Source organism: Burkholderia sp. D-99, assembly GCF_011605345.1.
Taxonomy (GTDB): Bacteria; Pseudomonadota; Gammaproteobacteria; order Burkholderiales; family Burkholderiaceae; genus Burkholderia.
Genome location: NZ_JAAOXM010000004.1, coordinates 1 through 57188 on the forward strand (window position 1 = coordinate 1; position 57188 = coordinate 57188).

The 57188-nt window shown below is 68.4% G+C and carries 47 protein-coding genes and 1 pseudogene (1 of these 48 running past the window's edge); 20 read left to right on the top strand and 28 right to left on the bottom strand.

Annotated elements, in window-relative coordinates; translation table 11 throughout:
• Positions 1–103 precede the first annotated feature (103 nt).
• The 3 genes from HAV18_RS17325 to HAV18_RS17335 form a co-directional block, all read right to left on the bottom strand.
• Positions 104–1216 carry an alkene reductase gene (locus HAV18_RS17325; protein WP_166957929.1) on the bottom strand — a complete coding sequence of 371 codons (1113 nt, stop codon included), beginning with the start codon at positions 1214–1216 and terminating at the stop codon, positions 104–106.
• 172 nt (positions 1217–1388) lie between these two features.
• Positions 1389–2606, bottom strand: a complete 1218-nt coding sequence (locus HAV18_RS17330) for an MFS transporter (protein WP_166957931.1) — start codon at positions 2604–2606, stop codon at positions 1389–1391.
• Positions 2607–2805: 199 nt separating this feature from the next.
• Positions 2806–3930: an FAD-dependent monooxygenase gene (locus HAV18_RS17335; RefSeq protein WP_166957933.1), complete on the bottom strand. Its 1125-nt coding sequence runs from the start codon at positions 3928–3930 to the stop codon at positions 2806–2808.
• Positions 3931–4507: 577 nt separating this feature from the next.
• On the opposite strand from HAV18_RS17335, the gene HAV18_RS17340 reads away from it, so the two are divergent.
• Positions 4508–5305, top strand: coding sequence for an FkbM family methyltransferase (locus HAV18_RS17340; RefSeq protein WP_166957935.1), 798 nt, complete (start codon positions 4508–4510; stop codon positions 5303–5305).
• A gap of 101 nt (positions 5306–5406) precedes the next feature.
• On the opposite strand, the gene HAV18_RS17345 is transcribed toward HAV18_RS17340, so the two are convergent.
• The 11 genes from HAV18_RS17345 to HAV18_RS17395 form a co-directional block, all read right to left on the bottom strand.
• Positions 5407–6324, bottom strand: a complete 918-nt coding sequence (locus tag HAV18_RS17345) for a LysR family transcriptional regulator (RefSeq protein WP_166957937.1) — start codon at positions 6322–6324, stop codon at positions 5407–5409.
• A gap of 75 nt (positions 6325–6399) precedes the next feature.
• Positions 6400–8661, bottom strand: coding sequence for a molybdopterin cofactor-binding domain-containing protein (locus HAV18_RS17350; RefSeq protein ID WP_166957939.1), 2262 nt, complete (start codon positions 8659–8661; stop codon positions 6400–6402).
• Positions 8661–9161: a (2Fe-2S)-binding protein gene (locus HAV18_RS17355; protein WP_166957941.1), complete on the bottom strand. Its 501-nt coding sequence runs from the start codon at positions 9159–9161 to the stop codon at positions 8661–8663. Before HAV18_RS17355 ends, HAV18_RS17350 begins: the two co-directional genes overlap by 1 nt.
• Entirely contained in the window at positions 9158–10438 is a 1281-nt protein-coding gene (locus HAV18_RS17360; RefSeq protein ID WP_166957943.1) for a cytochrome c, read from the bottom strand. Before HAV18_RS17360 ends, HAV18_RS17355 begins: the two co-directional genes overlap by 4 nt.
• A gap of 411 nt (positions 10439–10849) precedes the next feature.
• The gene (locus HAV18_RS17365) at positions 10850–11974 is read right to left on the bottom strand and encodes an FAD binding domain-containing protein (protein ID WP_166957945.1); all 1125 of its coding nucleotides are present in this window, start codon (positions 11972–11974) and stop codon (positions 10850–10852) included.
• Positions 11975–12139: 165 nt separating this feature from the next.
• On the bottom strand, positions 12140–13294 hold the full coding sequence (locus HAV18_RS17370) for an amidohydrolase family protein (protein ID WP_243771680.1): 1155 nt from the start codon (positions 13292–13294) through the stop codon (positions 12140–12142).
• Between the two features lie 28 nt (positions 13295–13322).
• Positions 13323–14993: a cation acetate symporter gene (locus tag HAV18_RS17375; protein WP_166957947.1), complete on the bottom strand. Its 1671-nt coding sequence runs from the start codon at positions 14991–14993 to the stop codon at positions 13323–13325.
• On the bottom strand, positions 14990–15349 hold the full coding sequence (locus HAV18_RS17380) for a DUF485 domain-containing protein (RefSeq protein ID WP_166957949.1): 360 nt from the start codon (positions 15347–15349) through the stop codon (positions 14990–14992). The genes HAV18_RS17375 and HAV18_RS17380 overlap by 4 nt, the downstream gene beginning before the upstream one ends.
• A 71-nt stretch (positions 15350–15420) precedes the next feature.
• Positions 15421–16647, bottom strand: coding sequence for an FAD binding domain-containing protein (locus HAV18_RS17385; protein WP_166957951.1), 1227 nt, complete (start codon positions 16645–16647; stop codon positions 15421–15423).
• A gap of 1 nt (position 16648) precedes the next feature.
• A complete protein-coding gene (locus HAV18_RS17390; RefSeq protein ID WP_166957953.1) occupies positions 16649–17134 on the bottom strand; it encodes a VOC family protein in 486 nt (161 codons plus the stop codon).
• A 134-nt stretch (positions 17135–17268) separates the two neighbouring features.
• Complete coding sequence (locus HAV18_RS17395; protein WP_166957955.1) at positions 17269–17541, bottom strand: ubiquitin carboxyl-terminal hydrolase 14; 273 nt, start codon at positions 17539–17541, stop codon at positions 17269–17271.
• Positions 17542–17755: 214 nt separating this feature from the next.
• On the opposite strand from HAV18_RS17395, the gene HAV18_RS17400 reads away from it, so the two are divergent.
• Positions 17756–19027 (top strand): NAD(P)/FAD-dependent oxidoreductase, encoded by a 1272-nt coding sequence (locus HAV18_RS17400; protein WP_166957957.1) that lies wholly within the window; start codon positions 17756–17758, stop codon positions 19025–19027.
• Between the two features lie 50 nt (positions 19028–19077).
• Here the strand turns inward: HAV18_RS17400 and HAV18_RS17405 are convergent, their stop codons facing one another.
• Positions 19078–24402: an ATP-binding sensor histidine kinase gene (locus tag HAV18_RS17405; RefSeq protein ID WP_166957958.1), complete on the bottom strand. Its 5325-nt coding sequence runs from the start codon at positions 24400–24402 to the stop codon at positions 19078–19080.
• A 112-nt stretch (positions 24403–24514) separates the two neighbouring features.
• On the opposite strand from HAV18_RS17405, the gene HAV18_RS17410 reads away from it, so the two are divergent.
• The 3 genes from HAV18_RS17410 (at position 24515) to HAV18_RS17420 (ending at position 27225) form a co-directional block, all read left to right on the top strand.
• The gene (locus tag HAV18_RS17410) at positions 24515–25999 is read left to right on the top strand and encodes a winged helix-turn-helix domain-containing protein (RefSeq protein ID WP_166957960.1); all 1485 of its coding nucleotides are present in this window, start codon (positions 24515–24517) and stop codon (positions 25997–25999) included.
• A gap of 94 nt (positions 26000–26093) precedes the next feature.
• Entirely contained in the window at positions 26094–26465 is a 372-nt protein-coding gene (locus HAV18_RS17415; RefSeq protein ID WP_166957962.1) for a response regulator transcription factor, read from the top strand.
• Positions 26466–26571: 106 nt separating this feature from the next.
• Entirely contained in the window at positions 26572–27225 is a 654-nt protein-coding gene (locus HAV18_RS17420; protein WP_166957964.1) for a response regulator transcription factor, read from the top strand.
• Positions 27226–27340: 115 nt separating this feature from the next.
• Here HAV18_RS17420 and HAV18_RS17425 read toward each other — a convergent pair whose 3' ends face one another.
• The 3 genes from HAV18_RS17425 to HAV18_RS17435 all read right to left on the bottom strand — a co-directional run bounded on the left by HAV18_RS17425 (position 27341) and on the right by HAV18_RS17435 (position 30936).
• Positions 27341–28312: a LysR family transcriptional regulator gene (locus HAV18_RS17425; protein WP_166957966.1), complete on the bottom strand. Its 972-nt coding sequence runs from the start codon at positions 28310–28312 to the stop codon at positions 27341–27343.
• A 165-nt stretch (positions 28313–28477) separates the two neighbouring features.
• The gene (locus tag HAV18_RS17430) at positions 28478–29902 is read right to left on the bottom strand and encodes an efflux transporter outer membrane subunit (protein ID WP_166957968.1); all 1425 of its coding nucleotides are present in this window, start codon (positions 29900–29902) and stop codon (positions 28478–28480) included.
• Complete coding sequence (locus HAV18_RS17435; RefSeq protein ID WP_166957970.1) at positions 29899–30936, bottom strand: HlyD family secretion protein; 1038 nt, start codon at positions 30934–30936, stop codon at positions 29899–29901. Before HAV18_RS17435 ends, HAV18_RS17430 begins: the two co-directional genes overlap by 4 nt.
• Before the next feature lie 83 nt (positions 30937–31019).
• On the opposite strand from HAV18_RS17435, the gene HAV18_RS17440 reads away from it, so the two are divergent.
• Positions 31020–32600 (top strand): MFS transporter, encoded by a 1581-nt coding sequence (locus HAV18_RS17440; protein WP_166957972.1) that lies wholly within the window; start codon positions 31020–31022, stop codon positions 32598–32600.
• A gap of 145 nt (positions 32601–32745) precedes the next feature.
• Here HAV18_RS17440 and HAV18_RS17445 read toward each other — a convergent pair whose 3' ends face one another.
• Positions 32746–33567, bottom strand: coding sequence for an alpha/beta fold hydrolase (locus tag HAV18_RS17445; protein ID WP_208102005.1), 822 nt, complete (start codon positions 33565–33567; stop codon positions 32746–32748).
• Between the two features lie 557 nt (positions 33568–34124).
• Between HAV18_RS17445 and HAV18_RS17450 the strand changes: the two genes are divergently transcribed.
• Together HAV18_RS17450 and HAV18_RS17455 are read left to right on the top strand one after the other, a co-directional pair.
• Positions 34125–34550, top strand: a complete 426-nt coding sequence (locus tag HAV18_RS17450) for a DUF3331 domain-containing protein (protein WP_166957976.1) — start codon at positions 34125–34127, stop codon at positions 34548–34550.
• Between the two features lie 70 nt (positions 34551–34620).
• Positions 34621–35441 (top strand): annotated as a pseudogene (locus tag HAV18_RS17455) (alpha/beta fold hydrolase).
• Positions 35442–35488: 47 nt separating this feature from the next.
• Here the strand turns inward: HAV18_RS17455 and HAV18_RS17460 are convergent.
• Positions 35489–36130, bottom strand: coding sequence for a phosphohydrolase (locus tag HAV18_RS17460; RefSeq protein ID WP_166957978.1), 642 nt, complete (start codon positions 36128–36130; stop codon positions 35489–35491).
• 506 nt (positions 36131–36636) lie between these two features.
• Here HAV18_RS17460 and HAV18_RS17465 point away from each other — a divergent pair.
• Together HAV18_RS17465 and HAV18_RS17470 are read left to right on the top strand one after the other, a co-directional pair.
• A complete protein-coding gene (locus tag HAV18_RS17465) occupies positions 36637–38430 on the top strand; it encodes a winged helix-turn-helix domain-containing protein (RefSeq protein ID WP_166957980.1) in 1794 nt (597 codons plus the stop codon).
• A 298-nt stretch (positions 38431–38728) separates the two neighbouring features.
• Positions 38729–40255 carry a mechanosensitive ion channel family protein gene (locus tag HAV18_RS17470; RefSeq protein WP_347814765.1) on the top strand — a complete coding sequence of 509 codons (1527 nt, stop codon included), beginning with the start codon at positions 38729–38731 and terminating at the stop codon, positions 40253–40255.
• 62 nt (positions 40256–40317) lie between these two features.
• Here HAV18_RS17470 and HAV18_RS17475 read toward each other — a convergent pair whose 3' ends face one another.
• Together HAV18_RS17475 and HAV18_RS17480 are read right to left on the bottom strand one after the other, a co-directional pair.
• Positions 40318–41226, bottom strand: a complete 909-nt coding sequence (locus HAV18_RS17475) for a LysR family transcriptional regulator (protein ID WP_166957982.1) — start codon at positions 41224–41226, stop codon at positions 40318–40320.
• Positions 41227–41343: 117 nt separating this feature from the next.
• Complete coding sequence (locus tag HAV18_RS17480) at positions 41344–41625, bottom strand: XapX domain-containing protein (protein ID WP_166957984.1); 282 nt, start codon at positions 41623–41625, stop codon at positions 41344–41346.
• A gap of 310 nt (positions 41626–41935) precedes the next feature.
• Between HAV18_RS17480 and HAV18_RS17485 the strand changes: the two genes are divergently transcribed.
• From HAV18_RS17485 to HAV18_RS17510, 6 genes are all read left to right on the top strand, one after another.
• A complete protein-coding gene (locus HAV18_RS17485; protein WP_166957986.1) occupies positions 41936–42622 on the top strand; it encodes a hydrolase in 687 nt (228 codons plus the stop codon).
• A 168-nt stretch (positions 42623–42790) separates the two neighbouring features.
• Positions 42791–42958, top strand: coding sequence for a DUF1427 family protein (locus HAV18_RS17490; protein WP_009692709.1), 168 nt, complete (start codon positions 42791–42793; stop codon positions 42956–42958).
• A 19-nt stretch (positions 42959–42977) separates the two neighbouring features.
• Complete coding sequence (locus HAV18_RS17495; protein WP_166957988.1) at positions 42978–44870, top strand: amidohydrolase; 1893 nt, start codon at positions 42978–42980, stop codon at positions 44868–44870.
• A gap of 1 nt (position 44871) precedes the next feature.
• On the top strand, positions 44872–45318 hold the full coding sequence (locus HAV18_RS17500) for a DoxX family protein (RefSeq protein ID WP_166957990.1): 447 nt from the start codon (positions 44872–44874) through the stop codon (positions 45316–45318).
• 502 nt (positions 45319–45820) lie between these two features.
• A complete protein-coding gene (locus HAV18_RS17505; protein ID WP_208102006.1) occupies positions 45821–47356 on the top strand; it encodes a sugar ABC transporter ATP-binding protein in 1536 nt (511 codons plus the stop codon).
• 9 nt (positions 47357–47365) lie between these two features.
• On the top strand, positions 47366–48424 hold the full coding sequence (locus HAV18_RS17510) for an ABC transporter permease (protein WP_166957992.1): 1059 nt from the start codon (positions 47366–47368) through the stop codon (positions 48422–48424).
• 29 nt (positions 48425–48453) lie between these two features.
• Here HAV18_RS17510 and HAV18_RS17515 read toward each other — a convergent pair whose 3' ends face one another.
• From HAV18_RS17515 to HAV18_RS17530, 4 genes are read right to left on the bottom strand one after another with little or no spacing between them, the layout of a single operon-like run.
• Positions 48454–49413 (bottom strand): ABC transporter permease, encoded by a 960-nt coding sequence (locus tag HAV18_RS17515; protein WP_166957994.1) that lies wholly within the window; start codon positions 49411–49413, stop codon positions 48454–48456.
• Complete coding sequence (locus tag HAV18_RS17520) at positions 49406–50434, bottom strand: ABC transporter permease (RefSeq protein WP_166957996.1); 1029 nt, start codon at positions 50432–50434, stop codon at positions 49406–49408. The genes HAV18_RS17515 and HAV18_RS17520 overlap by 8 nt, the downstream gene beginning before the upstream one ends.
• Positions 50431–51975, bottom strand: a complete 1545-nt coding sequence (locus tag HAV18_RS17525; RefSeq protein ID WP_166957998.1) for a sugar ABC transporter ATP-binding protein — start codon at positions 51973–51975, stop codon at positions 50431–50433. The genes HAV18_RS17520 and HAV18_RS17525 overlap by 4 nt, the downstream gene beginning before the upstream one ends.
• Entirely contained in the window at positions 51972–52988 is a 1017-nt protein-coding gene (locus HAV18_RS17530) for a sugar ABC transporter substrate-binding protein (RefSeq protein ID WP_166958000.1), read from the bottom strand. The genes HAV18_RS17525 and HAV18_RS17530 overlap by 4 nt, the downstream gene beginning before the upstream one ends.
• Positions 52989–53239: 251 nt before the next feature.
• Between HAV18_RS17530 and HAV18_RS17535 the strand changes: the two genes are divergently transcribed.
• The 4 genes from HAV18_RS17535 to HAV18_RS17550 all read left to right on the top strand — a co-directional run bounded on the left by HAV18_RS17535 (position 53240) and on the right by HAV18_RS17550 (position 56693).
• The gene (locus HAV18_RS17535) at positions 53240–54310 is read left to right on the top strand and encodes a substrate-binding domain-containing protein (protein WP_166958003.1); all 1071 of its coding nucleotides are present in this window, start codon (positions 53240–53242) and stop codon (positions 54308–54310) included.
• 266 nt (positions 54311–54576) lie between these two features.
• On the top strand, positions 54577–55014 hold the full coding sequence (locus tag HAV18_RS17540; RefSeq protein WP_166958005.1) for a type II toxin-antitoxin system HicB family antitoxin: 438 nt from the start codon (positions 54577–54579) through the stop codon (positions 55012–55014).
• A gap of 193 nt (positions 55015–55207) precedes the next feature.
• Positions 55208–55426, top strand: a complete 219-nt coding sequence (locus HAV18_RS17545; RefSeq protein WP_166958007.1) for a glycine zipper 2TM domain-containing protein — start codon at positions 55208–55210, stop codon at positions 55424–55426.
• An 85-nt stretch (positions 55427–55511) separates the two neighbouring features.
• Positions 55512–56693 carry an acyl-CoA desaturase gene (locus HAV18_RS17550; protein ID WP_166958772.1) on the top strand — a complete coding sequence of 394 codons (1182 nt, stop codon included), beginning with the start codon at positions 55512–55514 and terminating at the stop codon, positions 56691–56693.
• A gap of 64 nt (positions 56694–56757) precedes the next feature.
• Here the strand turns inward: HAV18_RS17550 and HAV18_RS17555 are convergent, their stop codons facing one another.
• Complete coding sequence (locus HAV18_RS17555) at positions 56758–56937, bottom strand: hypothetical protein (RefSeq protein WP_166958010.1); 180 nt, start codon at positions 56935–56937, stop codon at positions 56758–56760.
• Positions 56938–57003: 66 nt separating this feature from the next.
• On the bottom strand, positions 57004–57188 hold the 3' portion of the coding sequence (locus tag HAV18_RS17560) for a hypothetical protein (protein WP_166958012.1). 88 nt of this gene lie beyond the right edge of the window; only the last 185 of its 273 coding nucleotides appear in the window; its start codon lies beyond the right edge, outside the window; it ends in the stop codon at positions 57004–57006.

Consider the following 57188-nt stretch of genomic DNA (forward strand, 5'->3'; position numbering starts at 1 on the left):
CAAACGCCCAAACGCCCAAACGCCCAAACGCCCAAACGCCCAAACGCCCAAACGCCCAAACGCCCAAACGCTCAGGCACTCAAGCACTCAAGCACTCAAGCACTCAAGCACTGACCCCCGCCGCATCGTGACGCGCATAGTCGACGTAGCCCGCGCGGTCGCCGCCGTACCAGCCGACCGCCTTCGGCGCGGCGAGCGGCGCGTTCGCCGCGATGCGTTCGACGAGGTCGGGGTTCGCGATGTACGCGCGCGTGAACGCGACGAGATCGGCGTCACCCGTGTCGATCAGCGCGTGGGCGGCATCCGGTGCGATGCCGCCGTTGACGATCAGCGTGCCGCCGAAGTGCTTGCGCGTGTTCGCGACGATGCGCGGCAGGTCGGGTTCGCCGCTCCAGCCGTTGGTGTCCGCCGCGTGCACGTACGCGACGCCGGCTTCGTCGAGCATGCGGCCGACGTAGGCGTACGTCGTATCCGGATCCGCGTCGCGCACGTTGTTGTACTTCGCGTACGGCGAGATGCGCACGCCCACGCGGCTGAGCGGCATCACGCCGCCGACCGCGTCGACGATCTCCTCGAGGAAGCGCGCACGGTTCGCGACCGAGCCGCCGTACCGGTCGTCGCGGCGGTTCAGCGTCGACGACAGGAACTGGTGCGGCAGGTAGCCGTTGGCCGCGTGGAGCTCGACGCCGTCGAAGCCGGCCGCCATCGCGCGGATGGCCGCGTCGCGGAATTCGTCGACCGTGTCGGCCACCTCGTCCGTCGTCATTGCACGCGACGGCGTCGCGTGAATCTTCGTGTAATAGCCGTTCTGCAGCTGCGCCCACACCTGCAATTGCTCGAGATCGTCGTTGACGCCGGACGGCGACAGCGGCGCGTCGCCGCCGAGCAGCGTCAGCGAGCTCACGCGGCCGCCGTGCCACAGCTGCGCGAAGATGCGGCCGCCGTTCGCATGCACGGCGTCCGTGATCTGCTTCCAGCCGGCCGCCTGCTGGTCGGTGACGAGCCCCGGCGTCAGTTCGAACGATGCGGAAGCCGGGCTGACGTTGGTCGCCTCGGTCACGATCAGGCCGGCGGACGCGCGCTGCGCGTAGTACTCGGCCATCAGTTCGGTCGGCTGGCCGCGCGACGGCGCGCGCGAGCGCGTCATCGGCCCCATCACGACACGGTTGGGAAGCGGCAGGCCGCGCAGGTCGTAGTGGCTGAGCAGGGTAGACATGATGGATTCCTTTTTGCGTGAGGCAGGGCGGTGCCGCGTGTCGCGTGACAGCGACCGGTCAGGCGGCGCGCCCTGCGGATAGTTCGGGAAAGACAGGGGTGACGTGCCGGCAGCGTTCCGGCGCGCGAGCGGCCCCGGGGGGCGTCGCGCGTGAACCGGTGCCGGCGCCGGTTCAGGACTGTGCGTGGCGTCGTGCGTGCGGACGCCCGATCACGAGGTAGTGGGCGAGCGCGATGATCGGGAACGTGCCGGCAACCGCGGCCACGAGCGGCCAGCCGCCGTGTTCGTACAGCGGGCTCGCGAGCGCGGAGCCGATCGCACCGCCGACGAAGATGCTCGTCATGTACAGCGCATTCAGGCGGTTGCGGCTGGCCGCGTGCAGCGCATAGATCTCGCGCTGGCCGAGCACCATGTTCATCTGCACCGCGAAGTCGAGCACGATGCCGGTGACGACGAGGCCATACAGGCCGGCGCCGTGGATCAGCGCGACCGCGTATGACAGCGCGCCGGCGATCAGCGCGATCAGCGTCGCCCGCACGCCGTGGCCGGCATCCGCGAGGCGGCCCGCGACCGGTGCCGACGTCGCGCCGATCGCCCCGACCAGCGCGAACAGGCCGATGGCTGATTGCGACAGGCCGTAGTGACGCGTGAGTTCGACCGGCACGGCGGTCCAGAACAGGCTGAACGACGCGAACATCAGGCCCTGGTAGAACGCGCGATGGCGCAGCACCGGCATCGTGCGAACCAGGTGCAGCAGCGAACCGATCAGCTCGAAGTAGGTGGCGCGGTGATCGGGCTGGCGCGACGGGATCGTCAGCGCGAGCACGGCGGTCACGAGCGTCATCAGCACCGCGGCGGCCGCGAACACGAAGCGCCAGCCGAACGCGTCGGCCACCACGCTCGACAGCGGGCGCGCGAGCAGGATGCCGAGCAGCAGCCCGCCCATGATCGTGCCGACCACCCGGCCGCGCGAATGATCGGGCGCGAGGTGCGCGGCGAGCGGCACCAGGATCTGCACCGCGACCGAACTGAAGCCGATCAGCAGCGAGATCGCGAGGAACAGCCCGGGCGTCTGCACGACGGCCGCCGCCGCGAGGCTCGCGATCGACACGACGGCGGTGATGATCATCAGCTTGCGGTTCTCGAGCAGGTCGCCGAGCGGCACGATGAAGAACAGACCGAACGCGTAGCCGATCTGCGTCAGCGACACGATCAGGCTCGCGGTTCCGCCGGACATGTGCAGGCTCGGCGCGATGAGTTCGGTGATCGGTTGCGCGTAGTACAGGTTCGCGACGATCGCGCCGCAACTGAACGCGAACAGCATGATGAGGCCCTGCGTGAGCTTGGCCGCGTGCCCGTGGGGCGCGAGCGGGGTGGATTCTGCTGACATGGTCGACTCCTTCGAAAGAGATGTCGGGTGCCCGGTCGTCGGGCGGGCGTGGCGTTGTTGGGTGTTCGGGTGTTCGACGCGGCGCAACGGAAGCCGCCGCATTGCCGTCAAGATTATTGATCGATCGATAACAAGGGAATACGCCCGGTGCGCAATCGAGCTTTGCGCGCCACGCAAAGGGGTCGGACCGCAGCCGGGTTCATGCGCATGCGCCGAGGCCGAGATCGGTCGCGAACCGCACGCCGGCGTCGGCGAGGCCGGCCGACGCGACCCGGCGCGCGGCCGCCCAGGATGCCGTGCGTCTCGTAACGTCGTGCGCGCCCGACGGCAGTGCCTGCGCGAGGGTGACCGCGTCGGCGAGGGCCTTCGACATGCCGGATGCCGTATGGGGCCGCAGCGTGCAGGCCGCGTCGCCGACGAGCGCGATGCGGCCGTTGGCGAAAGCGGGGCTGAAGACATCGAAGACGGCCTGGACGGACGGCGCGGCGGTCGCCTCGACCAGTTGCGACAGCACCGGCGGCAGACGCTCGCGCGCGAGTGCGCCGAGCGCGGCGTGTGCGCGCGTCGACAACAGGCCCGGTTCGGCCGACGCGTCGTGCAGGCGGCCGCCGAGGTCGGCCAGATGGCCGCGCAACGTGTCGAGGTTTGCTTCGGAGCGGTACCAGATCCAGTTGAAGCGTTGCGCGCGAGGCCCCGGCATGCCGTCGGCGGCGGGAATCTGGAACGCCATGAACAGTTCGCCGGGCTGCCGGTAGAGCGTCAGGTTCTCGACGAGCATTTCGATGGTCCCCGCATCGAACGCGGCTTCGTCGACGACGCCGCGCCACGCGAAGTAGCCGGCATAGCGCGGCGCGTAGCCGGGAAACAGCGCTGTGCGGATCCGCGAGCCCGCGCCTTCCGCGGCGACGAGCAGGTCCACCCGCTCGCGCGTCGCGCCGATCTGCAAGTCGACACCGTCCGGGTCGCGGTGCTCGACCGTCACCGGGCTGTCGTAGCGGATCATCCCGTCCGGCAGCATCGCGCACAGCGCGCGATAGACGATGTCCCACGACGAAAACGGCAGCCATTGGCACGCGTCGTCGACGATTCCGCCCGCGCGGTCGATCCAGCGCCGGCGGCGCGTCGGGACCGTCGCGATCGACAGCCGCTGGCCGCCGTGCGCGTCGAGAAATGCCGTCATGCGGCGCAGTACCGCGACACCGCCGCCATGATCGGGCACGCGCCGGTCGCGGCGCTCATGGACGACGACCTCGTGACCGATGCAATTCAGCGTGACGGCGGCGGCCAGGCCCGTGATGGAGCCGCCGGCGATCGCGATCTTCATGATGCGCCTCTCGAAACGGGCTTCCGGCGCGGATATCGCGGGTAGCGAAGCCCCATGAGAGCAGTCTGGATCGAGCCGACTGAATAGTCCTAAACCGCGTCTTAAATCACTTGATTTCTGCGGTGCGCGCGGCGGTGTTGAGTCGGAGGACGACACAATGCCGCTGGTGCTCGGCCATAGGTCGGAATCCGAGTGCTTCGTAGGCGAGCTTCTGGTGGTCGGCGAGCGTGTCAGTGGGCCGTCGTACCGCGCGAGCAACGTACCCATGTCAGGCGGGGCGATGCACAGTTGTGTACCGAGATGCTGACACAGCCGTTCCGGCATGAGCCTTGTACGGCGCCCTTTGCAGGCTGACCTGCCTGCAAAGCCCGAATCGTGAATCTGATGTGCAGTCAATCGGCTGACAAGAACGATTCAAGCCTGGACTGACAATCGCAGGAGGCATGCAAAACGACGCCAGGCGCGGTACCGGTCACGTTTGTGAAGATATTGGCATCAAAATCGTTGCGAATTCAATCATGTATTATTAGAATTTTTTGTCACGGGTAGGTGAATTTAATTTCGGCAAGAGGTGTTCATGAAAATTGCTTACATCTTGGCGTCAACGAGTCACGGGATGCTTATCGTCAACAGGAACGACGAAAACCATAACGTAGAATATGGAAATTATGGTGTGGGATGGAATATCCTGGAAACTGGAGGTTTTTATACGAGTGATGTTGAATTACTGACATCGATTCTGAAACTAAAGAAGCGCAAGGCGGATGGCAGACGTCCGGTTATCGCAATCGACTGCGGCGCCAATATCGGAGTGCACACGATTGAGTTTGCACGGGTACTTGGCGAAGCAGGAAGTGTTATCTCGATTGAGGCGCAGAGAACGGTGTACTATGCGCTATGCGGGAATATTGCCATCAATAATTGTTTCAATGTCGATGCGAAAAATGTTGCGATCGGCGGAGAAAATGGATTATTGAGAATACCATTCGTTGATTATCATAAAAAATCAAGCTTTGGAAGCCTCGAGCTTGTCAGGAGTTCTGTCAATGAAGATATCGGGCAGCGGATTGATTACGACTGCGGATATGATGTTCCGTTAATTACGCTTGATTCCTTGGGACAATCGAATGTCGACCTCATAAAAATCGACGTCGAAGGCATGGAGGAGGCCGTCATTGATGGTGCATTGGAAACATTGAACGCTTCTCGTCCGATCATGTTCATCGAAAAGATCAAGTCGAATTCCGGCAGGATGTATCAGACGTTGGTCGATCTCCAGTACGAAATCCATGACCTCGGCCCCAACATACTCGCGATCTCGAGCGGTGATCCGATATCGGAGGATGTCCACCGCCTGCTTGACGGTCAGGGCTGATTGCCGTCCTCGGAGAATGCCGGGTCGGATTCCCTTGACAGCGTCACGTCAGGCACAGGACGCGATCGGTAAGGTAGTTGGGACCCCGTCGACTGCGTGCTTCAGCGGCGCTGGCCCTGCAGCGTCGGAATCTGCGCAAACAGTCCGGCGAGCCAGTCGACGAAGATCTTGAGCTTGACGGGTGTATGCCGGTTGGGCGGATATAGGATCGAGATCGGCCGCGGCGGCGTGTTGAAATCCGTCAGCACCTCGCGCAGGCGCCCCGATTGCAGGTACGGCTCGACCAGGTACAGCGAGGTCTTGATCAGGCCGATGCCGGCGACGCCGCACGCGATGTAGGTGTCGGCGTCGTTGACCGCGACGGTGCCGCACATCTGCATGATGCGCGTTTCGCCGTCGACCACGTAGTCCCACGGCCGCGGCCGGCCCGTGTCGGCCGAGATGTGGCTGACCGCGATGTGTTGCGTGAGATCGTCGACCGTTTCAGGCGCGCCGCAGCGTTCGAGATACGCGGGCGCCGCGCACGTGCAGGTGGTCAGGCTGCCGATCCGTTTCGCGACCAGCCCCGAATCGTCGAGCGCGCCGACGCGCACGACGCAGTCGACGCCTTCGCCGACCAGGTCGATCTGGCGGTCGGTCACGCCGAGTTCGACCGAGATGCCCGGATTCGCGGCGAGAAATTCGGGCAGCGCGGGCACCATGATCTGCTTGGCCATCGCCGGCGGCAGGTTCACTTTCAGGCGGCCGCGCGGCACGTTGCGCGCCTGCGAGACGGCCGCTTCCATGTCGGCGATTTCACGCAGCACGCCGACGCAGCGCTCGTAGTAGGCCTGCCCGTCCTCGGTCAGCGAGATCCGGCGGGTGGTGCGGTTCAGCAGCCGGCAGCCGAGATGCTGTTCGAGCGTGCTGAGCAGCGCGGACACGCGCGGCGTCGTCAGCCCGGTCGTGTCGGACGCGCGCGTGAAGCTGCCCGTCTCGACGATGCGCGTGAATACGCGCATCGAAAGCAAGGTATCCATCGTTGAGAAATCTCCAACCTGTTCGTTGCCGGCGCCGGTCTGTGCCGGCGCGGCTTTTTTGTTGAGGTGCCGCCGCTACGCGTCGATGCGCTTCCTGAGCCCGTCGCCTGCAAACGGCATTTCGCGCAGCCGCTGGCCGGTCGCATCGAAGATCGCATTGGCCAGCGCACCCGCGGTCGGCCCCATCGACGCTTCGGCCGCACCGAGGAACGGCGCGCCGGGACGGTTGATCAGGTGCACCTTGATGCTTTGCGGCGCCGCGCCGAAACGCAGGATCGGGTAGCTGCTCCAGTCAAAGCTGCGGATGCGCTGCGTATCGTATTTCAGCGCCTCGTACAGTGTCCAGCTCGCGGCCTGCACGATGCCGCCTTCGATCTGGTTGCGGATGCCGTCCGGCGACACGACCTGGCCGGCGTCGACGGCCACTTCCGCGCGGTCGAGCGTCACCTGGCCCGTTTCCGGCACGACCGTGATCTCGATCGCCATCGCGACGTAGGCCATCAGGTTCTTGTAGCGGCCGAACGCGAAGCCGACGCCACGATTGCGTTCGCGCGGCGGCCGCGGCCAGCCGAACTTCGTCGCGACGAGCTGGATCACCTGGCGTGCACGGTGGTCCTGCATGTGCCGCAGCCGGAATTCGACCGGATCGACGCCGGCGGCGTGCGCCAGCTCGTCCATGAAGCTCTCGATTGCCCACACGTTGGTGTGCGCGCCGAGCGAGCGCATCGCCGAGGTCTGCAGCGGCATCGTCGGCGAGAAGTTGTTGACGATGTGCATGGTCGGCAGCGCGTACAGCGGAATCGCGTTGCGATCGCCGCCGCCTTCGGGCTGCAGCATCGGCGTCGACGGCGCGGACACGAACGGCGGCTCGAGCATCCGCGCGGGCAGCAGCCGGCCGGCATTGACGATCCGCTCGTTGTGCGAGCTGCTCCACAGCGCGTAGTTCCAGTCGACGATACGGCCGCTCGCGTCGAGCGACGCGCTGAGCTCCGTGACCATCGCGGGCGTGAAGTGGTCCCACGTATGTTCCTGCTCGCGCATCCATTGCACGCGGATCGGCTTGCCGGGCAGCGCCGCCGCGATCAGCGCCGCATGCGCGGCCACGTCGTCCGCGCCGTTGTGCCCGTAGCAGCCGGAGCCTTCGGTATGGATGCAGCGCACGCTCGTCTTCGGCATCGACAGCATTTCGGCGAGCGCGTCGCGCAGCGGATACACGCCCTGCGAGTGGGTCCACACGGTCAGCATGCCGTTCTCGAGATGCGCGACCGCACACGACGGCCCGATCGAGCCGTGCAGCAGGTAGTTCTTCAGGAACGTCGCGGAGAGGGTCTTCGTCGCCGGTGCGGTGTCGCCCTTCGTGTTCGCGATCTCGATGCGCTGCGTCGCGATCCGCTTCAGGTCCTGGTGCACCGTGTCGCGCTCGGGCAGCGCGCGGCCGGGCGACCAGCGGCTGCCGGCGGCCAGCGCGCGCTGCGCGACGACCGCCTGCCATTCGCCGCGCGCGACGACCGCGAGGAGGCTGCCGTTGCGCACGATCCGCACGACGCCCGGCATCTTCAGGATCGCGGCTTCGTCGAACGACAGCAGCTTCGCGTCGTACACGGGCGGCATCACGACACGCGCATGCAGCATGTCGGGCAGTGCCATGTCCTGCACGTAGCTGACGCCGCCCGTGACCTTGTTCGGAATGTCGACGCGCGGCAGCGACGTGCCGATCACCGAGAACGTGGCCGGCGGCTTCAGCGGCGACGTCGGCGTGGCGCTGCGGTGCAGGTCGACCGTGCGCACCGCGTCGCCGTAGCGCATCGTGCGGCCGTCCTGCGCCTTGATCACCGCATCGGCGACGGTGAGCGTGCGCGGATCGACGCCGAACTGCTTCGCCGCGCCGTCCACCAGCAGCCCGCGCACCTGCGCGGCCGCGTTCAGCAACGCGGAGCCGCTGTCGGCCATCGTGTGGCTGCCGGCCGTCAGGCCCTCGTCCGGCGACGCGCCGGTGTCGGCCGTCAGGAACGTGATCAGCGAGGGCTTCATGTTCAGCTCCTCGGCCGCCACCTGCAGCAACGCGGTACGCACGCCGGTGCCGAGCTCGACCTTGCCGGTGAACACGGTGACCTTGCCTTCGGGCGTGATCTTGATCCACGCGTCCAGCAGCGGGTTGGTCTTCAGGCTGCCGGCCAGCGTTTCGGTCGCCTTGCCGACGTGGACGGCGGCGCCTTCGTCCGCGATCACGAGCTGCGCGGCGGCACGCGTGACCGGCGCGAGACTGAACGCGACGAAGAGCGCGCCGGAGACCATGAAGTGCCGGCGGCCTTCGTCGATGTCGTCGGGTGGGTTCATCAGAGTCCCTTGCTGATCATGACGGGCGCGCCGGCCGGCTCCGGGTCCGGCAGGCCGGCGACCTGGCGGATCGCCGCGAGGATCCGCATGTGGGTGCCGCAGCGGCACAGGTTCGGTTCCATCTGCGCGCGCAGTTCGCGTTCGGTGGGCTTCGGGTTGCGTTCGAGCAGCGCCTGCGCGCGCATGATCATCCCCGCGATGCAATACCCGCACTGCGCGGCCTGGTGATCGATGAACGCCTGCTGCAGCTTGCCCGGATGCTCGGCGGTGCCGAGGCTTTCGAGGGTCCGCACGCGGCGCTCGCCGAGCGCGGCCACCGGAATCAGGCACGAGAACATCGGCTTGTCGTCGACGATCACGGTGCATGCGCCGCATTGCCCGAGGCCGCAGCCGAACTTCGCGCCGTGCAGGTGCAGGTCGTTGCGCAGCGCGTACAGCAGCGGCGTGGACGGATCGATGTCGAGCGTGTGCCGCACGCCGTTGACGGTGAGGGTGATCATCGCGCGCTGTCCTCCTTTCTGAGTTTCGCGGCCAGGGTGTCGACGCCGCTCCATGCGGGACGATCGGAGTACGCTTCGCGCAGGTACGCGGCGAGGTCCGCGATCTGCGCGTCGTCGTACTGGTCGATGAACGACGGCATGTAGTTCAGCGTGTCTTCGCCGTGCCAGCCGATCCCGTTGAACATCATCTGGATCGCGTTGCGCGGCGTATCGGCGGCGACCGCCGTGCTGAACGCGAGCGTCGGCCGCTCGCCGATCGACTGCATTGGCGACACCGGCCCGTGGCACTGCGCGCACGACGCCTGGAACAGCACCGCGCCGCGCTGGCCGGCGGGCGTCGTCGGGCCGTGTCCGGCACCGGCGGTCGCGGGCCTTGTTGCGGCCGGCTTCTGGATCGACAGGATGTACGCGGCGATCGCCTCGACGTCCTCCTGCGGGACGGTCGCGAGATCGCGCGTGACGGGCAGCATCGGGCCGGCCGCCGCGCCGTGCTCGTTCGCGCGGCCGGTGCGCAGGTAGGTGACCAGCTGCGCCTGCGTCCACGGCTTGACCGCGTTGCCGAGCGCATTGAGCGGCGGCGCCTCCCAGCCGTCGACGATGCCGCCGTCGAACGCCTTGCCGGCCTGTTCGCCGCCGATCGCATTGAGCGGCGAATGGCACGACGCGCAGTGCCCGAGGCCGTCGACGAGCAGCTTGCCGCGATTCCATTGCGCGGATTGCGACGGGTCGGGCCGGTACGCGCCTTCGCGCAGGAACAGCACGTTCCAGAACGCGACCAGCGGCCGGAAGTTCAGCGGAAAGATCAGCTCGTTCGGCGGCGTTTTCGTCTGCACCGGCTCACGGGTCATCAGGTACGCGTAGGCGGCCGTGATGTCGTCGTCGGACATGCGCGTGAAGTGGATGTACGGAAACGCCGGGTAGAGCGGATGGCCGTCGCGGGCGATCCCGCTGCGCAGCGCACGCGCGAACGCGTCGCGCGACCAGCGGCCGATACCGGTGTCGGCATCCGGCGTGATGTTGGTCGCGTAGATCGTGCCGAACGGCGTCGCGAGCGGCAGCCCGCCGGCGAACGGTTTGCCGTCCTTCGCGGTGTGACACACGATGCAGTCGCCGAGCGCGACCACGCGCGCGCCGGCGCGAACGAGTTGCGGATCGAACGACGCGCGGGCTGGCGGATCGATCGGCGCAATCGACGGCTTGAACATGATGCCGATCGCGATCGCCAGGCCGACAACCGCGATGCCGGCCGCGCCGAACCAGAGTCGTTTGTGCTTCATGCGTGCTCCACGCAAACCGGTTTGCCTGCGTTCGTTCGACCGGCGGGGCAATGGAGCGGATGCCGGCCGCGCGCGGCGGTGTGGATTCGGCTGCCGCCGCGGGCGGGCCGGTATGAGAGGCCGGGCGCGCGTGTGCCGGCGGCGGTCGTTCCGGTCGGCGTCGCCGGATGACGGCGACGCATCGCCGGGCGATCCGGCCATGACAAGCCGGCCCGGCGGCAGCGATTCGCGGCGGAGATCATGTCGTTGCTCCAGGTGTGGGGAGGCCGCGCAGGCAAGGGCGCAATCGCGTCATCGTGTGCACGGCGGATGATGGAGGCAGTCTACGCGCGCACCGGCGCCATTTCCTGAAGCTGCGCTGAAACGTTCTGAACCCTGCCGAGACGCTTGCCCGGCACGGGCGTCGCCGTGTCAGCGCGGCGTGCCGAGGCCGAATGCCGCGGCCAGTTGCGGACCCTTTTCGAGCAGCGACGTCACTTCGTCGCGCCGCCGCGCCGACCATTGCGCGAGGCGCGCGACAACATCGGTCGTATCCGTCGGCAGCGCTTCGGCAAGCGACACCGCATCGCTCGCGGCCTTCGACGTGCCCGATGCGGTGTGGGGGCGCACGGTGCACGCCGCGTCGCCGATCAGTGCGACGCGACCGTCGACGAACGCGGGGCTCAACGCATCGAAGATCGCCTGGTTGAACGGCATGCGCGTCGCGTGAACCAGTTGTGCGAGCGTGGCGGGCAGGCGTTCGCCGGCGAGTTGCCGCAGCGTCGCGACGACGTCGTCGGCGAGTTGCCCCGGATGCACGGACGCGTGATGGACATGCCCGACCCGATCGGTCAGGTGGTGGCGCAGCGCATCGCGATCGGCTTCGTTGCGATACCACAGCCAGTTGAAGCGGCGCGTGCCCGGTACGAGCGAGCCGTCGAGCGCGGGAATCAGGAACGCCATGAACAGCTCGCCCGGCGCCTTGTGCAGCGTCATGTTCTCGACCAGCGGCGCGATCGACGCGGCGTCGAAATCCGCTTCGTCGACGATCCCGCGCCACGCGAGGTAACCGGCAAACGACGGCGCATAACCGGGAAAGAGCTGCGCGCGCAGGGTCGAGCCGGCACCGTCGGCGGCAATCAGCACGTCCGCACGGATCCGTTCGTCGCCGAGATGGACGTCGACGCCGTCCGCGTCCTGGTCGAAGCCGGTGACCGTGCGGCCGTACCGGATGTGCCCACTCGGCAGCGTTTCGCACAGCGAGCGGTAGACGGCGTCCCATGACGAAAACGGCAGCATCTCGGGCTCGTCGCGCGTGACGCTGCCGTCGCGATCGATCCAGCGCCGCCGGTGCGTCGGCACGCTGATCGCGTGGCGGCAATGCCGGCCGTGCTGTTCGAGAAACGCCATCATCCGGCGCAATACGGCCACACCGCCGCCCTGGCCGCGCAGCGGCGACGGCGAGCGTTCGCAGACCGTCACGTCGTGTCCGACGCAGTCGAGCGTCAGCGCGGCCGCGAGACCGGCGATCGATCCGCCTGCAATGACTATTTTCATCGTGGGTGACTCCGGTGTACGGCCGGTGGCGTGCGCCACCGGCCAGGCGTCGTGACGCGCGGCGCCGCGCGCCCGCGCATCACGGCTCGGCGGATCATGCCATGTCCGGCCACGCGCTGCGCCGACCGTGCAAGCGCGGCGGTCAAGACGCCGCGCGCCCGCCTGCTAGATCCGCAGCAGCTTGCCCGCATTGCCGCCGAGGATCATCGTGCGCTGCTGCGCGCTCAGGTCGACACGGTCGAGAAAGCGGACCGGCTGCTCGTAGCCCATGTCGAAACAGTAGTCGCTGCCGAGCACGAGCCGGTCCACGCCGACGTTCTCGATCAGGAAGTTCAGCACGGGCCCCGAATGCGACACCGTGTCGTAGCTGAAGCGCCGCAGGTAGCTGCTGGGCTTTTGCGCGAGCCGGCGGGTTTCGGGCCGCACGGTCCAGCCCGCGTCGAGACGCCCGACCAGGATCGGCAGCGCGCCGCCCGCGTGCGGCAACGTGACTTCCAGCGTCGGGTAGCGGTCGAGCACGCCGCCGAGGATCAGGTGCGAGCCCGCGATCGCGGTATCGAACGGGTTGCCGAGCAGGTTGCTCAGGTAGAAATCGCCGAGCCGCGCGCCGCCGACCGTCTGCTGCGGATGCAGGAAGACCGGCAGGCCCAGCTGCTCGATGCGGGCAAACACGGGCGCGAACAGCGGATCGTCGAGATCGCGGTTGTCGATGTTGGTGCCCATGTACACGCCGCGCACGCCCGGCAATTGCGCGGCGCGTTCGAGCTCGTCGATCGCGTCGGCCGCGTTCAGCATCGGCAGCGTTGCGAGCACGACGAAGCGCGTCGGGTGCCGCTGGTAGACGCGCGACGCGGATGCATTCCAGTCGCGCGCGAGCTTCGTGTTGAACGGCCGGTCGCCCCAGTACGCCATCGGCACGCTGAGCGACAGCGCCTGCACGTCGACGCCGGACGCATCCATGTCCTTGAGCCGCGCATCGATGTCGATGAACTTCATCGGCAGCGGCCCGAGGCCGCCGGCGGGCGTGCGGAACGTGAACGACGCGTCGTCGCACACGAACGAACCGCCGAAGCGCTTGCCTTCGCCGCCGACCAGGTCGCAGAAGCTTTCAGGGTAGTAATGCGCGTGGATGTCGATCGAGCGCGGCCGGTGCGTCGGCAGCGCGGCCGGCGTGGCCGGGGCGTCCGGTGTGCTCGCGGTGCCGGCGGCCGACGCGGACTGTCCGGCGACGGCGGTGCCCGCGAACGCGGCAAGCGCGCCGAGCAGGCGGCGACGTCCCGGCGACGGGCAGCAGGTGCAATTCAGCATGGTGTCTCTCATGGTGTATCGAGGGTGCGTGGCGTGCGGCTCAGCCGCGTTGCGTGATGCCCGTTGTGAGGCCCGTTGTCGTGCCCGCAGTTGTGCCCATCTCGCACGCGACGAGTTGCGTGTCGAATTGCGCGCGCTCGCGTTGAGCGCGCGCCGAGCGATCGGTGACGGAGAACACGAAGACGCCGACGAACGCCGCCGCCATCGAGAACAGCGCCGGATATTCGTACGGATAGATCGCGTGCGCGTGGCCCAGTACCTGAACCCAGACGGTCGGGCTCAGCACGGTGAGCGTCACCGCGGTGGCGAGCCCGAGCAGGCCGCCCAGCACCGCGCCGCGCGTCGTCAGGCCGCGCCAGTAGATCGAGAGCAGCAGCACCGGGAAGTTCGAGCTGGCCGCGATCGAGAACGTGAGGCTGACGATGAACGCGATGTTCTGCTTCTCGAACGCGATGCCGAGCAGGATCGCGAGCACGCCGAGCACGATGGTCGTGCCGCGCGCCACGCGCATTTCGTCCTGGTCGGACGCGTGCCCGCGCCGCAGCACGTTCGCGTAGAGGTCGTGCGAGATCGCCGACGAACCCGCGAGCGTGAGCCCGGCGACCACGGCCAGGATGGTCGAGAACGCGACCGCGCAGATGAAGCCGAGGAACACGTTGCCGCCGACCGCATGCGCGAGGTGGATCGCCACCATGTTCGCGCCGCCGGCGATCGCGCCGGACGCGTCGTGGTATTGCGGATCCGACGCGACGAGCGCGATGGTGCCGAAGCCGATGACGATGATCAGCACGTAGCCGGCGCCGACGATGCCGGTCGCATAGAGGATGCTCTTGCGCGCCGCCTTGACGTCGCCGACCGTGAAGAAGCGCATCAGGATGTGCGGCAGGCCCGCAGTGCCGAAGATCAGCGCGAGGCCGAGCGACACGGCCGAGACCGGATCGGACACCAGCCCGCCGGGGCGCATGATGGCCGCGTGTTTCGGGTGGACCAGAATCGCCTGCGCGAACAGCGCGTCGAGGCTGAAGCCGAAGCGGCTCAGCACCATGATCGCCATGAACGCGGCGCCGGCGAGCAGCAGCACCGCCTTGATGATCTGGATCCAGGTGGTGGCCAGCATTCCGCCGAAGAACACGTAGACGACCATCAGCACGCCGACGATCAGCACCGCGACCGTGTAGTTCAGGCCGAACAGCAGCTCGACCAGCTTGCCCGCGCCGACCATCTGCGACACGAGATACAGCAGCACGATGACGATCGAGCTCGACGCGGCGAACGCACGGATCGGCCGTTGCTGCAGGCGATACGACACGACGTCGGCGAGCGTGTACTTGCCGAGGTTGCGTAGCGGCTCGGCGATCAGGAACAGGATGATCGGCCAGCTCGCGAGAAAGCCGACCGAATAGATCAGCCCGTCGTAGCCGCTCGTGAACACCAGCGCGGAGATGCCGAGCAGCGACGCGGCCGACATGTAGTCGCCGGCGATCGCCCAGCCGTTCTGCAACGCGGTGATCTTGCCGCCCGCCGCGTAGTGGTCGGCCACGCTATGGTTCTTGCGCGCGGCCCAGCGCGTGATGAAGAGCGTCGACGCGACGAATACCAGGAACATGCCGATCGCGACCGGATTGTGTCCGTGCGCGAGCGCGGCGGGGCCGGCCGCGAACGCCGGTGCACAGCCGCAGGCGGCGAGCAGCGCGAGGAGCAGGCGTTTCATGATGCGTCTCCGTGGCGAAGGGCCGCGACGATCGTGTCGTGCACCGCATTGGCGCGGAACACGTAAAGCGCGACCAGCGCGAAGGTCGCGACGAACATGCCGAACCCGACCGGGATGCCCCACGGGGTCGGCCGGCCCGGCACGATCGGCGTGCCGAGCAGCGCTGGCGAAAACGCCAGCGTCAGGATGAACGCGAAATAGAGGGCGAGCATGACGAACGTCAGCGACCAGGCGAACCGCCTTCTGCGCCGGACGTGCTCGCGAAAGCGGGCATCGCGCAGCAGCGGGTGCGTGGCGTGTGACGGTGCGGCCGGTTCGGGCGCGGTGCCGGCGGTAGCCGGAAGCGGGTGGTTCACGGTGTCTCCTTCTGGTCTGGAATGGCCGGGCGACGGGCGCCGCGCGTGTCGCGCACGGCGCCCGCGCGTGCTCAGAAATGCGGCGGAACGGCGGTTTCCCGCATCACGACTTCCGGCGTGCGATAGCGCTCGGCCATTTCGCGCTCGGTGTCGTTCTTCAGTTGCGCCTGCATGTAGGCGCCGAGGTGGCGCGCGTGCTGCACGATCGCCACGCCGAACGCCGTGCGCGTCTCGCTGTATTCGCACAGCGCGTCGAGCGTGTCGGCGCGCGTGGCGAGCGCGGTGACGAGCGCGAGCGCATCGCCGGCGGCCTTCGTCACACCCATCCCGCAATGCGGCCGCGCGACGAACGCGGCGTCACCGAGCAGCGCGATCCGGCCGAACGCCATGTTCGGCACTTCGAGGTCGTAGATCGGCTGGAACAGCGGCTGCGTCGCGCGCGCGACGACCTCGGCGAACTGCGGCGCCAGCAGCGCATGAGCGGCTTCTTCCATGTCGTCGAGGACTTCGCGCCGGATCAGCGTCGGCGGAATGCCGCCCGCCCACAGCTTGCCGGTCGCGTCGGTCAGCAGGTTCGGCAGGTCGGTGTCCTCGCGGGTTGCGCGATACCACACGTAGTTGTAGCGGCGCTCGCCCGGCTTCGTGCTGTTGCCCTGGCCGGCGACCGGATAACCGAGGATCTGCTCGTGCGGCGGCAGGCCGAACGCGAAATTCCCGAACAGCGTCGCGTGGGTGGACTCCGACAGCCCGAGTTCGTCGACCAGCCCGCGCCACGCGACGTAACCCGCGTACTGCAGCCGCGCGTCCGGCAGGAATTTCTCGCGGATCGCCGAGCGGAAGCCGTCGGCCGCGATGACCAGGTCGGCGTGCACAACCGAGCCGTCGGACAGCGTGACCGACGCGTGCTCGGGGCCGTCCGCGACGTCGGTGACGACCGCGCCCGCGCGGTAGTGCTGGTCGGGCAGCGCCGCGCGCAGCACGTGGTACATCTTGCTCCACGCGGTAAGCGTCTGCGGCATCCTGCGTTCCGACACGACGGTGCCGTCGCGGCCCAGCGTGATCCGCGATTCGACCTTCACGCCGATCGATGCGTCGATGCGCACGCCCGCGGCGAGCATCACGTCGAACAGTTCGGGGTGCGTGACGATGCCGGCGCCGCGGCCCGACAGCGCCTCGGGCACCCGTTCGAACACGTCCACGTCCCAGCCGTTGCGCAGCAGGAGATTCGCGGCAAACAGGCCGCCCAGCGAGCCGCCGACGATCGCGGCCTTGCGTTTGCTCGAAGTGCTGTGGTTCATGTCAGTCTCCGTGTCCGTGGGAGTCGCCGGCCGGTGCGGCGGCGGGAAGGGTCAGCCCCGCGACTTCGGCGGCAGGGAAGTTGAGTTCGATCGTCACGCCGGACGGATCCTCGACGAACACCTGGTGCAGCCCGAGGCTCGGCACCGTGCGGTCGCGCCACGCGACGTTTTCGGCGCGCAGCGTGTCCCACATCGCCTCGACGCCGGTCGCGAGGAACGCGATGTGATCGACGGTGCCGGTGCCCGTCGCAGGCAGCGCCTTGTCGCCGAGGTAGGCCGCGAGCCCGTCCGGGTTGGCCGGGTCGACGCCGATGATGTGGACCGTGCCGTAGTCGCTTTCGTCGCCGCCCTTGTAGAGCCATGCGCCGGGAAAGTCGAACGGCGGCCGGTAGCCGCGCTTGAAGCCGAGCACACGTTCGTAGAACCGGCAGGATCGCTCGAGATCGAGCGTGCGGATCGAGTAGTGCGCCAGTCTGGATACAGTCATGGTGGACCTCTTGTTTATCGATAGATAAGTTATCGTTCGATAAATACTAGTCGAAAAAAGCGGCGGGAAGAAGCCGCGATCGAACCGTGTATACCCTTGGTCGAAAACGGTGCCGGATGCCGGTGCGCGGGGCGTTACGGCGTGATTTCGCCGGCCATCACGTCGTCCGCATAGCACCAGACCCAGTGCTCGCCGGGCTCGATCGAACGGGCGAGCGGGTGAGTCGTTTCATGAAAATGCCGGCTGGCGTGACGATTCGGCGACGAATCGCAACAGCCGACGTGCCCGCAGCTCAGGCACAGGCGCAAATGCACCCATCGGCTGCCGGACTTCACGCATTCCTCGCAGTAGTCCTTGTCGGTGTTCAGGATGTGCGCTTCACCGAGATGGGTGCAGGTCGTGGTCATCTTCCGCTCCGATGCCGGCGCCGCGGGGGCTCGCAGCGCGGCCGGCGCGAAGCTGCGAGCGGGGGGACACGATTCATTGTGGACGGCGCGCATCGCGCGCGGACCTTAATTCTTATGAAACGTGGCGGCCGCGACAGGATGACGACGTACAGTCACACGTACGGCCGGCGCGGGAACCGGCCGGGATCCGATACGCGATCACCGGGAGACGCTCATGGCGCAGTCGCAGCATGTCAAGGTCATCGGCCTGCCTCACAGCAAGGAGGCCTACGCGATCCGCGACTTCCTGAAGCGCGGCGTGGTCGAGTACGAATGGTGCGAACTGACGTCCGACACCGATTGCGTGCGCGAGCTGGGCATCGCGCCGCTGCGCGACGTCCGGCTGCCGGTGGTCGTCTTTCCGGACGGCACCTGCATCTACCAGCCGACGCTGCCGGAGATCGCCGCGAAGCTCGGCTGGGTCGCCCGGCCGCGCTTCATCGAGTACGACGTATCGATTTACGGCGCCGGCCCGGCCGGCCTGTCGGCGGCCGTCTACGCGGCGTCCGAGGGGCTGCGGGCCGTCGTGATCGAGCGCGACGCGATCGGCGGGCAGGCCGGCACGAGTTCGCTGATCGAGAACTACATGGGGTTTCCGGAGGGCATTCCGGGCGCCGAGCTGGCGGAGCGCGCGCGCCAGCAGGCGGTGAAGTTCGGCGTCGAGCTGCTGATGATGCGCGAGGGCGTGCACGCGACGTTCGTCGACGGCAAGATCCGCGTCGACATGGCCGACGGATCGATCCTGACCGCGCGCTCGAACATCTGCGCGACCGGCATCGAATACCGCAGCCTCGGCCTGTCCGACGAACCGAAGTTTCTCAACGCGGGCCTGTACTACGGCGCGGGATCGAGCGAAGCGCCGATGTGCGAGGGCAAGCACGTGTTCGTCGTCGGCGGCGGTAATTCGGCCGGCCAGGCCGTGATGAACTTCGCGCGTCACGCGCGCGAAGTCACGATGATCGTCCGGGGTGCGTCGCTCGCGGCGACGCTGTCGCGCTACCTGATCGACCGGATCGAGCGCATGCCGAACGTGACGGTGCGCTATGGCACGACCGTCGATGCGCTGCAGGGCGACGGGCGGCTCGAGGCGATCGTGCTGCGCACGGAAGACGGCGCGCGCGACGTGCTGCCGGCCACGCACCTGTTCGTCTGCATCGGCGGTGCGCCGAACACCGACTGGGCGCGCGACACGAACATCATCCGCAATCCGGGCGGGTACCTGGTGACGGGCAGCGATCTGTACGACTGCCCGGACTTCGAGCGCGTGTGGCCGCTCGAGCGCCGGCCGTATTACCTCGAAACCAGCGTGCCCGGCTCGTTCGCGGCGGGCGACGTCCGTTCGGGGTCGGTCAAGCGGGTGGCGTCGGCGGTCGGCGAAGGGGCGATGGCCGTGACGTTCGTGCACCGGTTCCTCGGCGAGGACGCGCACCGGCCGAGTGGGACCTGAACCGCGCGGCGCGGGTGACGGCCCGCGCCGGTGCGCGTCGGTGCGTTACATCAGCCCGCCGTCGACACCGGCAGCCGGAACGTCAGGACGGACCCGCCATCGCCGCGCGGCGCGGCTTCGAGCGTGCCGCCATGCGCTTCGACGATCGAGCGGCAGATCGCGAGCCCCATCCCCATGCCGTGCGATTTCGTCGTGAAGAACGGGTCGAAGATCCGGTTCGCGATCCCGGCATCGATGCCCGCGCCGCGGTCGGCAATGGACACGGTCGCGTAGCCGTTGCCGGCCTGCGACGCGATGTCGAGCTCGCGCGACGCGGCCAGCCCGTCCATCGCGTCGAGCGCGTTGGTGACCAGGTTCAGGATCACCGGCTGGATCTGCGTGCGATCGGCCATCACGCGGATGCCGGCGCAATGCAGGTCGACACGCAGCGCGACCTGCTTCGCGTCGATTTCGGTCGCGGTGAGGCGCAGCATGTCGCGGATCAGGTCGTCGATCGCGAGCGGTGCGAGCGCGGGCGGCGTCTGGCGGGCGAGCGAGCGCAGCGCGCGCACGATGTCGGCCGCGCGCAGGCCGGACGCGCGGATGTCGTCGAGGCTCGCGAGCGCCTCGCCGAGATCGGGCGGCGTGCCGCGCAGCCAGCGCGCGCACGCGCCGACGCTCGACACGATGCTCGTCAGCGGCTGGTTGATCTCGTGCGCGATCGACGCGGCCAGCTCGCCCATCACGGTCATGTGCGCGGTGCGCGCGAGCTCGGTGCGCGCATGCCGCAACGCGGCTTCGGTTTCGAGCCGGCGCGCGTTCTCGTCGATCAGTTCCGCATAAAGCCGCGCGGATTCCAGCGCGTTGGCCGCCTGCGGCGCGAGCATTTCGAGCATCGCGATGCGGCGCGGCGAAAACACGCCGTTGCTCAGTGCGTTCTCGAGATACAGCACGCCGATCAGCACACCCTGTTTCAGCAGCGGCAGGCAGAACAGCGACCGCGTGGGGTGCGCGTGCAGGCTGTCGACGTGATCGGGCAGGCCTTCGCGCTGCGCGTTCGCGAGCACGACCGGCTTGCGGGTTCGCGCGACGGTGTTCAGGATCGACAGCGGCACATCGTGTTCGGTGGGTTCGCTGCGGGCGATCTCGACAACCACGTCGCTGTCGACGATCCGCGCGGCGGCCTCGATCGTCAGCCGGTCGTTGCGGGCGAGCAGCAGCAGGCCGTAGCCGGCGCCGGCGTACACGATCATGTTGCGCATCAGCGTCTGGATCAGGCGCTCCAGCACGATTTCTTCGGATAACGAATGGGATGCGCGCATCGCGAGCGCGAAATCGAGGTCTTCGCGCGCGGGCACGGACGCACCGCCCGGCGGCGGCTCCATCACGAGGAATGCATGCTGCGCTTCCAGCGCCTGCGCCTTGCCGGTCGCGCCCCAGCGCCGGTAGCACGCATGCGCGAGCCGCAACTGATGGCGCGAGGGGCCGGTGAGCCCGAGCGACATCGCGTGGCGCGCGGCCAGTTCGTGCGCGAGCGCCTGTTCGTGCACGAAACCGCGCTCCGCCGCAAGGCTGGCCGACGCCTCGTACTGCTGCATCGCCACGACGTGGTCGCCGCGCACGCGTGCGAATTCGGCGTCGATCAGCGCGAGCTTGTTGCGGAACGTCGCCGGATTGCGCGCGCTCCAGTCGACGAAGCGCGCGTGCTGCGGCGCGAAGCGTTCGAGCAACGGCTCGGGCGGCGTCGCGCCGCCGTCGGCCGCGATGCCGGCGAGCACGCTGAACAGGTGGAAATCGGACAGCATGATGTGCGCGGGCGTCGACCACGCGCTTGCCGCGGCCGCATCGAGTGCCGCGCGTGCCGCGCTCGCATCGCCGAAGATGAACGCCGCCTGGCCGGCGAGCACGTCGGTCCAGAACTGCAGGACCGACATCGGCGTTTTCGTCGACACGCGCATGCGCCAGGTGCCGACCGGCTGGTCGTAGCCGAACTGCAGCGCATCGACGAATTCCGACTGGGTGGACACGAGGTCGACGATGTCGTCGTAGCGCGCGCCGCGCGCGATCGCGAGCAACGGATCGATCTCGTCGCGAATCGCCGGCAGCGCTTCGCCCATCGACAGCAGGTCGCTGACGATGTGGTTGCAGCTGTAGCACATCCAGCGCAGCTCGGCGCTCGCATTGCCGGCCGCTTTCGCTTCGCGCGCGCGGTCGAGCGCGTACGACAGCGGCCGGGTCCACACGCTCACCTGGTCGAGCGCGATCAGCGTCGCGGAGCGGTAGCGCTCGAAGCCGTGGCGATCGACCAGCGCAAGCGCAACCTTCGCGAATTCGAAGCCGTCTTCATACGCGCCGTGATGCTCGGCAATGCTCACGCCGTACCACGCGAGCCCCTGTACCGATGCGGCGGTGACGCCGTGCTGCAGCGTCAGCCGGACCATCGTCGCGAAATGCAGCAGCATCAGCCCGCCGCTCGGGTAAAACATCGCCGCTTCGAGCGCGGTCAGCAATGCCATCGTCGCTTCGACGCGCGTGTCGGTCGTCACGGGCAGCTCGACCAGATCGCCGATCGCGCGGCCGGCGAGCGCGTCGCGCACGGCGTCGCAGGCCGCCGCGAGATCGGCGGCGCTCGGCTCGGCCGGCAGCGTCACGCCGAGCAGCGCGAGCCCCTGCAGCGCGACGTCGACCGCCTGCCGGTAGCGCGACTCGACGGTAAGCTGCGCGGCCTTCAGCCGGTGGGCCTCGGCGCGGTCGGCCGGCGTGCGCGTGCGCGCCATCAGCTCGTCGATCGCGGCGGAGGCCAGCGCGGTCGCGCCGGTCGCGAGCAGCAGGCCGCCGCGCAACATGCCGATGCGGCTCGCGAGGCCGTAGTGCTGCGACCACGCGTGCGGGCCGAGCAGCGTTTGCGCACGCGAGAGAAACGACAGCGCGCGATCGCGCGCGGCAACCGTGGCCGCCGCTTCCGCGGCTGCGACCAGCGCGTCCGCGAACGCGAGCGCGAGCGTGCGGTCGAGCGGCGCGGTGTGCGCCTGCTCGATCTGGGCGGCCAGTTCCAGCAGCGCTTCGGTCGATCGCGCGTTCGTGCGCGCGAGCATCGCTGTGGCGATCCGGGCGTGGCATTGCGCGCGCTCTGCGCGCCCGGCGAGCGCGTGAGCGGCCTCGAGGACGCGGTCGTGCACGCAACGCCAGCGGTCGTCGGAGCTCGACACGAGGCCCGCCTTGCGCGCGGGGTCCATCCAGAACGCGAGTTCGGCGCGCGTCTTGCCGGCGGCGGCGCACAACAGCGCGGCGTCGGCATCGGTGCCGGTGCAGGCGAGCAGCGACAGCAGCGTTCTCGATTCATGCGGCAGCCGCTGCATGCGGACCGCGAGCAGGCTCACGACATTCTCGGCGAGGTGGTGCGCGTCGAGGTCGGCCGGCTGCCACTGCCACGTCCGTTGCGCCGGGTCGTACGCGAGCAGCCGCTCGTCGATCATCGTGCGCACGAACTGCTGCACGTAGAACGGATTGCCGCCGGTCCGGCGGGTCACGACGTCGCCGAGCCCGGACAGCCGGTCCGGCGTTTCTCCGAGCAGGCCGGCCAGCATGTGGGTGACGCCGGGCGCGTCGAGCGGCGCCAGCGTCAGCGCCGACACGCGGGCGGGATCGAGCTGCTGCAGGAAGCGGCGGAACGCCGGCGGCTGGTCGAGCTGCGATCCGCTGCGATAACCGGCGACGATGCAGACGTGGGCCGGCGGATCGAGCGCGATCGACGCGAGAAACGCGAGCGTCGCGTCGTCGGCCCACTGGATGTCGTCGAGCGCCATCACCAGCGGCTCGACTGGCGTCGCGAATGCGCGGAACGCATTCACGACGATCCGACACAGGTGAAATTCCGGAATGGCATCGGTATGGCCGAACGCGACGGGCTCGACATCGAGTAGCCACGCGATCTCCGGAAAGAGGCCGGACAACAGGCTGGCCTGATGGCCGACGCTTGCGCGCAGCCGCGCGACGATCGCGGCGATTTCGTCGTCGCGCCTGGCGAGCGCGCTGCCGAACAGCGCGCGCAGCGCCTGCAGCACCGGCGCGTAGGGCCGGGCGGGCTGGAACCGGTCGATCTTCGCCGACGTGCGCCAGGCCGTGGGCGATGCCGCGCGCGCCGCGCGCATGAAATCCTCGGCCAGCGCGGTCTTGCCGACACCGGCCGGCCCGTCGATCAGGACGATGGCCGTCTCGCCGGTTTGCAGGACCGCGGCGAGCGCGGCCGCGAGCCGGCGGGATTCGGCTTCCCGCCCGACCAGCCGGTCGGGCGTGCGCAAACCGGCGAGCGGATCGCTGCCGCCGAGCGCGAACGGCTCGACCCGGCCGGCGGCCTGCCGGTCGCGCCGGATACGTTCGAGATCGTGCTGTACCGCGTCGCAGGACGGGTAGCGTTCAGCGGGCTCCTTCGCGATCAGTTTCAGCAGCAGGTCGCTCAGGATCGCGGGCAGGTCGTCGCGCACGCTCGTGGCAGGCGACGGCTGCATCGCGACGTGCGCGTGCACCCATTCGGACGTCGACGCGGCCTTGTACGGCAGCGCACCCGTCAGCAGCCGGAACAGCGTGATGCCGAGCGCGTACAGGTCGGAGCGCTCGTCGATGCACGCGCCCTCCGAGACTTCGGGGGCCGCGTACGCGGCGAATTCCGCGCGCAGCGGATTCGCCGCGGCGTGTTCCGTCCGACGATTTTGCGCATGCGCGAACGAGCGAAGCATGACCGTGCCGTCGGGTGCGGCGACGAAACTGGCCGGTTGCAGGTCGCCGTGCAGCCAGCCGCGCCGATGCAGCGCACCGAGCGTGCGCACCGCCTGGATCGCCGTGTCGAGGAAGGCGTCGAGCGGCAGCCGCCCGTCCGCGAGCGTGTCGAACGCCTCGCCGTCGACGCGCGGATAGACGAGCACCGGGCCGTCCGCCGCGCGGATCAGCGCGACCGGCAGCAGTGCCCATACAGGGTCCAGCACGCCGTTCAATGCGTACTCGCGCTCGAATTGCCGGCAGCGCCGGTCGGATTCCCAGCCGGTCCGACACGCGGACCACACGCGCCCGGTTTCGGCATCGGTCAGGTCGAAACACAGCACGTCGTCCGCGCGGACCGCATTCGACAGACGGGCACGCGCCAGCCAGTCGGCATCCATTCGCTTCGTGTCGTCGGAGTTATGCAAGGGTGGGTTCACGATCAGGGCAGGCTGAGTGGAACGGAGAAAAAACGGCGTGTCGACGGGCAGCGGCCGGGCTCGATCGCGCGCGAGGCGTGCCCGTGCATTGTCCGACAGCCTGCGGAAATCTGCAGGACCCCCTCCCGCGATTCCCGGCGCGCGGGCCGCACGGGGGCCGACTAAACCAATAGATAATGGCCGGCGCGCGCGCCACGCCATACGATAGGTTCATGCCTGCCGGCCCGCATCGATGCGGCCGGACGGGCGGAACAGGGGGTGCCGCCTCGCGGGGCGGCGCACGATGCGGAGCAGCATAAGGCGAGTGCGGATCATGTATACGTTCGGGCGGGTGACGGTTTCCCTTGAGTGCCGCGAAGTCTGCGTCGACGGGCAGCCCCGGTATATCGGCGCCCGGGCATTCGAGATTCTCGAGCTGCTGGTCAAGGCGGCCGGCAGGCTCGTGTCGAAGGACGAGATCATGGAGGCCGTGTGGCCGAACACGATCGTCGTCGAGAACAACATCCAGGTGCACATCTCGACGCTGCGCAAGCTGTTCGGCGGCAAGCACGGCTGGATCCGGACCGAGTCGGGCCGCGGCTACCGGCTCGCGCCGCCGGCCGACGCGGCCCATGGCGGGCGCCTGCCGGACGCGCTCGAGCCGGTGCGCGGCGCCCGCGCGGGTGCCGCACCGCGCAAATGTCCGCTGATCGGCCGCGAGCAGGAAGCGGCCGAGCTGCACGCGCTGCTCGAACACGAGGCGTTCGTCACGCTGGTCGGCCCCGGCGGCGTCGGCAAGACGCATCTCGCGCTGGAGGTTGCCGCCGCGTGGTCGGCCGTCCGCGGTATCGAGATGATCCGGATCGACCTGGCCGGCTGGCAGGGCGGCGCGACGCTGGAGTCCGCGGTGCTGGACGCGCTCGGCCTGCCGGGCGGCCCGGCCGCCGGGCCGGCGGACGTCGTGCGCGCGATCGCCGGGCAGTGCGTGATGCTGGTGTTCGACAACGCCGAGCAGCATGTCGGCGAACTGGCGGACCTGTGCGAAGCGATCGCCGACGAGAATCCCGACGCGATCCTCGTCGTGACCAGCCGCGAGCCGCTGCGGGTTGCCGGCGAGCGCGTGTATCGCGTCGGGCCGCTGCCCGTGCCGCCGGCCGGCGCGACCGAAGGCGAGATCGTCGCGTGCGGGGCCGTCCGCATGTTCCTGGCACGGGCGCGCGCGATGGGCACCGACGTGCCCACCGAAGGGAAGACGCTGGATGCGATCGCGACCATCTGCCGCCGCCTGAGCGGCCTGCCGCTCGCGCTCGAACTCGGCGCGGCACGCGTCGCGCTGCTCGGGATCCAGGGGCTGGCCGCCGATCTCGACAAGTCGGTGCTGTCGTTGTCCGGCGGCCTGCGGACCGCCCATCCGCGCCAGCAGACGCTGCGGGCCACCATCGAGTGGAGCTACCGGCTGCTCGGCGATGCGGAGCGCACCGTGCTGTGCCGCCTCGCGGTGTTTCCGGATGCGTTCCGGCTCGACGCGGCGTGCGCGCTCGCCGCGTGCGACGAACTGGGCGCCGCGCGGGTGCTCGACTGCCTGGTCAGTCTCGCGTCGAAATCGTTGCTGGTCGTTCATTCGGTCGGGCTGTCGAAGCGTTATTCGCTGCTCGAGGTCGTGCGCGCGTATGCGCTCGAGAAGCTGACGGAGTCGGGGGAGGCGGGCCGCGTGCATGCGCGGTGTGAGTCCTTCGCCGACGACGAACACACGGATACGCGTCCGCCGGCGCCGGCCGCGTCCGCCCAGCCGCTGCTGGCGGCAGGGCCGTGGGCATGACGCACTGATCCCGGCGACGGGGTAACGCCTGTCGGTGCAGCCCCGCATTGCATCGCGATGTACTGGATTGACAAAATTTTCAGGTTCTCATTTCATGGCCATTGTTTGCATCATCGATGACGATGCGTCGGTCCGTAAGAGTCTTGCCAGCCTGCTGAAATCGGCTGGCCATACCGCATTGCCGTTTGCGTCGGGCGAGGACTTCCTGGCTGCCGATGCGCTGGACGACGCGGCTTGCGTGCTGGTCGACCTGAAGATGAAAGGGATGAGCGGGCTCGACGTCCAGCGCCTGCTGATTCAGCGCAAGGCGACGCTGCCGGTCATCTTCATGTCGGCGCACGGCGACGACGAATCGATCCGCCGCGCGCTGGCGCAAGGCGCGATCGCGTTCCTGCGCAAGCCGTTTCCGTCGGACGACATGATCAACCTGATCGACCGGGTCGCATCCGGCGCGCCGCCCGCATGAACGGCGTCCCGCCGACCGGCCGCGCCGTCCACCGTGCGGCGGTTCCGCCCGGCTTCGGGTTAGTTTATCATTCGATAATGAAGCGGATGCCTACACAGGGAATGCAATGGCGAGTACGCCGGACATGATGTCGATCGGCCACGGAGGCGCGGGAGACGCCGCGCCGATCGTCTATGTGGTCGACGACGACGAAACGCTGCGGCGCGCGTTGAGCGCGCTGTTGCGTTCGGCGGGATTTCGCGTGGAGACCTTCGCGTCGTCGCGCGCGTTTCTCGCGTTCGAGCGGCCCGATGTGCCGAGCTGCCTGATCCTCGACGTGCGGCTTGCCGACGAGAGCGGGCTGGCCGTCCAGGAGGCGGCGGTGCGCGCGGGCCTGAACGTGCCGATCCTGTTCATGACGGGTTATGGCGACGTGGCCACGACGGTCAAGGCGATGAAGGGCGGCGCGCTCGATTTCCTCACGAAGCCGTTCGACGACGACGCGATGCTCGATGCCGTCGGCCGCGCGCTGGAGCGCGACCGCACGCTGCACACGGTGCGCGGCGCCTATGCGTCGTTGACGCCGCGGGAGCGCGAAGTGATGAGCCAGGTGGTCGCGGGCCTGATGAACAAGCAGATCGCCGCGAATCTCGGCCTTCAGGAAATCACGGTGAAGGTGCATCGGGCACAGGTGATGAAGAAGATGCAGGTGCGCACGCTGCCGGATCTCGTGCGGCAGGCCGATGCGCTGGGCGTGCGCCCGGCCGGCGCGCGCGACTGACCGCACCGGCCCGGCCGTGCGGCGCAACGGCGCGGGCCTCGACGCGGCGGGCCGTGCCGCGATGACGCGGACCTCGACGTGGCGGGCCGCGCCGCGATGACGCGGACGACGGCGCTCATGCGGCCACCGTGCTGTCGGCATCCGCGGCGTGCGTGACAGCGCGCACGTCGGGTTGCGCGGCCGGCCGCGCGGCGGGCGTGCCGTCGAACGCGGCGACGAGATGTTCGGCGAGCGCGCGAATGCGCGCGGGCAGGTTGCGGCGCGAGTGATAGAGCAGCGATGCATCGAGATCGCCGACCTGCCAGTCGGGCAGCAGGCGAACGAGTGCGCCGTCGCGCTCGAGCGGCCGCGCAACATGCTCGGGCAGCACCGCGAAACCGGTGCCGCGAGCCGTCGCGAGAATCAGCGTGTCGAGGCAGTTCGAGCTGATCGCGCCGGCGAGACGGATCTCGGCGATCGCGCCGCTGTGCCGGTGCCGCAGCGGCCATGCCGAACCGGCGGTGCCCGTCTTGCCGCCGTGCGGGTCCATGCGTTCGAGCGCCTGCGGCGTGAGCGCCGCGCCGCTTGCAGCGCGATACCGCGGGCTCGCGTAAAGGCCCATCGGGATGCGCCCGAGACGCCGCTCGATGCACGTGAGGCTCGACGTGCGTTCGGTGACGATCGACAGGTCCGCTGCGCCGTTCAGCGCCGCGCTCGGATGATCGGCCCAGTCGACCCGGATCCGCACGAGCGGGTATTGCCGGTTGAAATCGGCGAGCACCGGCACCAGCCGGTCGGCGCCGAACAGGTTCGACGCCTCGATCGAGATCTCGCCCTGCATCTCGCTTGCATTGGCGTGACAGCAGACGGAAAAATGCTCGTATTGCTCCAGCAACGCGAGCGCCTGTTCGAGCACGTCGTGGCCGACGCGCGTCAGCGTCACCTTGCGCGTCGTGCGGTGAAACAGCAGCACGCCGAGCGACGTTTCGAGGCACTGGATCGAGCGGCTGATGCAGGGGACGCCGAGCCCGTGAAGTTCGGCGGCTTTCGTGAAGCTGCCGTGCTCGGCAACCGTCTTGAGTATCTCGAGCGTTTTCAGGCGATCCATGACGGGTCCCGCTTCGGTGAATTCGATACGCTCAATGTAGGCAGCGAACCGGCGCCGGGCAACTCAAAAAACGTTAGGTAAGCTTAAAAGCGAATTTAAGATTCGTGAGGCTATCCGAACGAACGAACGAATGAACGGCCGGCACGTCCGCGCATTGCGGTTTTTTCAGAGCCGGTTGGCGCGTTGCGCACCGTTTTCCGGCGCGGCGGCTGGCGGTGTCCATCCGCCGCCCAGCGCGCGCACCAGGGCGACCGTCGCGATCGCGAGCGCCTGGCGGCTGTGGATCAGTTGGCGTTGCGCGTTCAATGCATCGCGGTCCGCGTCGATGACCTCGAGATAGCTGACATAGCCGTGCGCGTAGCGGCTCAGCGACAGCCGCGCCGCTGCTTCGGTCGAGCGCGCCGCGCTGTCGTAGCGCACGATCCGCTCGTTCTGCGCGGCGATGTCGTTGAGCGCGTCCTGCACCTCGCGCAGCGCGCCCAGCGCGGTCGCGCGATAGTTCGCATCGGCGAGTGCCGTGCCGGCCGTCGCGGCGGCGACCGCCGCGTCGCGCTTGCCGCCGTCGAACAGCGTTTCGGCCACGCTCGCCCCGAGGCCCCACAGCGAGCTGTTGCGGTCGAGAAACGAACCGAGGTCGCGGCTCGCGAACCCGCCCTGGGCCGTGAGCGTCAGCGTCGGCAGCCACGCGGTGCGGGCCACGCCCGTTTCGAGTGATGCCGCATCGACACGCCGCGCTGCCGCATAGACGTCCGGCCGTTGCGCAAGCAGCGCGGACGGCAGGCCGGGCGGCACCGCCGGCACGCGAATCGCGGCGGCGGTCGGCGCGACCGCGAAGCCGGTCGGCGACACGCCGGTGAGCACCGCGAGCGCGTCGACGAGGTTTTCGCGCAGCCGCCGGCTGTCCGCGAGATCGGCGCGCGCGGTGTCGAGATCGGCCGCCGCGCGCAGCGCGTCGAGGTCGCTTGCCGCGCCGGCCCGCACGCGCGCGGCGATCACGTCGAGCGCGGTGCGGCGCAGCTCGATCGCGCGGGCGAGCGTCGCCAGATCCTCCTCGACGAAATGCAGCGTCAGGTAGTCGCTCGCGACCTCGGTCGCGACGCGCAGCCGCACGGCCGCGCGATCGGCGTCGGCCTGCAGCACGTTCTGCCTGCCGATCTCCGCGTCGCCGCGCAGGCGGCCCCACAGATCGACTTCGTAGCTCGCGTTGAACGGCACCGACCAGTTGTGCATCATGCGCTTCGGCAGTGCGTTGTCGACCGTGCCGGACACGCGCGAGCGGTTGAACGACGGATCGACGCCGACGGTGGGCGACAGCGCGGCTTCGCGCACGCCGAGCAGCGCCTGCGCCTGGTCGACGCGCGCGGCGGCTGCGCGGATGTCGTCATTGCCGGCGAGCGCCGCGTCAACGAGCGCGACGAGCGGCGCATCGCCGAACGACGCGGGCCACCCGGCGAGCGACGGGGCCGGTTCGCCGGGTGCATCCGCATGACGGAACCGGTCGGTGCCGACCGGGACGGGCGCGAGCGGCTGCGGCGCGATCGTGCAGGCGCCCAGCAGGCCGGCGGCGAGCAGCGCGACGAGGCGGCTCATGGCTGCTCGCGGCCGGGTTGCAGCGTGACGACGACCGACAGGCCGGGCCGGATGCGCGGCTCGGTCGACGCCTGCCCGTCGAGCAGGATCTTGACCGGCACCCGCTGCGTGACCTTCGTGAAGTTGCCGGTCGCGTTGTCGGGCGGCAACAGCGCAAACTGCCCGCCGGTCGCGGGCGACAGGCTGTCGACGTGCCCGCTGAAGGTCAGGTCCGGCAGCGCGTCGAAACGCAGGCGCACGGCGTCGCCGGCGCGCACGTGCTCGAGCTGCGTTTCGCGGAAGTTCGCGACGACCCACGGGTGCGGCTCGACCAGCGTCAGCAGCGCCTGGCCGGGCGCGACGTGCTCGCCGGTCTCGACGGTCTTCTTGCCGACGCGGCCGTCCGATGGCGCGACGACGGTCGTGTACTGCAGTTGCAGCTCCGCGTCGCGCAAGTCGGCGTCGCTCTGGTGCGACACTGCGTCGGCCGCCTGCCACGCGGCCTGCGCGCTGCGCTGCTGCGCTTGCGCCGCGTCGATGCGCGCACGCGCGGATTTGCGCGCCGCGTTGGCCGCGTCGAATTCCTGCTGCGAGAGCCCGCGCGGCGTTTCGCGGGTCAGTTCGCGCGCCCGTGCGTAGTCGAGTTCGGCCTTCTCGGCGTCGGCATGCGCGGACACGAGCGTCGCGTCGGCCTGCTCGACCTGCGCCTTCGTGCGCATCGCATCGGCGCGCGCCTGCGCGACGCGTGCGCGCTGCAGTGCGACGCGCACGTCGAAATCGCGCGGGTCGAGCCGCACGAGCGGGTCGCCCGCATGCACGAGCTGGTTGTCGTTCACCAGCACGCGCTCGACCGTGCCGGCCACGCGCGGCGAGATCACGTGCAGGTGGCCCGTCACGTACGCGTCGTCGGTGCCGCGCTCGTGCGCATCGAATTCGTAGACCAGCAGCGCGACGAGCAGCAGCGCGGCTGCGGCGACCAGGACGATCGGCCACCGGCGCGCGCGCGGAGGGGAGGCGGGCGGCGGGTTCGACGCATTCGGCGGGTTCGTGCTCACGATCGGGTGACTCCATCGTACGGACAGGGTTCTTCACATCGCGCTATGCTTGCGCGAGCCTCAAATGCGGGAGCCGCACGACGATGAACACCACGTTCGCCCCTGGTGGCGCGACACCGGGGCCGGCGGCCGCGCCGGCCGCCGACATACCGACGTTTCGTTCGATCGCCGCGATCGCGGCCGTGCTGCTCGGCGCGATCATCTCGACGCTGACGTCGCGCATCACGTCGCTCGGGCTCGCCGACGTACGCGGCGCACTCGGCGTCGGCTTCGACGAGGGCGCGTGGATCAACACCGCGTTCACCGCATCGCAGATGTTCGTCGGGCCGCTCGCGATCGCGGCGGCCTTCGTGTTCGGCACGCGCCGCGTGCTGCTGGCGGGTGCCGCGGTGTTCCTGGTCGTCGAAAGCGTGCTGCCGCTGTGCACGAACTTCGGCACGTTCATCGTGTTCCAGAGCGTGGCGGGTTTCGCGTCCGGCGTGTTCGTGCCGCTGACCGTCGGGTTCGTCGTCCGCACGCTGCCGCCGCGGCTCATCCCGTTCGGCATCGCCGCGTACGCGATGAACCTCGAGATGTCGCTGAACCTGTCGGCGACGCTCGAAGGGTGGTACAGCGAACACCTGAGCTGGCGCTGGCTGTTCTGGCAGAACGCGCTGCTGACCGTGCCGTTCATCGTGTGCCTGATGCTGTCGCTGTCGACCGAACCGATCAAGCGCTTCGCGTCCGGTATCGACACGCGCGGCATGCTGCTCGGCGCCGGCGGCTTCGCGTGCCTGTGCATCGCGCTCGACCAGGGCGAGCGGCTGTTCTGGTTCCAGTCGCCGCTGATCGTCACGCTGCTGGGTGTCGGCATCGTGATGGTGGCCGCGTTCCTGATCCACGAGCTGGCGTCGCGCAGTGCGGGTCTCGATCTCGGCTACCTCGCGCTGCCCAACGTCGCGTGGCTGATCGTGCTGGTCGGCCTCGTGCGCTTCACCGTGCTCAACACGAGCTTCATTCCGTCGGCGTTTCTCGCGAGCACCTACGGGCTGCGCCCGCTGCAGATCGGCGACACGCTGCGCTGGATCGCGATTCCGCAACTGCTGTTCGCACCGTGCGTCGCGTGGCTGCTGCAACGCGTCGATCCGCGCCGCCTGATCGTCGCCGGCTTCGTGATGGTGGCGTTCGCGTTCGCACTCGGCGCGCGCCTCACGCCCGTGTGGGCCGAACCCGATTTCATCCCGTCGCAACTGCTGCAGGCGCTGGGCCAGACGATGGCGCTCACGTCGGTCATCTTCTTTTTCGGCAAGCACGTGACGGCCGAGCACGCGCTGACGTTCGGCGCGGTCGTGCAGACGACGCGCCTGCTGAGCGGGCAGCTCGGCACGACGTCGATTGCGGTGATCCAGCGCATCATGGAGGCTACCCATTCGAATCTCGTCGGTCTGCATGTCACGCTGTCGGATCCGCAAACGCTGGAGCGCTTGCGGGCCGGCGCGGCGTCGCTGGTCGCGCACGGTGCGACTTTCGCGACCGGCGACCAGGCGACTTACGCGCTGCTCGACCGGGCGGTTCGCGTCCAGGCGACCACGCTCGCGCTGGCCGACAACTTCCGGGTCGCGATGGCGTTCGCGATTGCGGGGGCGTTGATCGGCTTGCTGCTCCGGCCGGCGCGTACGCAGTGAGCGCCCGCCGCCGCAGCGGCGTGCCGCGTGCATCGACGATCTTAGCGACGGTGTGCGTCGCCGCGGAATCGCGACGACCTGAAAATTTCTGAATAATGCTGAACGGCGCGCCGGCACGACGGACGGGCGCGCCGTGCCGCGCGGCTTACGCTTTCAGGAACGCGAGCAGTTCGGCGTTGACCCGGTCGGCATTGACGACGCACATGCCGTGCGAGCCGCCCGGGATCACCTTGAGTTCAGCGTGCGTCACGATCTTCGCGGACAGCCGGGCCGAATCATCGATCGGCACGATCTGGTCGTCGTCGCCGTGCAGGATCAGCGTCGGCACGTCGATCTTCTTCAGGTCTTCCGTGTAGTCGACCTCGGAGAATTCCTTCACGCACAGGTACTGGCCGTACGCGCCGCCCATCATGCCTTGCGCCCAGAACGCGTCGATCGTGCCTTGCGACACCTTCGCTTCCGGCCGGTTGAAGCCGAAGAACGGCACCGCGAGATCCTTGTAGAACTGCGAGCGGTTTTCCGCGACGTTCTTGCGGATCCCGTCGAACACGTCCATCGGCAGGCCGCCGGGATTGGTCGCCGATTTCACCATCTGCGGCGGCACGGCGCCGATCAGCACGGCCTTCGCCACGCGCTTCGTGCCGTGCCGCCCGATGTAGTGCGCGACTTCGCCGCCGCCAGTGGAGTGGCCCACGAGCGTGGCTTCGTGCAGGTCGAGCGCATTCATCAGCGCGGCGAGATCGTCGGCATACGTGTCCATGTCGTTGCCCTGCGACGGCTGGCTCGAGCGGCCGTGACCGCGGCGATCGTGCGCGATCACGCGGTAGCCGTGCTGCACGAGGAACAGCATCTGCGCGTCCCACGCGTCGGCGCACAGCGGCCAGCCGTGCGAGAACACGACCGGGCGGCCGCTGCCCCAGTCCTTGAAGTAAATCTGCGTACCGTCTTTGGTGGTGATCGTATTCATCGCATGGGTTCCTTGGTGGGCGGAAGCGGCGTGTTTGGGGGGGGCGGCTGCTGCTGCTGCCGGCAGCGCGGCGGCTGCAACGGCGGTTGCGCCGGCGAGCAGCATGTCTCGGCGGCGTGCCGAGGGAACGGCGTCGGTATCTGCGGGACGCATGAAGGCTCCTTGAACGTGCGGTACAACGATGCCGCGTTGGATGGTGGGTTCGAATCTGCCCGCAGGCGGCAATCCTGCCGGCAGCCGGCGTGCGTTCGACGCCGCGCGCAGGCCGGCGCGCGAACGTCGCGAACGAACGCCGACAGGAGCCTATCCCGCGGCCCTGCGGGCTGTACTGAAAATGCGCTGAATTTTCGTGAACCCCCATGCGGCGCACGCCGTATGCCGCCTGCGCGCACCGACCAGAAAAATTAAGTCTCGAATCAAGACTCTTCAGCGGCGGCCCGCTATCGTCAGCATCAGATCACCCCGTCGCGGGCCGGTGCCGGTTCGCGTCGGCGGATAACGATCGCGTTGCGGGCGGGTGCGAGGCATCCGGCCCGCGTCACCTGCCTGGATCTGCCATGGACGCATTCAATCGCTGGGAGCACGTGATGACGCTGCTCGACCCGTCGCCGGCCGCACGCCGTTGTGCGCCGTCGCTTGTGCGCGACCCGGACGCCGCGCGCCGCCGCCATCGCGACGATGCATCGACCGCGGCGAGCGGCGGCGTGCGCCGCCGTTGCGCGATCATCGCCGCCGAGCGGCAGACCGATTCGTCGGTCCTGGTGTCGTGGAGCGACCCGACGCGCTGCCGCTATGACGAGCAGCGCTGGATCAGCGCGAAGTCGCGCGCGCTCGCGCGCTGCGCGCTGACCGGCATGACGATTCACACCGGCGATGCGATCTACAAGCCGCAATGGCGCGGAGCGAAACGTCCCGCGAACTACTGGGAGGTGATCCTCGCGTCCGAGATGGACCGCTTCATCGGCCGGCTGTCCCGGTCGTGACCAGGGACGCGGCCGCCCGTCCGCCGGCCGACGCCGGCGGGCGCTGCCTTTTTATCACTGAGGAATCCGTATGAGCACGTTCACGACCCGCGACGGCGTTTCGATTCACTACAAGGACTGGGGCGCCGGTCGCCCGGTCGTGTTCATTCACGGCTGGCCGCTGAACGCGGATATGTGGGACGTCCAGATGCATCATCTCGCGTCGAACGGCCTGCGCTGCATCGCCTACGACCGGCGCGGCTTTGGCCGGTCCGGCCAGCCGTGGACGGGATACGACTACGACACGCTGGCGGACGATCTCGCGACGCTGATCGAAACGCTCGGCCTGCGCGACGTGACGCTCGTCGGTTTCTCGATGGGCGGCGGCGAGGTGGCACGCTACATCGGCGGCACGGCACGCGCCACATCGCGAAAGCCGTGCTGATCGGCTCGGTGACGCCGCTGGTCGCGCGGCGCGACGATCATCCGGACGGTGTCGACGTCGCCGTCTTCGACGCGATTCGGGCGGGCATCGTGGCCGATCGCGCGGCGTTCTTCGAGCAATTCTGGCCGCTGTTCACCGGCTCGAACCGGGCCGCTTCGACGATCTCGCGCGCCGCGCTCGACTGGACGTCGTTCATGGCGCTGCAGGCCGGGTTGAAGGGGACGCTCGACTGCGTCGGCGCGTTTTCCGAAACTGATTTCCGCGCGGATCTCGACAAGTTCGACGTGCCGACGCTCGTGATTCACGGCGACGACGACCAGACCGTGCCGCTCGCGCTCACGGGTGCCGTCGCGGCGCAGCGCGTGCCTTACGCGACACTGAGCGTCTACGAGGGCGGCCCGCACGCGTTGTACCTGACGCATGCGCAACGCCTGAACGACGAATTGCTGGCGTTCGCACGCGCATGATGCGGCAGTGGCGGCAGAGGCGGCAGTGACGTGGCCGGGCGGCCGGCTCACTCCGCCCATTTCGATCCGAGTACCAACCCGCAGAAATTTGTCCGACGATAGTCCGGGTCGCAACGCTCGAGCACATCGGCGCACACGTTGCCGAACGCGGTAGCGGGGCGATGGGCGGTGCCCGCGGCGAGCGCCTCGAGAAACAGCTCCTTGAAGCCCGGGCCGCGTGGCCATGCGCGCAGGATCGCGTCGCGTTCGGACAGGCTTACCTCGTCGAAGTGATGTGCGAAGAGATCGGTCTCGACGCCGGCGCCGAGCAACGTCGTCAACGGCGTCATGTACGGATGGATTCCGAACGCCGTATGCAGCGCGATCGCGCGCCAGACCTCCGCCGCATCGTCGGCGGCGACGCCGTATCCTCCGACGAATGCGTGCGCCGCATTCGCGCCGTCGATCTCGAAGCGCCGGCGCGAATGCCGGTAGCGCTCCGTCAAACCGAAGTGATGAAACAGCGCGGCGACGTACAGCAGTTCGGCGTCGAACGCGATGGCACGATGCAGCCCGATGATCGATGCAAATACGAACACGCGCATCGCGTGCCGGAACAGCAGTTCCGGTTCGCACGCGCGCACGGTGTCGGCGGCTTCCCGTGCGAGCGGGCCGTCGGGAATGCTGATGCCGGCGATACGGTTGCCCATGGTCGTTTTCCTCGCGGCGTGACGGCAGTCGCTTGACGCCCGCGCCATCGATCCATCGTCGCGCGCCGCGCCGCTGAATGTCCTGAGCGGCGCCTGAATCGTTATGAACGGAAAATCCGACCGGCCGTCGCGCGCGGAATCGGTTTCACCGCGTCTTGCACGTCTTTTTTACCTGCTAATTTATCGGCAAATCACGCGTACCGTTTTTCCAATTAACGAGTCGGAGAATTAATTCCGGCAAATCACGCGTTTTATCCTACGAAACAGGTTCATGGATGAATCACTGGTTCGCGTGTTGTGAATGCGGCAGGCCGCGCCGCGCTAGGCGGGTTGCGGTGCACGTGTGCGGAGGCGCCGGGAAAATCGTGGTTTTCGTCGATTCAAAAAATTTGCTCAGTAGATTCTGATTATTTGAATCATCGCGACAGGCAAATGCCGTAGCATTGGCGTCAAATCGATGTCACTTTTGACAGGGCATCGATGCACGCAATCGATTGAAAATTCTCATGATCCGGATTGGAACGCTACACGTATTTCTTGACAGGCGTGAAATTCGCTCGAACGGCAAACTGCTGCGCATCGGCAGTCGCGCATTCGAAATTCTCGAACTCCTGATTCGCGCGAACGGCGCACTGGTCTCGAAAGACGAGATCATGCAGCGCGTGTGGCCGCACACGGTCGTGGAGGAAAACAACCTGCAGGTGCATGTCGCCGCGTTGCGCAAGGCGCTTGCCGACGATCGCAACCTGATCGTCACGGTGCCGGGGCGCGGTTATCGGCTGGTCGGTGGCCAGGCCGACGTCGCGGCCCCCGCGCGTGCGACGACATCGCGGCTGACGGCCGCGCCGACCGTGCTCGTCGGCCGCGAGCAGACCGTCGCCGAGGTGCTGGCGGCGCTCGACACCGCGCGTGTCGTGACGCTGGTCGGGGCGGGCGGCATCGGCAAGACGCGGGTCGCGCTCGAAGCAGCCATGCGCGCCGAAGCGCGTTTTCCGGATGGCGCCGCGTTCGTGTCGCTGGCCACGGTCGCTTGTCCGCAATTCGTGCCCGACGCGCTGGCGGCGGCGTTCGGCATCGCGCAACCCGCCGGATCGCTGACGCTCGAAGCGGTACTGGCCAGCGTCGCGGACCGCCGGATGTTGCTGGTGCTCGACAATTGCGAGCATCTGCTCGACGCGGCCGCGCGGATCGCAAGCGCGCTGACCGAATCCGACGCCGGCTTGTGCGTCCTCGCGACCAGCCGCGAGGCGCTGCGTATCCAGGGCGAACGGCTGTGTCCGATCCCGCCGCTCGACGTGCCGGGCGAAGGCGCCGACGATGCCGAAACGCTGGACGCGAGCGCGGTGCAGCTGTTCTCGGCGCGCGCGCAGGCCGCCGATCCGCGCTTCCCGCTCGACGAACGCAGCGTGTCGCTGATGGCGTCGGTGTGCCGGCGCCTCGACGGTCTGCCGCTCGCGATCGAACTGGCCGCGGCCCGCGCGGCCGTGCTCGGCATCGACGTGCTGGCCGCGCATCTGGACGACCATTTCCGGTTGCTGACCGGCGGGTTCCGCACGGCGTTGCCGCGTCATCAGACGCTGCAGGCGATGTACGACTGGAGCTACCGGCTGCTCGGGGAGGCGGAGCGCCTGCTGTTGCGATGGCTCGGCGTATTCCGCGGCACCTTCTCGATCGACGCGGTGCGGGAGATCGTCGGAACCACGCGGCTGGCCGATGCGGACCTGCTCGACACGATCGCCGGCCTCGTGTCGAAGTCGCTGCTGAGTCTCGAAAGCGCGCACGGCGCGCCGCGCTACCGGCTGCTGACGACCACGCGTGCGTACGCGCTGCAGCAGCTCGAGAACAACGGCGAATGCGCGGCTGCCGCCCGTGCCCATGCGAACTACTTCCACGCGTTGTTCCGGCTCGCGCCGGCAGACGACGGCGGCCCGCGCGCCGAATCGCGGCTCGACGTTGTCCGGCGCGAGCTCGGCAACCTGCGCGCGGCGCTCGACTGGGCGTTTTCGCCGAACGGCGATGCGGAGGTCGGCATCGCGCTGGCGGCCGTGGCGGTGCCGTGCCTGTTCGACCTGTCGCTGGTGGACGAGTGTCGCGAGCGAGCCCACGCGGCGCTCGATTCGATGCGCGGCGTCGATGAGGCGCACTCGCGCGACGATGCGCGCGTGCGTCTGCTGGCCGCGTATGCGGCCGCGCTCGCCCATACCGCCGGGTCGACCCAGGTCGTGCACGACGCATGGTCCGAAGTGCACGCGCTCGGGTTCGACACGGGCGAGAGCGAGTTGCCGCCGCGCGAATCCTAGCCGCGCGGCCAGCGCGCCTTCAGAACGTTTCAGGCTGAACACAGGACCGGGCCGGCCGGTGCGTCTACATTGGACGCACGCAGACCGTCGGCGATGCGCGTGCGTGCGGGCAGGCAATCGGCTCGCGCGGCAGCGTACCGCGGTCGCGCCGCCGCCGAATGCCGGAGCGGGGCGGCGGCCGGCACACGTGCCGCCCGCGGCGGCTTCGCGCGTCATCGAACGACTACCGCATGAAACCTGTCCAGTCCGACCTTTCGCGCCACGATTCGCCGCAGGCGGCCGCACGCCGGAGCGCGTCGTGCGCGATGCGCGCGTGCGGGTTCCGCGCGCGTCGCGCCGCACGCATGCGGCCCATTCCATCATGCTGAACCTGTCCGCCACGGTCGCTTATGGCGTACCGATCGTCGTTGCCGACCTCGTCGCATGGCGGCTGCTCGGGCCCGGCCGTTCGACGACGAAGGCGATGTGGCGCTGCGCGTCGTTCGCCGCGCTGACCTATGTGCTGTTCGCGACCGGCGTGAGCCCGCTCGCGGTCCCGCCGTCGCCCGACCGCCTCGACCGGCTGGCGATCCAGGTGATCGGGGTCGCGTGGTGGCTGCAGTGCGCGCTCGTGTTCAGCCTGATGCTCGACCATCTGCTGCTGCCGCGCGCGTGGCGCACCCAGCGGCTGTTTCACGACATCGCCGCCGGCGCCGTGTTCGGCGCGGCCGCGGTGGCTGCGCTCGGTTACGTGCTGGGCCTGCCGCTGAGCGGGCTGGTCGCGACCTCGGGCGCGGTGGCCGTGATCCTCGGGCTGGCCGTCCAGAACACGCTGAACGACGTGTTCTCGGGCCTCGTGCTGAATACCACCCAGCCGTTCCGGCTCGGCGACACGGTGTCCATCGGCGAACTGGAAGGGCGCATCGTCGAAAGCAACTGGCGCGCGACCAAGCTGATCAACAGCCTCGGCAACCTGGTCGTCGTGCCGAACAGCACGGCGGCGAAGACGACGATCGTCAACCTGAGCGAACCCGAGAACGTGCACGGCGTGACGCTGACGATCGAGATCGATCCGGAAGTGCGGCCGGCCATCGTCGTCGATGCGCTCGATCGCGCCGCCGCCAGTTCGCTGGACGTGCTGGCCAGTCCCGCGCCGGTCGCGATCGTCAAGGCGTTCCGTACCAATTCCGTCGAATACGAACTCGTCTGCTACGTCGACGCGCTGCAGAAGAAGGTCGCGGTGCGCAACCGGCTCTACGACCTGGCCCACCGGCACCTGTCCGCCGCGGACATCGCGTTGCGCCCGTTGGGTGGCGCCGCCGCGACGCACCGGCTGGTGTCGCGCGGGCAACGGCTGCTGCGCGCGGTCGAACTCTTCCGGCAGCTCGGCGACGACGATCTGGCGGTGCTCGCCGATGCGCTCGCGTCACGCGTGTTCCACAAAGGGGACGTGATCTACGCATCGAATGCCGATACGCGCCTGCTGACGATCGTCGGGGCCGGCGTCGCGTCGGTGTTCGTGCCGGGCGCGACGGGCGACATCGAGGTCAGGCGGATGGCGCCGGGCGATGCGATCGGCCAGTCCGTCGTGCTGGCCGGCACGCAACTGCATGCGAGCGTCTACGCGGTGACGACCGTGACGGCCTATCAGCTGAGCAGCGGCGACCTGTCGCCGCTGATCGCGCGCAAGCCCGAGCTTGGGCGGCTGATGTGCGAATCGCTGTCCGAACACATCGCGACCGAGGAGAAGATGATGATCCCGCCGGCCGCGAGGGCGCATGCGTCGTTCAACCTGATCGAGTGGCTCGAGAAGGAGATGAAGCGCCTGCACGATTCGTTCGGCTGATGCAGGGCTGCGGGCTGCGGGAATCAATCCGGGCCGCGGTGCGGTTGCCGCGGGTGGTGCAATCAGGCGAGCGCGGTAAACCGGTCGACGAGATCGGGGCGGGCGAGCTGGTCGACCCACCAGTGCAGCGCGCGTCCGGCCTCGTCGCCGCGCCACGCGATATAGCACTGCGTCGTGTCGCGCATGCCGGTCACCTGGCGGGCGACGAGCTTGCCCTGCGCGATCGCGCGTGCCGCGATGCAGTCCGGGAGCGTCCCCACCGCGAGCCCTTCGCACTGCGCGGCGAGTTTCGCGGCGAGGGTGGGGACTGCGAGATACGGCTGCCCGGCATCGATCGCGACCGAGCGCGGCTGCAGTTCGCGCGACGTATCGCTGATCACGGCGCCGCGATACTCGACGACGGACGCCATCGACAGCGGTTCGGGCAGTGCGGCGAGCGGGTGGGTGGGCGCGACGGCGAACACGTGCCTGAGCGTGCCGATCGGCCGCGCGACGATGTCCGGCAGTTCCGGCGGCTCGCCCGCCGCGCCGACGACGAGATCCGCGCGACGCGAAATCAGCGCATCCCACGTGCCGCCGAGGACTTCGGTGGACAGGCGCAGCCGCGTGTTCATCTCGAGCTCATAGAACGCATGCACGTACGGCCACAATGCCTCGAAGGGCAGGATTTCGTCGATGCAGATGCGCACCTCGGTTTCCCAGCCTTGCTGCGCGCGCTGCGCCTTCAGTTCGAGCTGCTCGGCCGCATGCAGGAGCCGGCGGCCTTCCTCGACGACCACGCGGCCCGCGTGCGTGAGCTTCGCGCGGCGCCCGCTACGGTCGAACAGCGCGACGTCGAGATCGCTTTCGAGCTTTTGTACGAGATAAGTCAGCGCGGACGGTACGCGGTGCAGCAACTCGGCGGCTTCGGCGAACGTGCCGGTGCGGTCGATCGCGTCCAGTGCCTCGAGCGCTTCGAATGACAGCTTCATGATGAATTCCACGGGGGACATCGGGCTGTCATGTTATCGCCAAGCACCGCCGGCTCCAAGACGGATCACGACAATTCATCCGCGTAACGCGATCCGGGCGCCCTCGATCGGCGCGCGTCAGGCCGGCGTCGACGGCTCCTTCTTCGCGGCGGATCTCGAGGCTTGCGCACCGGGCAGCGGGCCGAACATGTGCTGGCCGCACTTCGCGTCGCTCCACGCGGTTTTCAGCTGGATTCCGGACAGCACGCGGCGTGCGACCGGCAGGATCTGTTCGCCGGCGAGGATACCCAGCAGGCCAGCCAGCGCGACGGTGGGCGGCGCCGGCGACGGCACGCCGATCAGCGCATAGACGACGCCCGCGAGAATGCCGGCCAATAACGATGCAATATAGGACGTCATGATTCGGATAAGGGCAATGACAACCGTGTGAAAAATACGGATAAATACCGATCGGTCGAAGATCGGGAAATCACTTTGGAGCGTAGCAGGTCTGCTCCGGCGACGTGTATTCAATTCGGAGGTTTTAAGATCTTTTAAGGCGGGGATTTAGGGTTTTTATTAATCAAATCGATTAATTGGCGCTACGATGAATTCGCGTGTTGAATGACACCGGCTGGTAGGCGAACTTCCCGTCACAGCGCAGTGGGCGCCTCCCGGTTGGCCGGCGAGGCAGGCTCTCTTTTTTCCCGCGTCAAAGGATATGACCGCCATGAGCAATCCGAAGCTTGAAGTCCTCACCCCCCACAACAGCCAGATCATCTTCATCGACCAGCAGCCGCAGATGGCGTTCGGCGTGCAGTCGATCGATCGTCAGGTGTTGAAGAACAACGTCGTCGGGCTCGCGAAGGCCGCGAAGGTGTTCAATATCCCGACCACGATCACGACGGTCGAGAGCGCGAGCTTCTCGGGTCATACCTTTCCCGAGCTGCTCGACGTGTTCCCGAACCAGAAGACGCTCGAACGCACGTCGATGAACTCGTGGGACGACCAGAAGGTGCGCGACGCCCTGGCCGCGAACGGCCGCAAGAAGGTCGTCGTCGCCGGCCTGTGGACGGAAGTCTGCAACATGACGTTCGCGCTCTGCGCAATGCTCGAAGGCGACTACGAGATCTACATGGTCGCCGACGCATCGGGCGGCACGTCGAAGGACGCGCACGACTACGCGATGCAGCGGATGATCCAGGCTGGCGTCGTACCGGTGACGTGGCAGCAGGTGCTGCTCGAGTGGCAGCGCGACTGGGCGCACCGCGAGACCTACGACGCCGTGATGGCGATCGCGAAGGAGCACTCGGGCGCGTACGGGATGGGTGTCGACTACGCGTACACGATGGTCCACAAGGCTGCGCCGCGCACGGCGACGCCGCACGAGTCGATTCCGCCGGTACCGGCGAAGTAATCGCGGGCAGTTGCGACTGCCGGTGCCGATGCCGCGTGCCTTGCATGAATACGCGCGTCGGCGCCAAGAAAATCGCGGGCGGCGTCCGTGACTGCTTCACGGATGTCGCCCGCGCCTGTTTTCCAGGGCGTAGTGCCTGCATTCCAACCTGACCGGGACATTGATCGTATGGAACCTTATCTGGTTTCCCTTGGCGCGGGCTTGCTGATCGGCGTGATCTACAGCGCAATCAAGGTTCGTTCGCCGGCGCCGCCGCTGATTGCCCTTGTCGGGTTGCTCGGCATGGTGATCGGCGTGCAGGCCATTCCCGCCGTCAAACAGCTTTTTGGCTTCTGATCGATACGAGGTGACGCACATGACCGCAACCGAGTCCCAACCGGATCTGATCCTTCACAACGGAAGGTTCACGACCCTCGACCGCGCGAACCCTGTCGCGACAGCGGTGGCGATAACCGCGGGCCGCTTCGTCGCGGTCGGCCACGACGCGGACGTGATGCCGCTCGCGGGCCGCGCGACGAAGGTCGTCGACCTCGGTGGCCGCGCTGCGCTGCCGGGCCTGATCGACAACCACTGCCACGTGATTCGCGGCGGCCTGAACTACAACATGGAACTGCGCTGGGACGGCGTGCCGTCGCTCGCGATCGCGATGGACATGCTCAGGCGGCAGGTGGCGATCACGCCGGCGCCGCAATGGGTGCGCGTGGTCGGCGGGTTCACCGAGCACCAGTTCGCCGAGAAGCGCCTGCCGACGATCGAGGAACTCAACGCGGCTGCGCCCGATACGCCGGTGTTCATCCTGCACCTGTACGATCGCGCGCTGCTGAACGCGGCCGCGCTGCGCGTGGTCGGTTATACGAAGGACACGCCCGAGCCGCCGGGCGGCACGATCCTGCGCGATGCGGCAGGCAACCCGACCGGGCTGCTGCTCGCGAACCCGAACGCGACGATCCTGTACGCGACGCTCGCGAAGGGGCCGAAGCTGCCGTTCGAATACCAGTACAACTCGACCCGCCACTTCATGCGCGAGCTGAACCGTCTCGGCGTGACGGGCGTAATCGATGCGGGCGGCGGTTCGCAAAACTATCCGGACGACTACGAGGTGATCCGCAAGCTGCACGACGCGGGCGAGATGACGATCCGGATCGCGTACAACCTGTTCACGCAGAAGCCGAACGCGGAGAAGGAAGACTTCGTGAACTGGACGAAGAGCACGAAGTATCACGACGGCACCGACTACTTCCGCAACAACGGCGCGGGCGAGATGCTGGTGTTCTCGGCCGCCGACTTCGAGGACTTCCGCGTCGCGCGCCCGGACCTGCCGGCGCAGATGGAAGACGATCTCGAAGGCGTCGTGCGCGTGCTTGCACAGAACCGCTGGCCGTGGCGCATGCATGCGACCTACGACGAAACGATCAGCCGCGCACTCGACGTGTTCGAGAAGGTGAACCAGGACATCCCGCTCGAAGGGCTGAACTGGTTCTTCGATCACGCGGAAACCATCACCGAAAAATCGATGGACCGCATTGCCGCGCTGGGCGGCGGCATCGCGGTGCAGCACCGGATGGCGTACCAGGGCGAATACTTCGTCGAGCGCTACGGCGCGCAGGCGGCCGAAGCGACGCCGCCGGTCGCGAAGATGCTGTCGAAGGGCCTCAAGGTGTCGGCCGGTACCGACGCGACGCGCGTGGCGTCGTACAACCCGTGGGTGTCGCTGTCCTGGCTCGTGACGGGCAAGACGATCGGCGGGCTGCGCATGTACCCGCAGCGCAACCTGCTGGATCGAGAGACCGCGCTGCGCATGTGGACCGAGTACGTGACGTGGTTCTCGAACGAGGTCGGCAAGAAAGGGCGCATCGCGGTCGGGCAGCTTGCCGACGTGGTCGTTCCGGATCGCGACTTCTTCGCGTGCGCGGAGGACGACATCGCGGGCACGAGCGCGCTGCTGACGGTGGTCGGCGGCAGGATCGTGTGGGGTGCGGGGCCGTTCGCGTCGCATGACGCACCGATTCCGCCGGCGATGCCGGACTGGTCGCCGGTGCGCGAGTACGGCGGCTACGGCGGCTGGGGCGCGACGCAGCGCAGCGGCGCACCGCTGCAACGCGCGGCGGCGGCCGCCGCGATGTGCGGCTGCGCGAACGCCTGCAACGTGCACCAGCATGCGCACGCGGGCGCGTGGGGCAGCGCATTGCCGACGTCGGACGCGAAGGGCTTCTGGGGCGCGTTCGGCTGCTCCTGCTGGGCGGTCTGACATGCCGACGACAACCGGCCGGTACAGCCCCGCGTGGATTCGTATGCTGCTTGCGCAGCCATGGGTCGGCGTGCTGGTTCGACTTGCACTCGTGTCCGCCTTTCTGATCGGCGGGGTCAACAAGGCGATGCATTTCGACGCAGCCATCGCGGAGCAGGTGCATTTCGGTTTGCACCCGCCCGCGGTGTGGGCTGCACTGGCGGTCGTCGTCGAGATCAGCGGGTCGCTGTGCATCGTGTTTCGTCGCTTCACGTGGCTCGGCGCCGGCAGCCTCGGCATGCTGACGCTCGTCGCGATGGCGGTGGCGAACGACTTCTGGAACCAGACGGGTGCCGCGCGTTTCATGGCACTCAACAGCTTTTTCGAGCATCTCGGGCTGATTGCGGCGCTCGTGCTCGTTACGATGCTCGGCGATGTTCGAAGCGGGGAAGGGGACGGTCGCGGCTGATCGTCTTCTCTCCCACTGCTCGGCGGCGATGTCGATTGACGTGCAGTTCTCGGGTTAGCGCGATCCAGTCTGCATGTGGTGTTCCGGACTGCCCTCAATAAGTATCGGGCTTGGCGTCACGCCAAAGGGGAATCAGATCGAGGTAGTCGGGATCGACGCATGACGCAGGTTATCGCGAACAGTCGTCGGTGTTCGTCATGCAAATCGATCGTTCAATCGCCTCACGGCATTCGCGCCCACGTCATATCGATGACAGAAATCGTTGTTTGCGGACGGATCGTGCTGCGCGCTAGATTGGCCGATCCGGCGTCGTCGCTTGCCCGGCGCACGGCCATGTTCAACGTGGATCGACGTGGAGGCCGAAGCCGATGAGTCGCGACATGCGGTTCCCGCCAAAGCGGGATTGCACCGGCACAAGGTGGCCGACCGTCCGTTTCCCGCGCCCGCACGGCATCGCGCACATCACGCCGCTCGCCGAGCGTCACCTCTTTCCGGCACCGCATTGACGACGACTTCATCAATCCTCCGCGTCGATCGACAGCATCGCGTCGCGCAGCCGCCCGTCCTGACCGCCGTCGGCGTGTCGAAGCGCTTCGACGCGACGACCGCGCTCGCATCGCTCGACCTGTCGATCGGTGCCGGCGAGGTCGTCGCGCTGATGGGTGCCAACGGCGCGGGCAAATCGACGTTCGTCAAGATCCTGAGCGGCGTGATCCGTCACGACGGCGGCACGCTGACGCTGCGCGGCGCGCCTTACCGGCCGGTGTCGCCGTACGCGGCCAGGCAGCTCGGCGTCGCGACCGTGCATCAGTCGGTCGCCGACGCGGTGGTGCCGACGTTATCGATCGCCGACAACCTGCTGCTCGACCGGCTGCTCGACCGGCTGTGCGATCCGGCGTCGCCGTGGCGCGTGCCGCCGGCCACCCGGCGCGATGCCGCCCGGCCGCTCGCCGAACGCGTCGGGCTCGATGCCGACCTGGCGGCGCCGCTCGCGTCGCTGTCGCTGGCGGACCAGCAGCGCGTCACGCTCGCGCGAGCGCTTGCCGGGCAGCCGGGCCTGCTGATCCTCGACGAACCGACCGCGAGCCTGTCCGCGCCGGAGGCGGAGCGCCTGTTCGCGCTGCTCGATGCGTTGCGCGACGACGGTGTCGCGATCCTGCTGGTGTCGCACCGACTCGGCGACCTGCGCCGTATCGCCGATCGCGTCGCGATCGTGCGCGACGGACGGATCGTCGCCGATCTCGCGGCACCGGTCGATTTCGACGCAGCGGTCGAAACGATGATCGGGCGACCGTTGCCGAACGCGCGTGCGCGGGGCACGGCGCCAACCGCCCGGCCCGGCGACCTTGGCCTGAGCGTGCGCGGGCTGTGCCTGACGTCGGCCAGCGCGCCGTTCGACCTCGACGTGCGGCGCGGCGAGATCGTCGCGATCGCCGGGCCCGTCGGCGGCGGCAAGTCGCGCCTTGCGAACACGATCTTCGGTGCCGTGCGCGCGGCGCGGGGCGCGATGACGCTCGACGGCCGGCCGTGGCGCCCCCGTTCGCCCGCCGACGCGATTCGCGCCGGCGTGTTCCTCGCCGGCGAGGACCGCTGGCGCACGTCGCTGTTTCCCGACAGCGTGCCGTTCGCATCGATCGCGGGCACGGTCAGCTTCCCGTTCCTGTCGCGCTGGTTCCGCGGCGGTGCGGTACGCGCCGCGCACGAGCGCGCGGCGGCCGCCGCCGCGATCGCCCGCTTCGGGATTCGCTGCACGGGCCCCGACGACCGTCTCGTGCGGCTGTCCGGCGGCAACCAGCAGAAGGTCGTGCTCGCCCGCTGGCACGCGGAACCCGCGCGACTGCTGCTGCTCGACGAACCGTTCCAGGGCATCGACGCCGGTGCGCGCGCCGATATCGTCGATACGTTGCGACGCCATGCGCACGAACGCGCGACGCTCGTGTTCGTCAGCGATCTCGAGGAAGCGGTCGAAGTCGCCGATCGCGTCGTCCGGTTCGATCGCGCGACGCTCGATCATTCCTCCACCCACCCGTCCGACTGATCCACTGCGATGCTGAAATCCGCCACGTCTGCCGTTGCACCCGATGCGCCTTCCACCAGGCCGGCGCTGCCCGTGTCCGCGCGCCTGCGCGCCGGCCTCGAACGCACCGGCATCCTGCTCGTGCTCGCCGCGCTGGTCGTCGTCTTTAGCGTCAAGGAGCCCGCGTTCCTGAACGTGGACAACCTGTTCAGCATCCTGCAGGCAGTGTCGATCGTCGCGTTGCTCGGCATCGGCGTGACGATCACGCTCGCGGCGGGCGGCTTCGACCTGTCGGTGGGCAGCATCGCCGCATCCGCGCAGATGGCGGCCAGCTACGTGCTGGTCGTCTGGCACGGCGGTGCGCTCGCGGCGGTGGCCGCCTGCGTCGCGCTCGGCGTGGCAGCCGGCCTGTTCAACGGCGTGCTGATCACGCGCTTGCGCGTGCCGGACCAGCTCGCGACGCTCGGCACGCTGTTCCTGCTCGCGGGCCTGCAGTTGATCCCGACCGGCGGGCGTTCGCTCGCGACCGGTTCGGTGTTGCCCGACGGCACGGAAGCGAGTGGCACGTTTCCCGACGCGTTTCTCGCGCTCGGGCGTCTGCGCGTGTTCGACGTGGTGCCGTTGCCGGTTCTGATACTGGCCGCGGTGACGGTACTGGCCTGCGTCGCGATGGAAGCGACGCGCTGGGGCCGCGTGATCTATGCGATCGGCGGCAACGAGACGGCCGCGCGGCTCGCCGGTGCGCCCGCGGCGCGCTACCGGGTCGCCGCGTATGTCGTATCGGGCGTGATCGCGGCACTTGGGGGCGTGCTGATTGCCGCCCGCGTCGGGCGCGGTGACGTCAGTGCCGGGCACTCGCTGCTGCTCGACGCGGTGGCCGCCGCGCTGGTCGGGTACGCGGTGTGGGGCGCGAAACGGCCGAACGTGTTCGGCACCGTGGTCGGGGCCGTGTTCGTCGGCGTGCTGCTCAACGGACTGACCATGCTGAATGCGCCGTACTACCTGCAGGATTTCGTGAAAGGGGCGTTATTGGTGCTCGCGCTGGCGTTCACGTTCGGCATCGGCCGGCGCGCGGACGCCCGCGCCTGACGGGAGAGGCGGCCACAGCGCGCGGCGGCTCACGCGGCGCGCACGCGCCGCTCCATGAAGCTCAGCGCGAGTACCGCGAGGATCAGCGCGCCGGTGGCCACCTGCTGCCAGTAGAAGTTCCAGCCGATCAGCAGCAGCCCGTTGGCGACGAGGCTGATCAGCAGCACGCCGAGCAGGGTACCGGCGACGCCGGGACGGCGCGTCGGCGACAGCGTCGTGCCGATGAAGGTCGCGCCGATCGCGTTCAGCAGGAAGCCGTTGCCGGCCTGCGGCACATAGGCCTTGACCGTCGACGACAGCAGCAGGCCGACCACGCCGTAGACGAGCGCGCTCGCGACGCACGTCGCGACGACGGTCGCCGCGACCGGCAGCCCCGAATAGCGCGCGACGCCCGGCTGCGCGCCGAGCGCGGCGCTGTGGCGCCCGAACGCCGAGTGCGCGAGCGCGACGTGCACGACCACGGCGAGCACGATGACGCACCACAGCGGCACCGGCACGCCCGCGAGCGTGCCGTGCGCGAGCGCGCCGAACAGCGGCGGCAGCGCCAGGTTCAGCAGGTAGACGGGCTGGCCGCCGCCGGTGGCGAGCTGCTGGACGGTCTGGCCGATGAACAGCGTGCCGAGCGTCGCGAGAAACGGCGCGATCCCGAGCCCGGCGATCAGCGCGCCGTTGAACGCGCCGACCAGCGCCGCCGCGCCGAGGCCGCCGAGCAGCGCCGGCAGCACGCCCACCTGGTGCGCGATCAGATGCACGAACACGAGGCTCGCGACGTCGATCGCGGTGCCCAGCGACAGGTCGACCGCGCCGATCGACAGCGCGAGCGTCATTCCGAGCGCAGCGATCGCGAGCAGCGCGAAGTTGTTCACCAGCACGTCGGCGAGATTGGCGGGCCGCGCGAACCCGGGCGCGAACACCGCGAAGAAGACGATCACCGCGAGCAGTGCCGCCACGAGAGAGAACCGCTGCAGGCGGCCGATCCGTTCAGTCATGGGCATGGTGTTCCGTATGGCGGCGCCGAATCAGTGCGGTGGTCGCGACGACGAACAGGATCAGCGCGCCTTCGACGCCATTGACCCAGTAGCTCGACACGTTGTCGAGCTGGAAGCCGTTGCCGATGATGCCGACGAACAGCGCGGCGAGCAGCGTGCCCGGTACGGTCGGCACGAGCCGCCGCGAGAACACGACGCCGAGCAGCGCGACCGCGACCACGGCCAACAGGTTTTCGCCGGCGCCGGGCGAGCTGCCGCTCAGCAAGGCACTCGACGCCAGCGCGGCCAGCGCGGCGGCGACGCCGCTCAGCACGTAGCTGGCCGCGACATACGCGTTCACGCGCAGCCCGGCCGCGCGGGCGGCGTCGCGATGCGCGCCGGTCGCGGCGAGCCGCAGGCCGAAACGGGTCCGGTGCAGCAGCACGGCAAACAGCAGCGCGACGATCAGCAACGCGGACGCGAGATGCGGCACGTCGAACGGGCCGCTGTCGATCAGGAAGGTCAGTACCGGGCTCGCCGCCGCGACCGACGTGTTCTGCGTCAGCACCAGCTCGAAGCCGGCGCACAGATTCATCGTCGTCAGTGTGGCCAGCAGCGGGAAGATGCGCAGCGCGATCACCGCGAACGCGTTGATCGCACCGACCGCCGCGCCGGTGGCCAGCATCAGCGCCAGTGCCGCGCCGTCCGGTAGCCCGTCACGCAGTGCGACGGCCTGCACGGCCGCGCAGAGGCCCATGTTCGCCGCGACCGACAGGTCGAGCCCGCCGCGGATCGGATCGGGACCGCCGCCGATCAGGACGGCCGTCAACCCGAACCCGAGGATGCCGACCACGGCCGACTGCTGCAGTACGTTCGCGAGGTTCGCGACGGTGAGAAAGAGCGGCGAACTCGCGGCAAACACCGCGCACACGACGGCGAACGCCAGTCCCGCGCCCCAGCGCAGCCAGAAGTGCGCGCCGAACGTGCCCGGCGGCCGCACGAACGCCGCTCCGGGCGGCGCACGATCGAGGATCCGGTTCATGCGGCTACTTCCTGCCGCGGCGCGTGGCCGCGTGCGCCGGTCGTCCACGCGAGCAGATCCTGGCGTGTGGCATCGCGGGTCGCGACGTCGCGCACGATCCGGCCGCGCGCCATCACGAGCACGCGATCGGTGACGTCCAGCAGTTCGATCAGGTCGCTCGAGAACAGCAGGATCGCCGCGCCGTCGCGTGCGAGGCGATCGAGCAGCCGGTAGATTTCCGCTTTGACGCCGATATCGACGCCCACCGTCGGCTCGTCGAGCAGATACACCGGCGACGCGCGGTCGGCGCCACGGCTCAGCCATTTCGCGAGCGCGACTTTCTGCTGGTTGCCGCCGGACAGGTGGCGCACCGGCGCGTCCGGTCCGGGCGCTCGCACGTCGAGCGCGGCGATCAGCCGTTGCACCGCGTCGTCCTCGCGACGCCGTGCGACCAGGCCGAAGCGGGTGAAGCGCGCGAGGCTCGCGAGCGTGATGTTCTCGCGTACGGACAGGCTCGGCGCGATGCCGTGCGAGCGACGGTCTTCCGGCACGAACGCGATGCCGCGACGCACCGCGTCGCGCGGGCTGCGTAGCCGTGCGACGCGGCCGTCGAGCGTTACCGTGCCGCGCACACCGCGTTCGAGACCGAACAGGCTGCGCACGACCTGCTTGCCGCCGGAACCGAGCAGCCCCGTGACGCCGACGATCTCGCCGCGCCGGACTTCGAACGACACGTCGTCGAACCGGCCGGGCGCCGCAAGGCCGGCGATCCGCAGTACGGACGGGCCGGGCACGCGCACGGGCACATGCGACCGTGCCGCGATCTCGTTGCCGATCATCGCCGCGACGAGCGCCTCGGTCGGCGTGGTCCGCGCATCGACGTGCGCGACGTCCGCGCCGTCGCGCAGCACGGTGACGCGATCGCAGATGGCCGCGATCTCGTTCAGGTAGTGCGACACGTAGAGGATCGTCAGCCCGCGGCGACGCAGCCGGTCGAGCGTCTGCAGCAGGCGGTCGACCTCGCTGCTGACGAGCGCGGCGGTTGGTTCGTCGAGCACGAGGATGCGCGGGTCGCGCATCAGCGCGCGCGTGATCTGCACGATCTGTCGCTCGGCGACGCTCAGCTCGGCGATCAGCCGGTTCGGCGGCAGGTCGAGGCCGAAATGCGCGTGCAGCGCCTCGCTTGCATCGCGTCGCATCCGGCGTGCCGCCAGCAGCCCGAGCGGGCCCGCGCCAAAGGCCGGTTCGTTGCCGAACTGCAGCGCCTCGGCGACCGTGAAGGTCGCCGGCAGCAGACGCTCCTGATGGATGAACGCGATGCCTGCCGGCGGTGCACGACGTGCGAGCGCCTGTGTCGCGCCGTCGATCGCGATCGTACCGGCGTCGGCTGTGTCGACACCGGCGAGAATCCGGATCAGCGTCGACTTGCCGGCGCCGTTCTGCCCGATCAGCCCGTGCACGGTGCCGTGCGCGACGTCGAGCGACGCGCCGCGCAGCGCCGGGACGCCGTCGAAGTGTTTGACGATCCCGCGCAGCGCCAGCGCGGGCGTGCCGGCGCTCATTTCACGGCGGCGGCCTGCCCGAGCGTCTGCTGGGCCGAGCCGGCGTTGTCCTTCGTGACGAGCAGCGACGGGACATACGTATAGGGCGGCAGCGTGCGGTCGCCGGCCAGGTAGCGCGCGACGTTGTCGACCGCGGTCTTGCCGATCAGCGCGGGCTGTTGCGCGACCACGGCCGCCGCGCTGGATTTCGGGTCTTTCACGAGCGCGACGACATCGGGGCTACCGTCCACCGCGTAGGTCCTGATCTCGCTGCGGCGCGCGGCGTCGACGGCCTGCGTCGCGCCGACCTGCGGCACGTCCCACGCGGCCCAGATCGCGGCGATCTGCCCCTTCGGGTATTTCGCGAGCAACTGGCTGACCTGCGCGTACGCGCTCTGCACGGTGTTCGGAATCACATCGCGCAACTCGGGCTGCAGGATCTTCACCTTCGGGTAGTACTTCAGCACCGCCTTCAACTGGTCGTAGCGGATCGCGCACACCGGCACGCCGTAGAAGCCGTTGAACACGAGGATGTTGCCTTCGCCGTGGAGGTCGTTGACGAGCTTCAGCGCGAGCTGCTCGCCGATGAAGAAGTTGTCCGAGGTCGTGACGTTGAGGCTCGACGGCGACGCCGTGTCGATCGTGAACAGCGGAATGCCGGCCTGCCGGATCTTCTGCAGCCACGGTTCGAGCACGCTCGCCGTGCCGAGCTGCTCGATGATCGCATCGGGCTTCTGCGCGATCAGCGTCTGGATCTGCGCGATCTGGCGGTTGTCGTTGCGGCCGGCGTCGAGCGCGATCGGCGTCCCGCCGAGCCGCTTCACTTCGTCGATCGCACCCTGGTATGCCTTCAGGTCCCAGTAATGATCGGTGCCGATTGCCGTGATGCCGATGCGCTTGCCTTTCAGCGACGGCACCGCGGCGCTACCGGCCGCTGCATCGCCTTGCGCGCGGGCGGGGGAGAGCGTGGCGACGGCGGCGAGCGTCAGCAGGGCGGCGGCAAAGGCGCGACGGGTTCGGGCGGGACGGGGCATGGGGTCGATGGGAGCTGGAAGAAACGAGGGGGCTGAACTACACGACTTTAATGACAACGCTCGCGCGCGCTAACCATCGATTCCTGCTACGCATATCACGCGCGCGCTCGATTGCTTGTTCCGTGTTCGACGCGGCCGGCCGCCGACGATTTGCCATCCGAAGGAATATCGATTGCCGAATCGCTCGGTTTGAACCGGTTCGCCGCGCTGATAGATTTTCCGGATACCGACACCTGCCAAGGAGGACCCGCATGGGATTCCCGTTTCGTCGTCCATCGCGCCCCGTCCGGATGATCCGCGCGCTCGCGCTCCTGTCCGTTGCCGCGCTGACCGTGCCCGTGTCACACGCAGGCCCGCTCAAAGGCGCGCCCGCGCCGTTCGACAAGGGCGGCGTGAAGGTCGCGCTCGTCAACTACCTGTCGACCGGCGATTTCTTCCAGGCATACGAGGCCGGCGCGCAGAAACAGGCGAGGGCGCTCGGTATCGACCTGCGCATCTACGAGGGCCGCCAGGATGCAGCCGAGCAGCGCGAGCAGATCCAGCAGGCGATCAGCGTCGGCGTGTCGGCGATCATCGTCAACCACGGGCTTCCCGAATCGCTGAAGGACGTCGTGCAGCGCGCGCTGGACAAGGGCATCAAGGTCGTCGCGTTCGATGTCGACCTCGGCAACCCGAAGGTGCCGCAGATCGAGCAGAGCGATCGCGACCTCGCGAACCTGCTGCTCGAACAAGCGGTGAAGGACAACGGCGATGCGTTCTCGGCCGGCTACGTGTACGTCGCCGGGTTCGCGCCGCTCGACCGGCGCGACGCCGCGTGGCAGGACTTCAAGCGCGCGCATCCGAAGGTACGCGAGCAGGCGCGCTGGGGCACCGTCGACAATCCGATCGCGCAATCGGTCGCGAACCAGGCCGCGGCCGCCTATCGCGCGCATCCCGACATCCGCGTGGTGTTCGCGCCTTACGACGAATTCGCGCGCGGCGCGAAGCTCGCGGCCGACGAGGCGAAGCTCGCGTCGAAGTTGCGCATCTACAGCGCCGACATTTCGACCGCCGATATCGAGGCGATCCGTGCGCCCGGCAGCGCATGGGTCGCGACGGCCGCAACGAATCCCGCAGTCGTCGGCGCGGTGTCGGTGCGGGCCGCGGCGCTGCTCGTCGCCGGGCAAGATCCGGGGCGGCGGATCGCCGTCAAGCCGGCGCTGATCACGCGCGATGATCTCGTGAAGAACGACATCCACACGATCGCGGAGCTCGGCGCGAAGTTTCCTGCGTTCCGCGCAAGCGAAGCGGTGACGGCCCCGTGGATTCCGGCGACGGATTAACGCGTGGTGGATTTTTGTCCACGGTACGTGACCCTACCCGTAGCATCGGTGGGCTTCGATTCTCGTGCGTCTTTCCGGGTGGGCGCCAGTCATCCTGACTTCAGGCTGCCCACCATCGCACGGGGGATCAGGATCGTCGCGCCGCGTTCCTTCGTCGTTTCGTAGATGATGTAACGCTTTCCGGAGACTGTTCTTCAGCGTACCGACTCGACGAGCCGCCGCGATGCACGATGACGTTCGTCACGCTCTTCTGCCGGGAGCGGCTCATGAAATATCCGATCTATATCACGCCGCACGGGAAGCCCCGCTATCGCGGCGCGCTTCCGGATTTTCCCGAAGTCGATGTGGAGGGCGACTCGTATGCCGAGTGGCAGGCGTCCGCCGCGCAACGGATCATGGCCCGCTACGACCGGCCCGCGCGTCTCATTCCTTCGCCGACCACGGACGTGTCGGTATTGCAGGCGTCGGATATCGATGTTGGCGACGGTGTCCGGCGGTTCTTCGACATCGATCCGGGCCGGATGACGTCGAGTTCCGTGCGGATCGCGCAGTGCCTGCCGAAGCGCGTCGTGCACGACATCGATCGGACAGCGAACGCGCTGCATACGATTCGCGATGCGTTCGTGCCGATGGCGTGCGGCTCGCCGCCGGCGAAGCGGCGGTACGGCTCGTGGACGACGGCCGGCGCCACAGCCTGGTCGTGACGCCGGGGCGGCGCAAGCGGTGTTTCCTTGACGCGGAAGGTTCGCGTCCGCGCCGGTACGTTAGCGGACGGACTGCGCGCGATTTACCGCCCATCATGAGTTGACGTTTCGAATTTCATCGAGATGTCAGCGCATGGGCCTCCGTGCGTCGTACCGGAACGGACGGTGCAGCGGCACCCATCAGGAGATGATCATGAGAAAGCTACATTCCGCGGCAGTCGAGATGGCGACAGTCGCCATGACGATTGTCGTGCTGGCGGGTTGCGGTGGGATGTCTCACCGCGGAACGGACACCGTGATCGGTGCGGGTGTCGGCGGCGTCGCCGGCGCAGTCCTGACGGGCGGCAGTGCCTTGGGCACGGTGGGCGGAGCGGCCGTTGGCGGGGTTGTCGGCAATCAGGTCGGGAAGTAGGCAGGCTGCAGAACAGGGAATCAGTACGTGCACTCGCCGTCACGGCGACGCGCGCGCGACGAGCGTGACCCGGAGTGCGACCCGTATGTCGGCATTTCTCCTGAACGGTGAGCTGAAGCTGTCCTGGTGGCAGTTTGCGTGGGTCGTGCTTGCGCTCACGCATGTCACGATCATCAGCGTGACGGTGTACCTGCACCGTTGTCAGGCGCACCGGGCGCTGGATCTGCACCCGGGCGTCAGTCACTTCTTCCGGTTCTGGCTATGGTTGACGACCGGCATGCTGACCCTGCAGTGGGTCGCCGTGCATCGCAAGCATCACGCGAGGAGCGAGACCCCGGAAGATCCGCATAGCCCGCGAACCCGCGGCCTCGCGACCGTGCTGCTCCGCGGGGCGGAACTGTACCGGGCGGAAGTGCGCAACGAGGAAACGCTACGCAGATATGGATCGGGTACGCCGGACGACTGGCTCGAACGCCACGTCTATGCCCGCTATCCGAATCTCGGCGTCGGGCTGCTGGCCGTGATCGACGTCGGGCTGTTCGGGCTGCCCGGCGTGTCGGCGTGGGCGATGCAGATGATGTGGATTCCGTTCTGGGCCGGCGGCGTGATCAATGGTTGCGGCCACTTCAACGGTTATCGGAATTTCGCGACACCCGATGCGAGTACCAACCTTTTCCCGCTGGGCATCCTGATCGGCGGAGAGGAGCTGCACAACAATCACCACGCATACGTGACGTCCGCCAGGCTGTCCAATCGATGGTTCGAGTTCGACATCGGCTGGCTGTACATCCGCCTGCTGGCGGGAGTGCGACTGGCGACCATTCGGCGAGTCGCAACCAAACCGCGGCTGCTCGCGGACAAGGCCGTGATTGACGGCGCGACACTGCAAGCGATCATCCGAAACCGCCATGCGGTGATGGCCGCCTATGCGCGCATGCTCGAGCCCGCCTGCCGGCGGGAGCTGCGCCGCATCAAGAACATGAGCCGCGACGACAAGCGCGCGTTCGCGCTCGGCATGAAACACTGGCTTCGCCAGACCTGGGGCCATCGGGACAAGCCCGATCTGCGGGCGTTGACGAGCCCCAATGCCAACCGGCGAATACGCGTGTACGTGGACATGTATGAGGCGTTGCTCGAGCTATGGACATGGTCACACGCATCGCACGACCAATTGCTGGCTCAGCTGCAGGATTGGTGCCGTTGCGCGGAGCACAGCGGCATCGACGCGATCGCCGATTTCTCGATACGCCTGCGCCGGTATGCGTGATCCCGGCCGGACCGCGCACTGCGATGCCGGACCGGCGTGCCACGGCGCGTGGCGCATGCGTCGTTCATCTCGCCCGATTGTCGGGACGCGAATAACGCCACTTGCTCGCATTGGAATTGATGCCGGCATCCTGGTGGATGCGCTTTTCGGCGCGTTCGATGTCGGCACGAGCCAGTTCGTCCCGCTCCTTTTGTCGGGTCGCGTCATCGCGTCGATCCACCGAGGTGGGTGAGTGGTATTTCATAGAGCCTCCCGAGTGAAGTGTTCTCGTGTCGCGAGACGCCGCATCAAGGCGCATGCGGCGGACGGATCAGATCGCCGGAGGGGTGATCTTGCCATCCACGATGTCCTTGCCGAATTGCATTGCCAGATCGAGTGCGAGCGCCGCCGTTTTTGGCGCGCCATGCTCGAAAATGGTCGAGTAACGCGGCGCGGCCGCCGCGGTTGCCGGAACCGTGTCGATGCGCACGATTGAACCGAAGCGCTTCGGACCGG

What these genes read in the sequence shown, in the direction of transcription:
- HAV18_RS17525 (WP_166957998.1), bottom strand. Translation starts at nt 51,975, where the DNA reads ATGAGCGCCGGCACGCCCGCGCTGGCGCTGCGCGGGATCGTCAAACAC.
- HAV18_RS17545 (WP_166958007.1), top strand. Translation starts at nt 55,208, where the DNA reads ATGAGAAAGCTACATTCCGCGGCAGTCGAGATGGCGACAGTCGCCATG.
- HAV18_RS17330 (WP_166957931.1), bottom strand. Translation starts at nt 2,606, where the DNA reads ATGTCAGCAGAATCCACCCCGCTCGCGCCCCACGGGCACGCGGCCAAG.
- HAV18_RS17480 (WP_166957984.1), bottom strand. Translation starts at nt 41,625, where the DNA reads ATGACGTCCTATATTGCATCGTTATTGGCCGGCATTCTCGCGGGCGTC.
- HAV18_RS17365 (WP_166957945.1), bottom strand. Translation starts at nt 11,974, where the DNA reads ATGAAAATAGTCATTGCAGGCGGATCGATCGCCGGTCTCGCGGCCGCG.
- HAV18_RS17410 (WP_166957960.1), top strand. Translation starts at nt 24,515, where the DNA reads ATGTATACGTTCGGGCGGGTGACGGTTTCCCTTGAGTGCCGCGAAGTC.
- HAV18_RS17400 (WP_166957957.1), top strand. Translation starts at nt 17,756, where the DNA reads ATGGCGCAGTCGCAGCATGTCAAGGTCATCGGCCTGCCTCACAGCAAG.
- HAV18_RS17425 (WP_166957966.1), bottom strand. Translation starts at nt 28,312, where the DNA reads ATGGATCGCCTGAAAACGCTCGAGATACTCAAGACGGTTGCCGAGCAC.
- HAV18_RS17430 (WP_166957968.1), bottom strand. Translation starts at nt 29,902, where the DNA reads ATGAGCCGCCTCGTCGCGCTGCTCGCCGCCGGCCTGCTGGGCGCCTGC.
- HAV18_RS17495 (WP_166957988.1), top strand. Translation starts at nt 42,978, where the DNA reads ATGACCGCAACCGAGTCCCAACCGGATCTGATCCTTCACAACGGAAGG.
- HAV18_RS17390 (WP_166957953.1), bottom strand. Translation starts at nt 17,134, where the DNA reads ATGACTGTATCCAGACTGGCGCACTACTCGATCCGCACGCTCGATCTC.
- HAV18_RS17555 (WP_166958010.1), bottom strand. Translation starts at nt 56,937, where the DNA reads ATGAAATACCACTCACCCACCTCGGTGGATCGACGCGATGACGCGACC.
- HAV18_RS17520 (WP_166957996.1), bottom strand. Translation starts at nt 50,434, where the DNA reads ATGAACCGGATCCTCGATCGTGCGCCGCCCGGAGCGGCGTTCGTGCGG.
- HAV18_RS17445 (WP_208102005.1), bottom strand. Translation starts at nt 33,567, where the DNA reads ATGAATACGATCACCACCAAAGACGGTACGCAGATTTACTTCAAGGAC.
- HAV18_RS17335 (WP_166957933.1), bottom strand. Translation starts at nt 3,930, where the DNA reads ATGAAGATCGCGATCGCCGGCGGCTCCATCACGGGCCTGGCCGCCGCC.
- HAV18_RS17475 (WP_166957982.1), bottom strand. Translation starts at nt 41,226, where the DNA reads ATGAAGCTGTCATTCGAAGCGCTCGAGGCACTGGACGCGATCGACCGC.
- HAV18_RS17360 (WP_166957943.1), bottom strand. Translation starts at nt 10,438, where the DNA reads ATGAAGCACAAACGACTCTGGTTCGGCGCGGCCGGCATCGCGGTTGTC.
- HAV18_RS17510 (WP_166957992.1), top strand. Translation starts at nt 47,366, where the DNA reads ATGCTGAAATCCGCCACGTCTGCCGTTGCACCCGATGCGCCTTCCACC.
- HAV18_RS17540 (WP_166958005.1), top strand. Translation starts at nt 54,577, where the DNA reads ATGAAATATCCGATCTATATCACGCCGCACGGGAAGCCCCGCTATCGC.
- HAV18_RS17375 (WP_166957947.1), bottom strand. Translation starts at nt 14,993, where the DNA reads ATGAAACGCCTGCTCCTCGCGCTGCTCGCCGCCTGCGGCTGTGCACCG.
- HAV18_RS17485 (WP_166957986.1), top strand. Translation starts at nt 41,936, where the DNA reads ATGAGCAATCCGAAGCTTGAAGTCCTCACCCCCCACAACAGCCAGATC.
- HAV18_RS17395 (WP_166957955.1), bottom strand. Translation starts at nt 17,541, where the DNA reads ATGACCACGACCTGCACCCATCTCGGTGAAGCGCACATCCTGAACACC.
- HAV18_RS17530 (WP_166958000.1), bottom strand. Translation starts at nt 52,988, where the DNA reads ATGCCCCGTCCCGCCCGAACCCGTCGCGCCTTTGCCGCCGCCCTGCTG.
- HAV18_RS17405 (WP_166957958.1), bottom strand. Translation starts at nt 24,402, where the DNA reads ATGGCGTGGCGCGCGCGCCGGCCATTATCTATTGGTTTAGTCGGCCCC.
- HAV18_RS17355 (WP_166957941.1), bottom strand. Translation starts at nt 9,161, where the DNA reads ATGATCACCCTCACCGTCAACGGCGTGCGGCACACGCTCGACATCGAT.
- HAV18_RS17550 (WP_166958772.1), top strand. Translation starts at nt 55,512, where the DNA reads ATGTCGGCATTTCTCCTGAACGGTGAGCTGAAGCTGTCCTGGTGGCAG.
- HAV18_RS17325 (WP_166957929.1), bottom strand. Translation starts at nt 1,216, where the DNA reads ATGTCTACCCTGCTCAGCCACTACGACCTGCGCGGCCTGCCGCTTCCC.
- HAV18_RS17385 (WP_166957951.1), bottom strand. Translation starts at nt 16,647, where the DNA reads ATGAACCACAGCACTTCGAGCAAACGCAAGGCCGCGATCGTCGGCGGC.
- HAV18_RS17415 (WP_166957962.1), top strand. Translation starts at nt 26,094, where the DNA reads ATGGCCATTGTTTGCATCATCGATGACGATGCGTCGGTCCGTAAGAGT.
- HAV18_RS17340 (WP_166957935.1), top strand. Translation starts at nt 4,508, where the DNA reads ATGAAAATTGCTTACATCTTGGCGTCAACGAGTCACGGGATGCTTATC.
- HAV18_RS17370 (WP_243771680.1), bottom strand. Translation starts at nt 13,294, where the DNA reads ATGAGAGACACCATGCTGAATTGCACCTGCTGCCCGTCGCCGGGACGT.
- HAV18_RS17440 (WP_166957972.1), top strand. Translation starts at nt 31,020, where the DNA reads ATGAACACCACGTTCGCCCCTGGTGGCGCGACACCGGGGCCGGCGGCC.
- HAV18_RS17350 (WP_166957939.1), bottom strand. Translation starts at nt 8,661, where the DNA reads ATGAACCCACCCGACGACATCGACGAAGGCCGCCGGCACTTCATGGTC.
- HAV18_RS17500 (WP_166957990.1), top strand. Translation starts at nt 44,872, where the DNA reads ATGCCGACGACAACCGGCCGGTACAGCCCCGCGTGGATTCGTATGCTG.
- HAV18_RS17490 (WP_009692709.1), top strand. Translation starts at nt 42,791, where the DNA reads ATGGAACCTTATCTGGTTTCCCTTGGCGCGGGCTTGCTGATCGGCGTG.
- HAV18_RS17535 (WP_166958003.1), top strand. Translation starts at nt 53,240, where the DNA reads ATGGGATTCCCGTTTCGTCGTCCATCGCGCCCCGTCCGGATGATCCGC.
- HAV18_RS17515 (WP_166957994.1), bottom strand. Translation starts at nt 49,413, where the DNA reads ATGACTGAACGGATCGGCCGCCTGCAGCGGTTCTCTCTCGTGGCGGCA.
- HAV18_RS17420 (WP_166957964.1), top strand. Translation starts at nt 26,572, where the DNA reads ATGGCGAGTACGCCGGACATGATGTCGATCGGCCACGGAGGCGCGGGA.
- HAV18_RS17450 (WP_166957976.1), top strand. Translation starts at nt 34,125, where the DNA reads ATGGACGCATTCAATCGCTGGGAGCACGTGATGACGCTGCTCGACCCG.
- HAV18_RS17465 (WP_166957980.1), top strand. Translation starts at nt 36,637, where the DNA reads ATGATCCGGATTGGAACGCTACACGTATTTCTTGACAGGCGTGAAATT.
- HAV18_RS17460 (WP_166957978.1), bottom strand. Translation starts at nt 36,130, where the DNA reads ATGGGCAACCGTATCGCCGGCATCAGCATTCCCGACGGCCCGCTCGCA.
- HAV18_RS17345 (WP_166957937.1), bottom strand. Translation starts at nt 6,324, where the DNA reads ATGGATACCTTGCTTTCGATGCGCGTATTCACGCGCATCGTCGAGACG.